This is a genomic window from Pelomonas sp. CA6, assembly GCF_022549225.1.
Classification (GTDB): Bacteria; Pseudomonadota; Gammaproteobacteria; order Burkholderiales; family Burkholderiaceae_C; genus Roseateles.
Genome location: NZ_JAKZFD010000013.1, coordinates 1 through 57671, shown reverse-complemented (window position 1 = coordinate 57671; position 57671 = coordinate 1). Strand labels below are relative to the sequence as shown.

The following is a 57671-nucleotide window of genomic DNA, read 5'->3' as shown; positions in this document are numbered from 1 at the left end:
ATGCGCTGGGCGGCGCCGGAGTTCGGCGCGGTGCCCACGGCGGCGCTGCGCGTGGCCGGCGCCTCGCTGTTCCTGCTGCCGCTGCTGGCCTGGCGCGCCGGGCGCGGGCCAGCCTTGGCGGAGCTGCGCGAGCACTGGCGCGCGCTGTTGCTGGTGGGGCTGCTCAACAGCGCCCTGCCCTTCGCGATGTTCGCTTACGCGGCCTTGTCCATCAACGCCGGGTTCTCCAGCATCCTGAACGCCACCACACCCATGTGGGGCGCCATCGTGGCCTGGGTCTGGCTAGGCCAGCGCCTGGACGGCTCGCGACTGCTGGGCCTGGCGCTGGGGTTCGGCGGCGTGCTGCTGCTGGCCTGGGACAAGGCCTCGTTCAAGCCCGGCGGCAGCGGCTTCGCGATCCTCGCCTGCCTGGCCGCGACACTCAGCTATGGGCTGGCGGCCGCGTCGACCAAGAAGTTCCTCAGCGGCTGCAGCCCGCTGGCCGTGGCCACCGGCAGCCAGCTGGGCGCGACGCTGCTGCTGGCCGTTCCCGCCGCGCTGCTGCTGCCAGCGACGGCGGCGCCCAGCGGCCGCGGCTGGCTGTCCATCGTGCTGCTGGCCCTGCTGTGCACCGGCGTGGCCTACATCCTCTATTTCCGGCTGATCCGCAATATCGGGCCGGCGCAAGCGATCTCGGTGACCTTTCTGATCCCGGTCTTCGCGCTGCTGTGGGGCTGGTTTTTCCTCGACGAGACCGTCGACGTCGCGATGGCCCTGAGCTGCGTCGTCGTGCTGCTGGGCACGGCACTGGCCACCGGCGCGCTGACCCTGCCCGCCGGCTTGCGCCGGCTGCGCGACAGCGCCTGAGCCGGCCCGCGCCACGGGCCGGGCGGGCTGCGCACCGCAGCGACGCGAGGGCGCCGGCCGGCCGCCTCACCCTGCCTATCATGGGGCGACCCGAGAGAAATCCCATGCACTGCAGTCCCGAGCTCCCCGATCCCGCCGCCTACAAAGCCCTGTACGACGCCACCGCCGCCAAGCCGGTCGAGCGCCCCGTGTCCTTCTACGCCGGCGCGCTGGCCGGCTCCTGGGCCTGCTGTTCGATCTACGAGCATGGCGCCCTGATCGGATTCGGCCGGCTGATCTCCGACGGGCATCTGCATGCCTTCGTCACCGAGATGATGGTCCACCCGGCGCAGCAGGGCCGCGGCCTGGGCGCGCAGGTGCTCAAGGCGCTGCTGGCACGCTGCGCCGAGGCTGGCATCACCGACATCCAGCTCTTCAGCGCCGAGGGCAAGGACGGCTTCTACCGCCGCCACGGCTTCGTGCCGCGGCCCGACAGCCGCCCCGGCATGCAGTACCTGCCCGCGGCCTGAGTCGCCGTCGGTGGCTCAGCGCAGGCGACGCAGCGCCTCCTCGACGATGTCCTGCACCACGGCCTCGCGCAAGGCCTCGCGGTCGGCCAGCGCGTAGCGGCGTATGCCCAGCGACAGCTGCAGAAAGCCGACGATCTTGACCACCACCAGATCACCGGCCAACGCCAGCGCCGCCTCGCTCGGCGACGCGGCCGCGCAGGCCGCCACGCGCTCGCGCATCAGCGCGAGGAAGCGCGGATAGACCGGCTGGCTGGCCAGGTCCACCGGCGCCAGGCCTCCATCGACCGATCCCGCGAGATAAATCATGCGGTACTGGTCGGGGCGCTCCTCCCAGAAGCCGATGTAGGCCCGCACATGGGCCTCGAACACGGCGCGCGGCGACCGCAGCCCGTCCGAGGCGCGCAGCAGCCGGTCCAGCAAGGCCTCGAACACCTCCACCCACAGCGCCTCCAGCAAGGCCTTCTTGCTCGGGAAATAGCTGTACAGCGTCATCGGCGACAGCCCGGCGTCCTGCGCCAGCCGGCGCATGGACAAGGCCTCCCAGCCCTCTTCCGCGCAAATGGCGCGCGCGCGCTCCAGCAGCTGCAGGCGCAGCTCGCGCATTGCGGTGCTGCTACGCCGCTTGCGCGCTGGCGGCGGGGGCTCAGGGGTGGGCCTTGCGGTCATGACCCGACCTTGTACCAGCTTGTCGCCTATTTCGTACACACACGGCAGTTTTTCTCACTCCACTCATTCGTCTTCTGATCTGTGACAGTTCTGTCAGCCTTTTTTACCGTACGCGCACGATAATTTTTACATCGCTGCCGGGATGGCAGGAATCGACCAGGACTCATTCATGCCCTCATTGAACCGACTTGCCGTCGGGGCCAAGCTTGGCCTCGCATTCGCTCTGGTGCTGCTGACGACAGCGGTGCTGGGCCTTGTGGCCGTGCTGCAGCTCAACCGCGTCAACGGCGCGTCGACCGAGCTGGCCGAGATCTGGCTGCCGCAGGTCGAGGGCACGCTGCAGCTGGCCCAGGAGGCCACGCGCTACCGCACGCGCGAATACCTGCTGGTGCTCACGCCGGCGGCGGAGCGCCCGGCCGTGCTGGACACCCTGCGCAAGGCCAACGAGGACCTGACCCAGCGCGCCGCGCGCCTGGAGCAGATGCTCAAGTCGCCCGAGCTGGTGCAGAAGTTCGCCGCCGCCCGCACGCAGTGGGGCGACTATCTGCAGAGCCAGCGCAAGATCCATGAGGCGCTGGAACGCGGCGACGAGGCCACCGCCCACGAGCAGTTGGTGGTGCACAGCCGCAAGCAGTTCGACCTGGTGCTGGGCACCCTGACCGAACTGGCCCAGCTCAGCGAGGCGCATGCCGCCAAGGCCAACAGCGACGCCGACGAGGTCTATGCCAACAGCCGCAATCTGATCATCGCGCTGAGCGTGCTGGCCTTCGTGCTGGGCAGTGTCTCGGCCTTCCTGATCTCGCGCGCCATCACCCTGCCGCTGGGCAAGGCCGTGCGCGTCGCCCAGGCGGTGGCGGACGGCGACCTGACGCCGCCCGCCCCGGTCCAGGGCAAGGACGAGCTCGCGCAGCTGCAACACGCGATCGCCGGCATGGTCGAGCGGCTGCGCCATGTGGTGCGCGACGTGCGCGACGGCGTGCACTCGGTGTCCAGCGCCTCGGCGCAGATCGCCACCGGCACGCAGGACCTGTCGGCCCGCACCGAGCAGACCGCCTCCAACCTGGAGGAGACCGCCTCCAGCATGGAAGAGCTGACCGGCACCGTCAGCCAGTCCGCCGACACCGCGCGCCAGGCCAACCAACTGGCGGACTCGGCCGCCGAGGCCGCCGAGCGCGGCGGCCGCATGGTGGGCGACGTGGTGCAGCGCATGCAGCAGATCAACAGCGATTCGCAGCGCATCAGCGACATCATCGGCACCGTGGATGCGATCGCCTTCCAGACCAACATCCTGGCGCTGAATGCCGCCGTCGAGGCGGCCCGGGCCGGCGAGCATGGCAAGGGCTTCGCCGTCGTGGCCGGCGAGGTGCGCGTGCTGGCCCAGCGCAGCGCCGAGGCGGCGCGTGAGATCAAGACCCTGATCCAGCGTTCAGGCGAAACCGTGGCGGCCGGTGCCAGCGAGGTGGACCAGGCGCGCCAGGCCATGGCCGACATCGTCGACGGCGTGCGCCGCGTGACCGACCTGATGGGCGAGATCAGCGCTGCCGCGATCGAACAGCGCGACGGCATCGCCCAGGTCAACCAGGCGGTGGCGAACCTGGACCAGATGACCCAGCAGAATGCGGCGCTGGTGGAGGAGTCCTCCGCCGCGTCGGCCTCGCTGCGCGAACAGGCCGAACGCCTAAGCACCGTGGTCTCGGTCTTCAAACTCTGACCCTCCAGCCCGGCGGTCCGGCCCGACATACACAGCCACCGCACCCACGATGCACCTGCCCCCCGGCACAGACCTGACCCCGCTTCTGGCCGATCTGTGCGGCTGCCTGGGCCTGCTGGGCCTGCTCGTGTTCGGCTATGGCCGGCTGCGGCTGTACCTGGCCTGGCGCGAGACCACGGCCGGCAACCGCGACGAACAGCGGTCCTGGACCGCGCTGCTGGGGCTGGCGCTGCTGTTCGGCCTCATCGCGACGCTGGCCGGGCTGGCGCCGCTGCAGCCGGCGCCGGGACTGGCGCTGGACATGCGCCTGGCCGTGCTGGCGCTGGCCGGTCTCTACACGCCGCTGCCGGCCGCGGCCGGAGCCGCGCTGGCGACCACCGGTCTGGGCGCGATCGGCCTGGGTGCGGGCCCGGCGCTCCAGGCCCTGGGCAGCGTGCTGCTGGGCTGGGGCTGGCGCTGGCCGCGGTCGCCGGGTACGCGCAGCCGGTCGCGGCTGTTCTCCGCGCTGGCCATCGTCGCACTGGGCCTGGTGCTCAGCTGCCTGGCGCTGACGGCGCAGCCGCAGCCGCAGCCCCTGTCTGCGAGCACGCGCTGGCAGAGCCTGGCCGGACTGCTGTTCTTCTTCCCTGTCGCGCTGGTGCTGGGCGCGGCGCTGCTGGAGACCGTGGAGCGTCTGCTTCGACGCGAGCAGCAGCTGCGCCATGCCAGCGAACGCCAGGCCCAGGCGCGGCGCTTCGACCCGCTGACCGGCCTGCCCAACCGCCGCCACTTCGTCCGCCTGCTGAGCGACGCGCTGATGCAGGCCACGCAGCGCGGCGATGCGCTGGTCGCGGTGGCCTGTCTCAACCTGGACGGCTACCGGCGCATCAACGAACAGCTGGGCCGCGCCGCCGGCGACGCGGCACTGGGCACCTGGGCCCGCGACCTGCGTCTGAACCTGCGCGGCGGCGACCTGCTGGGCCGGCTGGACGGCGACCAGTTCGCCATCGCGCTGGTCGGCTGCCGCGACCATGAACAGGCGCGCCAGCGGCTGGAGGCGCTGCGCGCGACGGCGGCCGGCTTGAAGGAATTCGCCGGCGCGCCGCCGGTGCAACCCAGCGCCAGTGCCGGCCTCACCTTCCACCCGGACGACCGGGCGCCGGCCGACGTGCTGCTGCGCCACGCCGAGCTGGCGCTCTACGCGGCCAAGGAACAAGGCCGCAACACCACGCGCGTGTTCGATGCCGGCCGCGACAGCCGCCTGCAGGCGCGGCGCGAGGCCGTCGCCCAGGTTCTGCAGGCCCTGCACGAAGGCCACATGGAGCTGCACTACCAGCCCAAGGTGCGCGTCAGCAGCGGACAGGTGGTGGGCGCCGAGGCCCTGGTGCGCTGGCGTCATCCCCAGCGGGGTCTGTTGGCGCCGGGTAGTTTTCTGCCACAGATCCTCGGCACGCCGGCCGCGCGCGCACTGGACGACTGGGTGCTGGACGCCGCCATCGCGCAGGCCGCGGCCTGGGCGGCCCGGGGGCTGGCGCTGCCGGTGAGCATCAACATGTCGGTGCCCTCGCTGGTCGCGGCCGAGTTCCTGCCCCGGCTGTCGCGCCTCCTGGCGGCGCGCCCCGCGCTGCCGGCCGGCGCGGTCGAGATCGAGCTGCTGGAGACCGAGACCATGAGCGACCTGTCTCAGGTGCGTCGCGCGATCGAGGCGCTGGCGGAGCTGGGCGTGTCGGTCTCCATCGACGACTTCGGCACCGGTTATTCCACGCTGAGCTATCTGCAACAGCTCCCGGCCCAGTCGCTGAAGATCGACCAGAGCTTCGTGCGCGACCTGCTGGAGCGCCCCATGGACCGCGCGCTGGTGCGTGGCATCATCGGCCTGGCCCGGGCCTTCGAGCGCGACGTGGTGGCCGAGGGCGTGGAATCGGCCGGGCACGCGCGTGCGCTGGTGGCCATGGGCTGCGATATCCTGCAGGGCTATGGCATCGCGCGCCCCATGCCCGCCGAGGCCCTGCCGCCCTGGATCGCCGCGTGGCGCACGCCGGCCGACTTTCTGCCCAGCGGCCGCGAGGGCGACGCGGACGTGGCACTCTGAGCGCCCTCCCCGGGGCGCGCCGGATGTCGAATCCGCCCGGGCTGCCTCGTCGTCCGCATGGAGGGTTGTCCTCCGCCACCAGGAGCCCCTGAAATGAGCACCCATACCGTCCGGCTTCACCGCGTGCTGCGCGCCAAGCCCGAGCTGATTTACCGCGCCTTCCTGGACGCCGACGCGCTGTGCAAATGGCTGCCGCCGCATGGCTTCAGCGGCCATGTCCACACGCTGGACGCGCGCGTCGGCGGACGCTACCGCATGTCCTTCACCCAGTTCGCCAGCGGCCAGGTGCATGCCTTCGGCGGCGAGTACCTGGAACTGCAACCGGGCGAGCGGCTGCGCTACACCGGCGTCTTCGACGACCCCAACCTGCCCGGCCGCATGCAGACCACGGTGGACCTCAGGGCCGTGTTCTGCGGCACCGAGATGCAGGTGGTGCAGGAAGGCATCCCGGCGGTGATCCCGCCGGAGGCCTGCTACATGGGCTGGCAGGAATCGCTGATCCTGTTGGGGCAGCTGGTCGAGGCGCCGGTGAACGGCTGACGCGCTTCAGCCACCGCCCTGCAGCAAGGCCAGCAGCCCCGCCTCGTCCAGCACCGCCACGCCCAGCTCGCGGGCCTTGTCCAGCTTGGAGCCCGCCTCCTCGCCGGCCACCACGTAGTGGGTCTTCTTCGAGACCGAGCCGCTGACCTTGCCGCCGGCGGCCTCGATCAGGTCCTTGGCCTGGTCGCGGCTCAGGCTGGGCAGCGTGCCGGTCAGCACCAGGGTCTTGCCGGACAGCGGCTTGGGTGCGTCGTCGGCGGCCGCGCCCTCGTGCTCCTCCCAGTGCAGGCCGGCGGCGCGCAGCTGCTCCACCACCTCGCGGTTGTGCGGCTGGGCGAAGAAATCATGGATGGCCTGAGCCACGATGGGGCCGACGTCGCGCACCTGCAGCAGCTGCTCGACGCTGGCCTGCATCAGCGCGTCCAGCCGGCCGAAGTGACGCGCCAGGTCCTTGGCCGTGGTCTCGCCGACCTGGCGTATGCCCAGCGCATAGAGGAAGCGGGCCAGCGTCGTGGACTTGCTCTTCTCCAGCGCCGCCACCAGGTTCTGCGCGCTCTTGTCGGCCATGCGCTCCAGCGCCGCGAGGCGGGCCACGCCCAGCTTGTACAGCCCCGGCAGGCTTTGCACGATGGCGCCGTCGACCAGCTGGTCCACCAGCTTGTCGCCCAGGCCCTCGATGTCCATCGCGCGGCGGCCGGCGAAATGCAGGATGGCCTGCTTGCGCTGCGCCGGGCAGAAAATGCCGCCGCTGCAGCGGTGGTCCATGCCACCCTTCTCACGCAGCACGGCGCTGGCGCAGACCGGGCATTCGCGCGGCATGCGGAAGTTGGGCACATAGCTGGCGCGCGGGCCGGGGATGCGGCCGACGACCTCGGGGATCACGTCGCCGGCCCGGCGCACGATGACCTGGTCGCCGACGCGCACGCCCTTGCGGCGCAATTCGAAGACGTTGTGCAGGGTCGCGTTGCTGACCGTGGTGCCGCCGACGAAGACCGGCTCCAGCTTGGCCACCGGCGTCAGCTTGCCGGTGCGCCCCACCTGCACCTCGATGCCCTGCAGCCGCGTCACCTGCTCCTGCGCCGGGTATTTGTGCGCCACCGCCCAGCGCGGCTCGCGCGTGACGAAGCCGAGCCGGCGCTGCAGCTCCAGGCTGTTGACCTTGTAGACCACGCCGTCGATGTCGAAGGGCAGCTCGTCGCGCCGCGCAGCGATGGCCTGGTGGAAGTTCACCAGGCCCTGCGCGCCCTGCAGCACCGCGCGGTCCGCGCAGACCGGCAAGCCCATGCCGGCCAGCGCGTCGAGCACGCCGCCATGGGTGGGGGGCGGGGTCCAGCCGCTCAGCTCGCCCAGCCCGTAGGCGAAGAAGCTCAGCGGCCGCTGGCGGGCGATCGCCGGGTCCAGCTGGCGCACCGCGCCGGCGGCTGCGTTGCGCGGGTTGACGAAGGTCTTGTCGCCGCGCGCGCGCTGGCGTTCATTCAGGGCCTCGAAATCGTCGCGGCGCATGTAGACCTCGCCCCGCACCTCCAGCACCGCAATACGCGTGCCCTCGCCGGTCAGGCGCAGCGGAATCTGGCCGATGGTGCGGATGTTCTGCGTGACGTCCTCGCCGGTCTCGCCGTCGCCGCGCGTCGCCGCGCGCAGCAGCACGCCCTGCTCATAGCGCAGGCTGATCGCCAGACCGTCGAATTTCAGCTCGGCGCTGTACTCCACCGGCGGCGCGTCGGCGTCCAGCTCGAGCTCGCGGCGCACGCGCGCATCGAAGGCCTCGGCGCCGCCCGCAGTGGTGTCGGTCTCGGTGCGTATCGACAGCATGGGAACCGCATGGCGGACCGGCGTGAAGCCGTCCAGCACGCGGCCGATGACGCGCTGCGTCGGCGAGTCGGGCGTCAGCAGTTCGGGATGGGCGGATTCCAGAGCCTGCAGCTCCTGGAACAGGCGGTCGTACTCGGCGTCGGGCAGCTCCGGCGCGTCCAGCACGTAATAGAGGTGGGCATGGTGGTTCAGCAGCTCGCGCAGTTGGGCCGCGCGTCCGGCGGCGGCTGCATCTGGATGGACTTCGCTCATCCCGGCATTGTGGCGCAGCGGGCCGACCGTCGATGGCAGCTGGGGGCAGCACGGTGCCCGCGCGGCGTGCTGCCGCAGCGGGTCCGCCGGCGGGTGCGCCGGGCCTAGTGCGACGCGTCCTCGGTCGGGGGCAGGATGCGGCTGATCATGACCTGGTCCACGCGGTGCGAGTCCACGTCCACCACCTCGAAGCGCCAGCCCGCCCACTCCACCTGGTCGGTGCGCTTGGGGATGCGACGCAGCATCACCATCAGGAAGCCGGCCAGGGTGTCGTACTGGCCCGAATGCGGCATATCGTCCAGGCCCAGCGCGCGCTGCACATCAGGGATGGGCGTGATGCCGTCGGCGAGGAAGCTGCCATCCTCGCGGCGGATGATTTGCTGCTCTTCCTCGTCGGTCGCGACCAGGCTGCCCATCACCGTGCTCATCACGTCGTTCAGCGTGATCACGCCGACCACCAGGCTGTATTCATTGACGATGACGGCGAAGTCCTCATGCACCTGGCGGAACTGGGTCAGCACCTCGGACAGCGTGAGGCGGTCCGGCACGATCAGCACCTTTTTGATCAGCGCGGTGTCGTGGCGCAGCGAGATGGGCTCGCCACGCAGCACGCGCTGGAACAGATCGGTGGCGTCCACATAGCCGACGACGCGGTCAATCTCGTCCTCGCAGACGAGGTAGGTGGAGTGCGGCGACTCGGCGATGCGGGTGCGCACCAGGGCCTCATCGTCGTCGAGCGAGAAGTAGACGATGCGCTCGCGCGAGGTCATCGCGCTCTCGACGCGGCGCGTGTCCAGCTCAAACACGTTTTCGATCACCTGCTGCTCGGCGTCGGCGACCACGCCGGCCTGGTGGCCAGCCTCGGCGAGCGCGAGGATGTCGTCGTGGGTGATGCTGTTGTCCGGCGTCATCGGCCGGCCCAGCAAACGCAGCAGTCCGTCCGCCACGGCGTTGAAGGCCCAGGCCAGCGGCTTGAGCAGCGCGGTCAGCCATTGCATGGGGCCGATCAGCACCATGGCCACGCGCTCGGGCTCGTTCATCGACAGGCGCTTGGGCAACAGGTCGGCGAGCACGATGAACAGCGTCGTGACCGAGCCGAAGGACAGCGCGAAGGCGGTGGTCTGCACCGCGTCCGCCGCCAGCCAGGGCGACAGCAGGGCCTCGAAATGCGGCGTCAGCGCCCCCTCGCCGACCACGCCGGCCAGGATGGCCAGGGTGTTGACCCCGATCTGCACCACGGTGAAGTAGTAGCCGGGCTGTTCCTGGACCTGCAGCACCTGCGCGGCGCGCTTGTCTCCCTCGTCGGCCAGTTGGCGCAGCTTGATGCGGCGCGACGCGGCGAGCGACAGCTCGGCCATGGAGAAAAAGGCACTGGCGGCGATCAGCAGGGCAATCAGGAACAGGCTGGAACTCAAAGGCAATCCCGGGCAGTGGCGATTGGCCCAGTGTAGCCGCAGCCCCCGTGGCGCCCCACGGCGCGCACCCTGCTCAGCTGAACAGTCGCCGCGCCGCGGCCGACCCCGCGGCCAGGTCGCGCGAGGCCAGCGCCTTGTACAGGCTGGACAGCTCCTGGCCGATGGACGCGAAGGCCTGCAGCGGCAGCACCTGGCCGCGGTCGTCGCAGACCTCGGCCTCGAAGTCGCGCGCCAGCGCGCGCGCCGACTCCTGCCAGCTGGCGAAGGGCTCCAGCGCCTCCGGGGTCTGCAGCACGTCCAGCTGCAGCGTCAGCTCGCGCACCGACGCCGCCTGCGTGTCCTCGGACAGCGCGGCCTGCGCATCGAAGGTCAGCACCAGCACCGGCGGCGCGCCCTCCTCGTCGGCCGGCAGCACCAGGCGGCCCGGGATCGCGCCCGGCACGAAGCCATGGCGCAGCGCGCCCTGCTGCACGAAGCCCACGGTCCAGGCCGCGCCCTTGGCGCGCAGCACGATGGCCAGCTGCGCATCGTGGGCGGCGGCGAACTGGTCCAGCTCGCGCGAGCGCGCCACCACATCCAGCATGTCGGGGAATTCGCCCAGCGCGCCTATGCCCTCGGCAAAGCCCTGCACCTTCTGCACGAACTCCGAGTATTCGATCTCGTTGAGAGCGCCGCTGCGATTGGCCATCTGCACCGCGGCCTGGAAGTCGCTGTAGCGCTGACCCGGCTGGGGCTGTTCCCAGTCGCCGCTCTCGGCATTCAGGCCTTCGATGTGGAAGGGCTTGGTACCGGCCCGGCGGCTGCCAGGCAGGTGCGCGAGCGCCATCTCGCCGGAGACCGGCGCGTCGGGCGTGATGGTCGCGATGGCATCGATCAGCGCGTCGATGCGCGAGGAGGGCCGCGGCGCCGGCTTGCGCGCGCGCACGACGGCGGGCACGGTGTCGCCGCCGCCCGGCGTGCCGGCGGGCGCGCCGTCCATCGCCAGGTCCGGCAGCACGGCCGGCTCCTCGATCGCGGCCGCGCCCGCGGCGCCCAGGCTGGGTTCGTGACGGTCGGCCGGGACGGCCTCCTGCGCACGCCGCGGACCGGCGCGCCGGGCGCTCCACCAGCCCTGGGCGAGCACGCCCACCAACACCACGCCGCCCAACGCGGCCAGCAAGCTCGTCAGATTCCAGTCACTCGTCATTCGTTACACCTCGGCCATCGCCAGCGCGGCCTCCATGTCCACCGCCACGATGCGCGACACGCCTTGTTCCTGCATGGTCACGCCGATCAGTTGCTTGGCCATCTCCATCGCGATCTTGTTGTGCGAGATGAAGAGGAACTGCGTGCCCTTGCTCATCTCGGACACCAGCTTGGCATAGCGCTCGGTGTTGGCGTCGTCCAGCGGCGCATCCACCTCGTCCAGCAAACAGAAGGGCGCGGGGTTGAGCTGGAAGATCGCGAACACCAGCGCGATCGCGGTAAGCGCCTTCTCGCCGCCGGAGAGCAGATGGATGGTGCTGTTTTTCTTGCCCGGGGGCTGCGCCATCACCTGCACGCCGGCGTCCAGGATTTCCTCGCCGGTCATCACGAGCTTGGCCTGGCCACCGCCGAACAGGCTGGGGAACATGCGGCCGAAGTGCTCGTTGACCTGGTTGAAGGTGGTGGAGAGCAGATCGCGCGTCTCCAGGTCGATCTTGTGGATCGCGTCTTCCAGCGTGCCGATGGCGGACGTCAGGTCGGCGTACTGCGAATCCAGGAAGGTCTTGCGCTCGCGCGCCGCGCCCAGTTCGTCCAGCGCGGCCAGGTTGACCGCGCCCAGTTGGGCGATCTCGCGGTTGATGCGGTCAATCTCGCCCTGCAGGCCCCACAGCTTGACCGCGCCCTCCTCGATGCTGCGGGCCAGCTGTTCCAGGTCCACCTGCGCGGCGACCAGTTGGTCCATGAACTGCTGCCCGCCCAGCGCCGCGGCCTGCTCGTCCAGCTGCAGCTTGGTGATGCGCTCGCGCAGCGGCTCCAGCGAGCGTTCCAGCTGCAGGCGCTGCTCCTCGCTGCGCTTCAGGCGCAGACTGAGGTCGTCGTAGCTGGCGCGCACCGCGGCGAGCTGCTGCTCGCGCTCGGACTTCAGCGCCAGCGCATCCTGCAGCCCGGCCTGTGCCGCGGCGTCGTCCAGCTCGGCGCGCTCCTGCGCCATGTTCTGCGCCGTCTGCTCGTTCTGCTGCACCTGCTGTTGCGCGGTCTCGATCGCGCGCTGCAGCTCGCTGCGCTTGGCCGCCAGCGCGCGGGCGCTGAACTGCGCCTCCTGCGCGCGGCGCTCCAGCACGCGCTGCTGCTCGCGCGCGTCGGCCAGCTTGCGCTCACCCTGGATCACCGCCTCGTCCAGCTCCGCGTGACGCTCCTGCGTGCTGGCCAGCTGCAGGTCCAGTTCCTCGAAGCGGGCCTCGCCCTCCATGCGCCGCTCCAGCAGCGCCTCGGTCTGCGCGTCGATCTCGGAGAGCTCGCCGTCGAGCTGGCTGCGCCGCGCCAGCGCGGCCTCGTTCTGCTGCGACAGGCGCAGCAGCTCGACCTGCAACTGGTGGGCGCGGGACTGGGTTTCGCCGGCCTCGCGACGCAGCTGCGCCAGGCGCTGCGCGGCCTCGGTGTAGGCCGCCTCCGCGCGCACGGCCTGAGCGCGCGCCTCGTCGTTGATCAAGGCCTGGGCGCGCTGCTCGCGCTCCAGGTTCTCGATCTCCTGCGCGCGCGCCAGCAGCCCGGCGGTCTCGGAATCGGCGGCATAGAAGCTCACCGCGAACTGGCTCACCGCATGGCCCTCGCGGGTCATGATCAGCTCGCCATGCGACAGCTGAGGGCGCTGGGCCAGCGCCTGGTCCAGCGACTCGGCCGTGTACACGCCCTCCAGCCAGTCGTTGAGCAGCGCGCGCAGCCCCGCCGACTCCAGCCGCAGCAGGTCGGTCAGCGCCGGCAGCTTCTTGTGCGTGTTGGCGATGTCGCCCTGCGGCAGCGAATAGAAGGCCAGGCGCGCCGGCGGCGCGTCCTGCGCGAAGGCGCGCACCGTCTCCAGCCGGCCGACCGCGAGCGCGCCCATGCGCTCGCGCAGGCCCGCCTCCAGCGCGTTCTCCCAACCCGGCGTGATGTGCAGCTGGGTCCACAGTCCCTGCAGATTCTCCAGCCCGTGCTTGGCCAGCCAGGGCTTGAGCTTGCCTTCGGTCTGCACCTTTTCCTGCAGCGCGCGCAGCGCGGCAAGACGGGCGGCGATGTCGGTGAGCCTGGCCGCCTGCGCCTGGGCCTCGCGCTGGGCGGCCTGGCGCGCCTCGTCGGCCTGCGGCACGGCCTCGGCCAGCTCGGCAAGCCGAGCGTCGGCCAGCGCCTGCTGCTCGTCCGCGGCGGCGGACTGCTCGCGCAGCGCGTCCAACCGGTCCTGGTCCGGCGCGGCCAGGCCCTGGCGCTCCTGGGCCAGGCGGTCGCGGCGCGCGCGCAGGCCGCGCAGCTGCTCGTCGACCGAGCGGCTCTCGGCCGCCAGCACCTGGATCTGCTGCTGCACCTGCGTGACCTGGCTGCGCTGCTCGTTCGCGCGGGCCTGGGCGGCGCGCAGCTGCTCCTCGACATCGGGCAGGCGCATGGCCTGCTCCTCGGCCTGGGCGGCGAGGATCTCGCTCTGCTCCTCGGCCTGGGCGATCTGCGTCGCCACCTCGTCCAGTTCCAGATGGGCGTTCTGGGCGCGCTCCTGCCATTGCTGGTTCTGCGCCTGCAACTCGACGAGGCGCTGTTCCAGCCGCTGCCGCCCTTCGACGACATAGCGGATGCGCTCCTCCAGACGGCTCACCTCCAGCTGCGCCTCGGCCATGCGCCCCTGCGCCGCGTGCAGCTCGTCGCCCGCCGCGTAATGGGCCTGGCGCACGGTTTCCAGCTCGGCTTCCAGCTGGCGCAGCTCGGCCAGCCGCGCCTCCAGCGCATTGACCGCATCCAGGTGCTCGGTCTTCACGCGCGAGGCCTCGCCCGCGGCGTCGCGGTGCTTCAGGAACCACAGCTGGTGCAGCTTGAGCGTGCCCTGCTCCTGCAGCGTGCGGTAGGTCGCGGCCACCTCGGCCTGGCGCTCCAGCTTCTCCAGGTTGGTGTTGAGCTCGCGCAGGATGTCATCGACCCGGGTGAGGTTCTCACGCGTGTCGCGCAGCCGGTTCTCGGTCTCGCGGCGGCGCTCCTTGTACTTCGAGACCCCGGCCGCTTCCTCCAGGAAAAGGCGCAGCTCCTCGGGCTTGGACTCGATGATGCGGCTGATCGTGCCCTGGCCGATGATGGCGTAGGCGCGCGGCCCGAGGCCGGTGCCCAGGAACACGTCCTGCACGTCGCGCCGGCGCACCGGCTGGTTGTTGATGAAGTAGCTGCTGGTGCCGTCGCGCGTCAGCACGCGCTTGACCGCGATCTCGCCGAACTGGTTCCACTGGCCGCCGGCACGCGCCAGGCTGTTGTCGAACACCAGCTCCACGCTGGCGCGGCTGGCCGGCTTGCGGTTGCCCGAGCCATTGAAGATCACGTCCTGCATGGACTCGCCGCGCAGCTCGCTGGCCTTGCTTTCGCCCAGCACCCAGCGCACGGCGTCCATGATGTTGGATTTGCCGCAGCCGTTGGGGCCGACCACGCCCACCAGCTGCCCCGGCAGCTGGAAATGCGTGGGCTCGGCGAAGGACTTGAAGCCGGAGAGCTTGATCGACGTCAGGCGCATGGGCTGGCTGTCTCGGGCCTCGTCTGAAGGCCCTAAGCCTTTGATTTGATTGCGGAAACGCCCCTTGACGGGGCGCTTGGAGTGCGTCGGATGATACCATCGCGGCCTGTCCCAGACCGAGTGGCCCGTCTCAGGCCGCTGCCCATCGAATCCATGGCCAAGAACGACACCGCCGCCAAGCCCACCTCCACCCGCGCCAAGCCGGCCACCAAGACCGCCAGCAAGCCGGTCAAGGCCGCTGCGCCCAAGATGCGCGAGATGCCGCCCAACCCGCCGTCGGCGCCGTCCAAGGAACTGCATGTGTTCCCCAACCCGGCCCCGGAGCGCGACTATGTGATCCAGTTCCAGGTGCCCGAGTTCACCTGCCACTGCCCGCTGACCGGCCAGCCCGACTTCGCCCACTTCACGATCGACATGATCGCGGACAAGTTCTGCGTCGAGCTCAAGAGCCTGAAGATGTACTTCTGGAGCTACCGCCACGAGGGCGCGTTCCACGAGAAGGTGACCAACACCATCCTCGAGGACATCGTGAAGGTCACCAACCCGCGCTTCATCCGCATCACCGCGAAGTGGTATGTGCGCGGCGGCATCTACACCAACGTGGTCGTGGAGCACCGCAAGAAGGGCTGGAAGCCTCAGCCGCGCATCGACCTGCCCACGCACGGCTTCGAATCCGGCCTGCTGCGCTGAGCCCGGCGCGGCCGTGGCCCTGCCTTACGACACCCGCCATCAGTTCGTCCCGGTGACGCTGCGCCGCAGCCGCATCGACGGCTATGGCGTGTTCGCCGCCGCGGCCATCGCGGCGGGCTCACGGCTGGGCCTGCTGACCGGCGAGGCCATCAGCGTCGCCGAGGCGCGCCGCCGCGCCGCGCACAAGACCCGGCTGATGCTGGTGGAGTTGTCGCCGGCACGCGCGATCGACGCCAGCCGCTCGCAGGATGCGATGCGCTTCACCAACCACAGCTGCGCGCCGAACGCGCGCATCGCGGTGGAGGACGGCGAGGTGAGCTTCTTCGCGCTGCGCGAAATCGCGCTTGATGAAGAAATCACCGTCGATTACGGGCTGACGCACCACGAAGGCCGCCTCAGCTGCCGCTGTGGCGCCGACAATTGCCGGGGTCAGCTCTAGACGCGCCCCATGACCGCCACCACCCCGCACAACCCTCGGCTGGACCTGCTCCAGCCCTACCCCTTCGAGCGCCTGCGCGCCCTCACCGCCGGCATCACGCCCAACGCGCAGCTGCGGCCTATTTCGCTGGGCATCGGCGAGCCCAAGCATCCGGCGCCCCAGCTGGTCGAGGACGCGATCCGCGCGCACCTGAAGGGCCTGTCCAGCTACCCGGCCACCGCGGGCGAGCCCCGGCTGCGCGAGGCCATCTGCGGCTGGGTCGCGCGCCGCTACGGCCTCGCGCTGGACGCCGCCACTCAGGTGCTGCCCTGCAACGGCTCGCGCGAGGCGCTGTTCGCGCTGGCGCAGACCGTGATCGATCCCGGCCGGCCCGGCGCCACGGTGGTCTGCCCCAACCCGTTTTATCAGATCTATGAAGGCGCGGCCCTGCTCGCCGGCGCGCAGACCGCGTTTGCGAACTCGGATCCGGCGCGCAACTTCGCCGCCGACTGGTCGCAGATCGACGCGGCCACTTGGGCGCGCACGCAGCTGGTTTACGTCTGCTCGCCAGGCAACCCGACCGGCGCGGTGATGCCGCTGGCCGAATGGCGCCAGCTGTTCGAGCTGTCCGACCGCCATGGCTTCGTGATCGCGTCGGACGAGTGCTATTCCGAGATCTACTTCCGCGACGGCGAGGACGCCGCGCCGCTGTCCGGCCTGCAGGCGGCCGCGCGCCTGGGGCGCGGCGACTTCCGCAACCTGATCGCCTTCACCAGCCTGTCCAAGCGCTCCAACGTGCCGGGCATGCGCTCGGGCTTTGTTGCCGGCGACGCGCAATGGATCCGGCGCTTCCTGCTCTATCGCACCTACCACGGCAGTGCGATGAGCCCGGTGTTCCAGGCCGCCAGCATCGCCGCGTGGAACGACGAGGCGCATGTGGTCGCCAACCGCGAGCAGTACCGCGCCAAGTTCGCCGCCGTAACGCCACCGCTGGCGCGCGTGCTGGACGTGGCGCTGCCGGATGCGGGCTTTTACCTCTGGGCCGGCGTGCCGGGCGGCGACGATGTCGCCTTCGCCCAGGGCCTGCTCGCTCAATACAATGTCGGCGTCCTGCCGGGCAGCCTGCTGGCCCGGGAGGCGCATGGCGTCAACCCCGGGGCGGGCCGCATACGGCTGGCCCTGGTGGCCGAACAGGCCGAATGCCTGGAGGCGGCCGAGCGCATCGTCGCCTTCACCGAGTCCTTCACCTCTTCCCTCTGAGTCCTGCCATGAGCCAACAACTGCAATCCCTCATCGAAGCCGCCTGGGAACAGCGCGCCGAATTCAGTCCCACCCAGGCACCGCAGGAGCTGCGCCAGGCGGTCGACCAGGTGCTCGCCGGGCTGGACGCCGGCCAGCTGCGCGTCGCCGAGCGCCAGGGCGTGGGCCAGTGGACCGTGCACCAGTGGGTGAAGAAGGCCGTGCTGCTGTCCTTCCGCCTGAACGACAACCGTGCGATGGGCGCGGGCGACCTGGGATTCTTCGACAAGGTGCCGACCAAGTTCGCCGGCCTCAGCGAAGAGCAGCTGCGCGCCACCGGCGTGCGCGTGGTGCCGCCGGCGGTCGCGCGGCGCGGCAGCTTCATGGCCAAGAACGTGGTGTTGATGCCCTCCTACGTCAACATCGGCGCCTACGTTGACGAAGGCACCATGGTCGACACCTGGGCCACCGTCGGCTCCTGCGCGCAGATCGGCAAGAACGTCCACCTGTCGGGCGGCGTGGGCATCGGCGGCGTGCTGGAGCCGCTGCAGGCCAACCCGACCATCATCGAGGACAACTGCTTCATCGGCGCACGCTCCGAGGTGGTCGAAGGCGTGATCGTCGAGGAGAACTCGGTGATCTCGATGGGCGTGTACATCGGCCAGAGCACGCCGATCTATGACCGCGAGAAGGACGAGGTCAGCTACGGCCGCGTGCCCGCCGGCTCGGTCGTGATCAGCGGCAGCCTGCCCAAGGCCGACGGCAAGTACAGCCTCTACGCCGCCATCATCGTGAAGAAGGTCGACGCCGGCACCCGCGCCAAGACCAGCATCAACGAGCTGCTGCGCGCCTGACGCGAACGCAGGGGATCCTCATGAGCACCGGGAACATGGAACGGATTCTTCGCCTGATGGCGGAGAAGGGCGCGTCCGACGCCTATCTGTCGGCCAACATGCCGGTGCTGATCCGCATCAACGGGCAGATGCTGCAGCTGTCGGACCAGCTGCTCTCGCCCGCGCAGCCGCGCCAGCTCATCGCCGAGGTGATCGAGCCGGCGCAGCTGGCCGAGCTGGACGCCTGCGGCGAGCTCAACATGGCGGTGTCCATCCCGCGCGTGGGCAGCTTCCGGCTCTCGGGCTTTCGCCAGCGCGGCTCCATCGCCGCGGTGTTCCGCCACATCCCGCACACCATCCCGACGCTGGACAGCCTGAACCTGCCGCCCATCCTGGGCAAGCTGGTGACCGAGAAGCGCGGGCTGATCCTGATGGTGGGGGCGACCGGCACCGGCAAGAGCACCACGCTGGCCTCCATGCTGGAGCACCGCAACCAGACCATGACGGGTCACATCCTGACCATCGAGGACCCGCTGGAATACCTGTTCACCAACAAGCGCTCGCTGGTCAACCAGCGCGAGGTGGGCCGCGACACCGCGTCGCTGCAGGTGGCGCTGAAGAACGCGCTGCGCCAGGCGCCGGACTGCATCCTGATCGGCGAGATCCGCGACCGCGACACGATGACGGCGGCCATCTCCTATGCGCTGTCGGGTCACCTGGTGCTGGCCACGCTGCACGGCAACAACAGCTACCACGCGCTGAACCGCATCATGTCTTTCTACACGCCGGAGTCGCGTCCGGCCATGCTCAACGACCTGGCCGCCGGCCTGAAGGCCATCGTCTCGCAGCGCCTGGTGCGCGCCGCGGCCGGCGGGCGCGTGCCCGTCATCGAGATCCTGCTCAACACCAAGCTGATTGCCGAACTGATCGAACAGGGCGACTTCGCGGGCGTCAAGGAGGCCATGGAGAAATCCATCGCCGAGGGCTCGCAGAGCTTCGAGGAGCATTTCTCCCACCTGATCCAGGACGGGACCATCACCCGCGAGGAAGGCCTGGCCTTCGCCGATTCGCCGACCAACCTGCTCTGGCGCCTGCAGAACGACGCGCCGGGCGGCCCCAAGCAGGCGGCCCGCGTGGAGGAACCGGCCGACGACAAGGCCAGCTTCACCTCCATCACGCTGGACGTGCATGGCGGATGAGGGTTGCGCGATGAAGGGCCTCGCGAGCATGCCGCCCGCCGTCGACGACGGCGTCGAGCACGCCGTGCTCACGCTGCTGGAACAGCTCATCGCTCGCCCGTCGGTGACGCCGGACGACGCCGGCTGCCTGGCGCTGATCGGCGAGCGGCTGCAGCGCCTGGGCTTCCAGCTCGAACGCATGGACGGCGGGCCCGAGGACGCGCGCGTCAGCAACCTCTGGGCGCTGAAGCCCGGCCGCGATCCGGATGCGCCGGTGCTGGTCTTCGCCGGCCACACCGACGTGGTGCCTCCCGGCGACCTGGCGCGCTGGCGCAGCGACCCCTTCGTACCCAGCTACCGCGACGGCCGGTTCCATGGGCGTGGCGCGGCCGACATGAAGACCTCGCTGGCGGCCATGGTGGTCGCCGCTGAACGCTTTGTCGCCCGGCATGCCGACCACGCGGGCACCCTCGCCTTCCTGCTCACCAGCGACGAAGAAGGCCCGGCGCGCGATGGCACGGTGGTCTGCGTGCAGCAGCTGCAGGCGCGCGGCCAGCGCCTGGACTACTGCGTCGTCGGCGAGCCGACCTCGGTCGAACGCCTGGGCGACATGGTCAAGAACGGCCGGCGCGGTTCGCTCTCCGGCCGGCTGCGCGTGATCGGCGTGCAGGGTCATGTGGCCTATCCGCACCTGGCACGCAACCCGGTGCACCAGGCCACCCCGGCGCTGGCCGAGCTGGCGGCCACGCTCTGGGACCACGGCAACGCCTATTTCCCGCCCACCAGCTTCCAGATCTCCAACGTCCAGGCCGGCACCGGCGCCGGCAACGTGATCCCCGGCGAGATGGTGGTGGACTTCAACTTCCGCTACTCCACCGAGTCCACGCCCGAAGGCCTGAAGCAGCGCGTGCAAGCCCTGCTGGAGCGCCACGGCCTGGAGGTCGCGCTGGACTGGCACCTGTCCGGCGAACCTTTCCTGACGCCGGTGGGCACGCTCTCTGAGGCCCTGGGCGCCGCCATCCTGGCGGAGACCGGGGTGCACACCGAGCTGTCCACCACCGGCGGCACCTCGGACGGACGCTTCATCGCCAAGCTTTGCCCGCAAGTGGTGGAGTTCGGCCCACTCAACGCCAGCATCCACAAGGTCGACGAGTATGTGCCCGTCGACCAGGTGGCGCCGCTGGCGCGCATCTACGCCCGCCTGCTTGAGAACCTGCTGCTGTGACCCTTCTTGAACTGATCGAAGCCCAGGCCGCCCGCCTCACCGAGGCGGGCGTGTCGTTTGGACACGGCACCACGAATGCCTTCGACGAGGCCGCCTGGCTGACGCTGTGGCGCCTGGGCCTGCCCCTGGATGCGCTGGACGAGCACGCGGCGCAAGACCTGACCCCGGCGCAGTGCGCCGAGGTGCAGAGCCTGGTGGGCGAGCGCATCGCCAGCCGCAAGCCGGCCGCCTACCTGACCCGCGAGGCCTGGTTGCAGGGCGTGCCCTTCTACGTGGACGAGCGCGCCATCGTGCCGCGCAGCTTCATCGCCGAGCTGATCGCCGACGCCAGCATCGACCCCTGGCTGTCCGAACGCACGCGGCGCGTGCTCGATCTGTGCACCGGCAATGGCAGCCTGGCCGTGCTCGCGGCGATGGCCTGGCCCGAGGTCGAGGTGGACGCCATCGACCTCAGCGCTGACGCGCTGGCCGTGGCCCGCATCAACGTGGAGCGCCACGGACTGCAGCAGCGCGTCCGCCTGCTGCAGGGCGACGGGCTGGCACCGGCCCAAGGGCCCTACGACCTGATCCTGTGCAACCCGCCCTATGTCAACAGCGCCTCCATGGCCGCGCTGCCGGCGGAATACCGCGCCGAGCCCGAGCTGGCGCTGGCCGGCGGCGACGACGGCATGGACTTCATCCGCACGCTGCTGCGCGCCGCGCCCGCGTGTCTGAGCGAGACCGGCGTGCTGGTGCTGGAGATCGGCAACGAGCGCCCCTTCTTTGAAGCCGCCTTCCCCCGCCTGGAAGCCGCGTGGCTGGAATGCAGCGCCGGCGAAGACCAGGTGCTGCTGCTGACCCGCGAAGCGCTGCTGCGCGGCCAGATCTGAATTGCTTTCCCTCTTTGCATGATCACTCTTAGAAACGTCACGCTGCGTCGCGGCACCAAGGTGGTACTGGACGATGCCAGCGTCACCCTGCAGCCCGGCGAGAAGATCGGCCTGGTGGGCCGCAACGGCGCCGGCAAGTCCAGCCTGTTCGCGCTGCTGACCGACCGGCTGCAGGCCGACCGCGGCGAGGTCGAGGTGCCGCGCCACTGGACGCGCTCCGAAGTCGCCCAGCACATGCCCGAGACCGACATGCCGGCCACCGAGTTCGTGCTCGAAGGTGACACGCGGCTGATGGCGGCACAAGCCCTGCTGAGCACGGCCGAGGCCTCGGGCGATGGCCACGCCATCGCCGAAGCCCACGTGGCGCTGAGCGACGCCCAGGCCTTTGACGCGCGCTCGCGCGCGCAGGCATTGCTGCTGGGCCTGGGTTTCCGACCCGACCAGGTGGACGCCCCGGTGAACAGCTTTTCCGGCGGCTGGCGCATGCGCCTGCAGCTGGCCCGCGCGCTGATGTGCCCGGCCGAGCTGATGCTGCTGGACGAGCCCACCAACCACCTGGACCTGGACGCGTTGGTGTGGCTGGAGGCCTGGCTCAAGCGCTACGAAGGCACGCTGCTGGTGATCAGCCACGACCGCGAGTTCCTGGACGCCATCACCCGCGTGACCCTGCATCTGGACGAGGCCAAGCTGACCCGCTACGGCGGCAACTACACCGCCTTCGAGGCGCTGCGCGCCGAGCGCATGGCCTTGCAGCAGGCGGCGTATGACAAGCAGCGGGACCGCATCGCCCATCTGCAGAAGTTCATCGACCGCTTCAAGGCCAAGGCCAGCAAGGCCAAGCAGGCGCAGAGCCGCGTGAAGGCGCTGGAGCGCATGGAAAAGCTGGCGCCCGTGCTCACCTCGGCCGACTTCGCCTTCGAGTTCCGCGAGCCGGCGTCGCTGCCCAACCCCATGCTCGCGCTGCAGGACGTGGCCTGCGGCTATGCAGCCCCGGACGGCGGCGATCCGCGGGTGATCGTGCGCGACATCAACCGCAGCGTGCTGGCCGGCCAACGCATCGGCATCCTGGGCGCCAACGGCCAGGGCAAATCCACGCTGGTGAAGACCGTCGCGCGCATGCAGCCGGCGCTGGCGGGCCACATCACCGAGGGCAAGGGCCTCGCGATCGGCTACTTCGCGCAGCAGGAGATGGACGTGCTGCGCCCGGACGAAGGGCCGCTGGCCCACATGGTCCGCCTCGCCAAGGAGGTCAGCCCGCAGGCGCGCGAGCAGGAGCTGCGCGACTTCCTGGGCCAGTTCCGCTTCACCGGCGACATGGTGTCGCAGGCGGTGGGCAGCCTGTCCGGCGGCGAGAAGGCACGCCTGGTGCTGGCCATGCTGGTCTGGCAGCGGCCCAACCTGCTGCTGCTGGACGAGCCGACCAACCATCTCGACCTGCAGACCCGCGAAGCGCTGTCCATGGCGCTGAACGAGTTCGAAGGCACGGTGCTGCTGGTCAGCCACGACCGCGCGCTGCTGCGCGAGGTCTGCGACGAGTTCTGGCTCGTGACCCGTGGCGGCATCGGCCCCTTCGACGGCGACCTGGACGATTACCAGCAATGGCTGCTGGACCAGTCGCGCGAGCAGGCGCGGGCGCAGAAGGCGCAGCGCGACGGCCGGCGCGAGGCCCCGCCCCGCGCCGCCGAGCCGGCCGCCGAGCCTCCACCCGCGTCAGCCCCCGCAAGCAGCCGCGAGGACCGCAAGGCCGCCGCGCAGGCGCGCACCCGCCTGGCCGAGCAGACCCGCCCGCTGAAGCGCGAGATGGGCCAGATCGAGGCAAACCTGGCGGCCTGGAACGGCGAACGCGCCACGCTGGAGGCCGAGCTGGCCTCCGGCAACGCGACGCCCGAGCGCATTGCCGAACTGGGACGCCGCCTCAAGACCCTGGGCGACGACATCGACGGCGCCGAGATGCGCTGGCTGGAGTTGGGCGAACAGCTGCAGCAGTTCGACCAGGGCTGAGTCCGCTCCTCCCCGATCCCCTCACCCCTGCCCGCAAGCGGCGCATGGGTGGCGAAAGCCCTTTTAAATTGTGTGCAATTTAATTGCCAACTATATTTATCGACATGCCATCGACCCCGCCCCGCTCTCGCAAGCCCGCCGACGCCCGCCAGGCCAGCCAGGAATGGCTGACGCTGGACCGCCAGCTGTGCTTCGCGCTGTACGGCAGCTCGCTGGCGATGACCAAGCTCTACAAACCCCTGCTCGAGCCCCTGGGCCTGACGTACCCGCAGTATCTGGTGATGCTGGTGCTTTGGGAAGGCGATGGACTCAGCGTCTCGGCGCTGGGGCAGCGCCTGGGCCTGGACTCCGGCACGCTGACGCCGCTGCTGAAGCGGCTGGAGGCGGCCGAGCTGATCCAGCGTCAGCGCGCCCGGGACGACGAGCGCCGCGTCGACATCGTGCTGACCGCGACCGGGCGTCATCTCAGGCGCCGTGCGGCGGACATCCCGCGCCAACTCGCCTGCGCCAGCGGCTGCGAGCTCGACGAACTCAGCGCGCTGACCCAGCGCCTGCAGCAGTTGCGCCTGCAGCTGCAGCAGTCGCTGCAACACACCTCCCCAGCCGGCTGAGGCCGGTCTTTTCAACGACAGCCAACTCAGGAGAGATCACATGGCCATCGAGAAAGCCCTCTACACCGCCACCGCCACGGCCACCGGCGGCCGTGCCGGCAGCGCCCAGTCGTCCGACGGCGCGCTGAACGTGCAGCTGTCCACGCCCAAGGAGCTGGGCGGCGCCGGCGGCAACGGCACCAACCCCGAGCAGCTGTTCGCGGCCGGCTATTCGGCCTGCTTCATCGGCGCGATGAAGGCCGTGGCCGCGCGCCAGAAGCTCAGCCTGCCGGCCGAAGTCTCCATCACCAGCGATGTCGCGATCGGCCCGCATGCCAACAAGCCTGGTGCCTTCGGCATCGCGGTGGCGATGAAGATCTCGGTTCCCGGCATGGAGCGCGCGGCGCTGGAGTCCCTGGTGGCCGCCGCGCACGAAGTCTGCCCGTACAGCAACGCGACGCGCGGCAATGTCGACGTCACGCTGAACATCGCCTGATCGCAGGCCCCTGGACCGGGCCGCGCCGGCCGGCCTGCGCCACTCGGCTCAGGGCCGCCTGCGCCGCTGCGCCAGCAGCGTCAGCATCAGTTCCACCCGCGCGGCCCAGGGCGACAGCGCTGCGCCGGCCTCCTCGGGTGCACCAACGATGGCGCCTTGCGCGCAGCGCGTGGTGCGCCACACCGGCACGCCTTGGGCGCGCAGGGCCTCCAGCGCCGGCTCCAGCGCCTGGCTGACCGTGCCATTGCCGGTGCAGGCCAGCACCAAGCCGTCCAGCCCGGCCTGCCGCCAGGCCTCCAGCGCCCGGGCCTCGGCGCCCGCGCGGCTGGCCAGCACCTCCACCCAGGGCCAGGCCTCGTCCTGCGGCAGCAAGTCCAGCCCCAGCGCCGTTCCCTCGGGCCAGGCACGGAAGCGGCGCAGACGCCCCTCCTCCATCACGCCCAGCGGCCCCATGTCGGGGCCGGCCGCGAAGGCCTGCAGCCGATAGCTGTGCACCTTGCGCAGCTCCAGCCCCGACCAGACCTGGCCGGCCACCGCGACCAGCACGCCCCGGGCGCCGGGTTCGCGCGCCAGCGCCACGGCATCCATCAGATTCTGCGGGCCATCGGCCTGGATGGCCGTGGCCGGTCGCATCGCCGCCGTCATCACCACCGGCTTGGCCGGCGCCAGCACGCGCTGCAGGAAATAGGCACTCTCCTCCAGCGTGTCCGTGCCATGCGTGACCACCACCGCCGCCACCTCGGGCCGAGCCAGATGCGCCTGCACCCGATGCGCCAGCCGCGCCCAGGTGGCATGGTCCATGTCCTTGCTGTCCAGCTGCGCGAGCTGCTCGGTCTCCAGCGCCAGCTCGGCCAGCGCCGGCAGCGCCCGCACCAGCGATTCAACGCTGAGGCTGCCGGCCTTGTAGCCCACGTTGTCAGTGGTCGCCGTCGAGGCGCCGGCGATGGTGCCGCCGGTGCCCAGAATCACGATGCGTTGCGCTGCGCTTTGCAATTGGCGCTCTCCTGGATAAAAATACAGATACTGGATGCAAACTCAGATCGGAGTGCCCGTGGACACAGCGCCCAAACTTACCGCGCGACAGCAGCAAATCTTCGACCTCGTCCGCGCGAGCATAGAACGCACCGGCGCCCCGCCCACCCGGGCCGAGATCGCCCAGCAGCTGGGCTTCCGCTCGGCCAACGCCGCCGAAGAGCATTTGCAGGCGCTGGCCCGCAAAGGCGTGATCGAACTGGTCGGCGGCACCGCACGCGGCATCCGGCTGCCCTCACCCACACTGCGCCGGCTCAACGAGGCGCGCGACGCGCGCGACCTGCGCCAGTTCTCGCTGCCGCTGCCCAATCTGGCCCAGCTGACCCTGCCCCTGGTCGGTCGCGTCGCCGCGGGCGCCCCGATACTCGCCGAGCAGCATGTGGAGCAGCACTATAGCGTCGACCCCGCCGTCTTCAGCGGCACGCCCGACTTCCTGCTGCGCGTGCGCGGCATGAGCATGAAAGACATCGGCATCATGGACGGCGACCTGCTCGCCGTGAAAAAGGCCAGCGAGGCGCGCAATGGCCAGATCGTCGTCGCACGGCTGGGCGACGAAGTCACGGTCAAGCGTTTCCAGCGCCACGCTGGCGGCATACGCCTGCTGCCCGAAAACAGCGACTTCCAGCCCATCGAGGTCGCCAACGGCGATGAGAGCTTTGCGCTCGAGGGGCTGGCCGTGGGACTGATACGCAAGCAGTTCAACTGAGGCCCGGCAGGAACCGCGCATGGAAAAGACGGGCAGCCTCCCCATGCGGCGCATCGATCCCGCATCCTGGCGCCTGCCCAAGGGCAAGGCGCGCCATATCAGCGAATGCGCCGAATTGCAGCAGCTGCCCAATATCGGCCCCGCGATGGCGGAGGACCTGAGGCAGTTGGGTATCCATCAACCCGCCGCCCTGGCTGGCAAAGAGGCCTGGGCGCTGTATCAGCGCCTGTGCCAGCTCAGCGGCCAGCGCCAGGACCCTTGCGTGCTGGACACACTGATGGCCGCGGTGGACTTTGCCCGAGGCGGTCCGGCGCAGCCCTGGTGGACCTTCACGGCGCAACGTAAACGCTCGTTCCCGGATTTGTGAGCCCACGGGTCAGGCCTTGAACCGACCACAGGAATACCTGACCGTCGGCCATTGAAAATCCACTGCCGATATTGCTGGAGGCTTTGGGCCAAATGCTGCCCGGCGGGCCTAGGTTGGGGCTGGGATTAATTCCCCAGCCCGCCTTCCGGAGCGTATGGAGAATCTGCCGACATGAGAGATCCACCTTGAATGGTCAACCCAAGATCATTCGCAAAATTGGACCGTAAAAAACAAAAACCCCGTCAGCGTAAACTGACAGGGTTGGAAATCTGGCGGAGTGGACGGGGCTCGAACCCGCGACCCCCGGCGTGACAGGCCGGTATTCTAACCAACTGAACTACCACTCCACGCATGCAGGCCTCGCGGCACCGCACCGGATCGCATCGCAGGCCTTGCTTGCGCAAACCTTCAAGCGGATCAAACTTGGCGTCCCCTAGGGGATTCGAACCCCTGTTACAACCGTGAAAGGGTCGTGTCCTAGGCCTCTAGACGAAGGGGACTGAACCTTCTCGTACTCGATGCCGCACAACACACCAGAAAACTGGTGGAGGTAAGCGGGATCGAACCGCTGACCTCTTGCATGCCATGCAAGCGCTCTCCCAGCTGAGCTATACCCCCGAGGAATATTCCCCGACGCGGCACGGCAACCGAGTCATTCTCAATGTTGGCGGAGTGGACGGGGCTCGAACCCGCGACCCCCGGCGTGACAGGCCGGTATTCTAACCAACTGAACTACCACTCCAGATACGACAGATTATTCACCTGCCGAATCGAACAAGTCTGCAACTATATCGTATTTTCAATATAGCTGCCAAGTCTTGTCAAACTTGGCGTCCCCTAGGGGATTCGAACCCCTGTTACAACCGTGAAAGGGTCGTGTCCTAGGCCTCTAGACGAAGGGGACTAAACCTTCTTCCTTGAACCGCGCGCCACCTGACATTTGGTGGAGGTAAGCGGGATCGAACCGCTGACCTCTTGCATGCCATGCAAGCGCTCTCCCAGCTGAGCTATACCCCCTGTGTGAACTCTTCGATATTCACCAGTGATTCAGATCCAGTGCGAAGTAGCAGTGTTTGCCGCCACCTTGCCTTTCACTGCGCCGCCTCGTGCTTACCGAGTTCCCTTTCGGGCGTCGCGCTGTTCAAGCGAGAACGAGAGTATAGAACGAAATTTAAACGCTGCGCAAGCGTTTGATGACAATTTCTTTGTCAAACAACGCCAGGACCGCGTCCACCGAGGGCGTCTGCGTGCGGCCACAGACCAGTACGCGCACCGGAATGGCCAGCTGCGGCATCTTGAGGCCATGGGCGGTGATCACGCTCTTGATCGCGGCGCTGATGCCCGCCTTGTCCCAACTTGCGCCCTCCAGCGCGTCCGCCAGCGCGGCCAGCGCCGGCTTCACCGCGTCGCTGAGGTGGGCGGCCAGGTCCTCGGCCGAGGGCTGAACGTCGGCCACATACATCGTGAGCCAGTCCGCCAGCACGGCAGTGGTGCTGCAACGGTCCTTGAACAGCGCGCACAGGGCCTCGAGGCGCTGCGGAGCCGGCAGGCCGCGGCGCGCCAGTTGGGCGGCCACCAGCGCGGCCAGGCGATCGTCCGCCGCCTGCTTGATGTACTGGGCATTCACCCATTCCAGCTTGGCCGCATCCCATTGCGCCGGGCTCTTGGAGATGTGGCTGCCGTCGAACCACGAAACCATCTGCTCACGCGTGAAGAGCTCGTCATCGCCATGGCTCCAACCCAGGCGGGCCAGGTAGTTCAGCATGGCCTCGGGCAGATAGCCGTTCTCCTCGTAGGCCGTCACGCTGACCGCGCCGCGGCGCTTGGAGAGCTTCAGGCCGTCCTCGCCGAGAATCACCGGGATATGGCCGAAGGCCGGCAGCGGCGCCCCCAGCGCGCGGAAGATGTTGATCTGCCACGGCGTGTTGTTGATGTGTTCGTCGCCACGGAAGACATGGCTGATGCGCATGTCCCAGTCGTCGACCACGACGGCGAAGTTGTAGGTGGGCACGCCCAGCGCGTCGAGACCCGCCTCGGCATCGGCCGGGCGCATGATGATGAGGTCGTCGATCTCGCGGTTGTTGATCGTGATGCGGCCCTTCACCAGGTCCTCCCAGCTGACGTCGCCGTCCAGCGGGTTTTTGAAGCGCACCACCGGCTTCACGCCGGCGGGCACCGGCGGCAGCACCTTGCCGGGCTCGGGGCGCCAGCGACCGTCGTAGCGCGTCTTCTCGCCGCGCGCGCGCTGAGCTTCGCGCATCGCCTCCAGCTCCTCGGGCGTGCAGTAGCAGTAGTAGGCCTGCCCATCGGCGATCAGGCGCTGGGCCACCTCGTGGTAGCGCGCCAGGCGCTGCATTTGATAGACGGGGCCTTCGTCGTAACCCAGGCCCAGCCAATGCATGGAGGCCAGGATCTGGTCCACCGAGTCCTGCGTGGAACGCGCCACGTCGGTGTCCTCGATGCGCAGCACGAACTCGCCGCCATGGTGGCGGGCATAGGCCCAGGAGTACAGCGCGGTACGCGCGGTGCCCAGGTGCAGAAACCCGGTGGGCGACGGCGCGATGCGGGTGCGGACTTGCGCGAAGGCGGGGGAGACGTTGGCTTGGCTCATGCGTTGTTCAAGGTGGAAAGACCGCGCAGCAGGTCGTCGGTGATGTCGTCCACGTGCTCCAGGCCCACGGCCAGGCGCACCAAACCCTGGCCGATGCCCGCGGCCTCGCGCTGCGCCTCGGACAGGCGGCCGTGCGAGGTCGTGGCCGGATGGGTGATGATGGACTTGGTGTCGCCCAGGTTGGTGGCGACGCTCAGCACGCGGGTGCTGTCAATCAGGTGGAAGGCGGCGGCGCGCGCCGCGTCGGGGCCGGACTGGCCGTGGCGGCCGCGCAGCTCGAAGGACACCACCGCCCCGCCCTGCCCGTGCTGCTGGCGCATCGCCAGCGCGTGCTGAGGATGGGAGGCCAGGCCGGGATAGAAGACGCGCGCCACCTCGGGCCGCGCCTCCAGCCAGCGGGCGACGGCGAGCGCGTTCTCGCTGTGCGCCTTCATGCGCAGGCTCAGGGTCTCCAGCCCTTTCAGGACCACCCAGGCGTTGAAGGGCGACAGCGTCATGCCGGCCGTGCGCACGACGGGACCGAAGACATCCTTGATGAGCTTGTCCGGCCCGCACAGCGAGCCGGCCATCACGCGGCCCTGGCCATCGAGGTATTTGGTGCCCGAATGCATCACCAGGTCCGCGCCCAGGCTGGCCGGGCGCTGCAGCGCGGGCGAGCAGAAGCTGTTGTCCACCGCCAGCAGCGCGCCGGCGCCGTGCGCGATGTCGGCCAGCGCGGCGATGTCGCAGACCTCGGTCAGCGGATTGGTGGGTGTTTCGGCGAACAGCAGGCGTGTCGACGGCTTCAGCGCTGCGCGCCATTCGTTCAGGTCGGTCTGCGAGACAAAGCTGGTCTCGACGCCAAACTTGCCGAACTCCTTCGCGAACAGATTGATCGTCGAGCCGAACACCGAGCGCGAGCAGATCACATGGTCGCCCGCCTTCAGCAGCCCCATGATCATCAGCAGGATGGCGCTCATGCCGGTGGACGTGGCGACGCAGGCCTCGGTGCCCTCCATCGCCGCCAGACGCGCCTCGAAGCTGCGCACGGTGGGATTGCTGGTGCGCGAGTAGGTGAAGTCCTCCGATGCCGCGAAGCGCCGCGCCGAGGTCTCGGCGTCGGGCTGCACATAGCCGCTGGTCAGGAACAAGGCCTCGGAGTTCTCGCCATGCTGGCTGGGCGCCAGTGCGGTGCGCACCGCCAGCGTCTCCGGCCTCAGACCCTCGGGCAGCCGTGCGCGGGCGATGCGGCGTGCCTCATCGTCGACGCCATCGCGGCCCGCGGTTTGCACGGAACGGTCCGCGTCACTCATGCCGACTCCTCGCCGCTTTGCAGCGCCAGGCGGGTGCGCGCCGGGCCGTCTTCCTCTTCGCCCTGGGACTTGCGCTGGGCCTGGATGGTGGCGAAGTCCTCGGCCGACACGTCGCCGGTGATGTAGGTCCCGTCGAAGCAGGAGGCCTCGAAACCGTTGAGCCCCGGGCGCAGCGCCGCGACCACCCGCTTCATCGCATCCACGTCCTGGTAGATCAGCGCGTCGGCGCCGATGAACTGGCGGATTTCCTCGATGGAGCGGCCATGGGCGATCAGCTCCTCCTTGGTCGGCATGTCGATGCCGTAGACGTTGGGGAAGCGCACCGGCGGCGCGGCCGAGGCCATGTAGACCTTGTTCGCGCCGGCCTCGCGCGCCATCTGCACGATTTCCTTGGAGGTGGTGCCGCGCACGATGGAATCGTCCACCAGCAGCACATTGCGGCCCTTGAACTCCAGGCCGATGGCGTTGAGCTTCTGGCGCACCGACTTCTTGCGCGCGCCCTGCCCCGGCATGATGAAGGTGCGGCCCACATAGCGGTTCTTCACGAAGCCTTCGCGATAGGGCTTGCCGATGCGGTGCGCCAGCTGCATCGCCGACGGGCGGCTGGATTCGGGGATGGGAATCACCACGTCGATGTCGCTGGGCGGCATCGTGGAGATCACGCGCTGCGCCAGGGTCTCGCCCATGTTCAGCCGCGCCTGATAGACCGAGATGCCGTCCAGCACCGAGTCCGGCCGCGCCAGGTAGACGAACTCGAACATGCAAGGGTTCAGGCTGGGATGCTCGGCGCACTGCCGGGTATGGACTCGGCCCTCGGTGTCGATGAACAGGGCCTCGCCCGGCGCGACGTCGCGCGTCAGCTGGTGGCCGGTGCCCTCCAGCGCCACGCTCTCGCTGGCCACCATGATCTCGCCGTCGGCCGACTGGCCGAAACACAGCGGGCGAATGCCATAGGGGTCGCGGAAGGCCAGCAGGCCATGGCCGGCGATCAGCGCGATCACCGCATAAGACCCTTTGATTCGCTTGTGCACCGCGCTGACCGCCTTGAACACGGAGTCGGGCGTCAGCGGCAGTTCGCGCGCCTCGCGTTCCAATTCATGGGCCAGCACGTTGATCAGCACCTCGGTGTCGCTCTCGGTGTTGATGTGGCGGCGGTCAACCTCGAACAGCTGGTCCTTCAGCGCATGGGCGTTGGTCAGGTTGCCGTTGTGCACCAGCACGATGCCGTAAGGCGCGTTGACGTAGAAGGGCTGCGCCTCTTCCTCGCTGTAGGCATTGCCCGCGGTCGGGTAGCGCACCTGGCCCAGGCCCACATTGCCCGGCAGCGCGCGCATGTTGCGGGTGCGGAAGACGTCGCGCACCATGCCGCGCGCCTTGTGCATGAAGCACTTCTTGCCCTGCATGGTGACGATGCCGGCCGCGTCCTGGCCACGGTGCTGCAGCAGCAGCAGCGCGTCATAGATGAGCTGGTTGACCGGCGCCTTGGAGATCACACCGACGATGCCACACATGCCAAATTCCTCGTAAACAAACTCGTGAAACAGGGTCCGCGTGCGCGTGGCACTCAGACCGGAATGTACTCATGCAGGGCCTGCGGCAGCAGCGGCCTGAGCCCCTGCAGCCCCACACCCAGCCAGGGGGCCAGCTGCGAATCCCGCCAGGCCTGCGAATTCACCGCCGGCGTCATGCCCACCAGCACGAAGACCAGCAGCGACAACAGGCCGGCGCGCAGCAGCCCGAAGGCGGCGCCCCCCATGCGGTCCAGCGCGCTCAGCGGCGAGGCATGGATCAAGGCCCTGAGCATGCGCGCGCTCAGTCCCCACACCACCAACACCAGCACGAATCCGATGACCAGCCCCAGCGCATGCAGCAGGTTGGGCCCCAGCCTCTCCTGCGGCAACCAGCCCTGCGCATAGGGCGCGATATAGGGCGCCGCCAGATAGGCCACCACCCAGCCGGCGATGGACAGCAACTCGAACACCAGCCCGCGCCACAGCCCCAGCAGCACCGAGATGGCCAGCATGGCCAGCAATGCGATGTCCACCCAGGCCATGCCGGACCGTCAAATCGTCAACACCGCAGTGCTGAGGCCGCCGGCACGCACCTTGGCCGCGGCCTTGTCGGCCTCGTCACGGCTGGCGAAGGGGCCCACCCGCACGCGGATGCGCTTGCCATCGGCGGTATCCACCACTTGGGTATAGGTCTTCAGGCCCAGACGTTCCACCTTGGCACGCGCGTCCTGGGCCGCCTTGGTCTCCGCATAGGCACCGACCTGCACGATGAAACGGGCGCCAGCGGCCGCGGCCTCGGACGGCTTGTCCGCCTTGCGCTCGGCCTGTGGCGCCTTGCCTTCCAGCAGCGCCTGCACACGGGCGGCCTCGGACTTGCCGTCGTTGCGGGTCTCGGGCTTGGCTTCGGCGCGCGCGGGCTTGGGTTCAGGCTTGCTGTCCGCCTTCTCGGCTTTCTGTTCAGCCTTGGGTGCGGGCTTGGGCGCTTCCGCCCGGGCGACGTCACGGCGGTTTTCGGGCTCGGGCTTGGAAGCCGGGCGCGGCTCGGGCTTGGCTTCCGCCTTGGGTTCGGGCCTGGGCACCGGCTTGGGCGCCTCGGCCACGACGGCCGGCGTCACCGGCGTTACCGGCTCATGGACCGGTGGCGTGGGGGCGCTGTCGCGGGTTTCGACGATTTCGGCGCCGCGAGTCGCGGTGGCCGGCGCAACGACCTGGGGCGCGGGCGTCGTCGGCGCGGGAATGGGCAGCGGCGCCGTGCCCTCCTTGCGCGGGATCTCGATCGGCAGGTCCACCGGAATGGAGCGCGGCTGGGTCTCGAAGACCAGCGGGAACACGATCACCGCGGCGCCCACCAGCACGGCCGCGCCGATCAGGCGGCGACGCGCACGCACGCGCAGCTGCTGCACCTCGTCCAGCGACTCGCTGACCGACTTGGCCCCCGACTTGCTGGCGCCCGAGGACGCCCCCTTGCCCGACGAGGAGCCGGCATCACGCTTCAGGAAGGACAGCAGACCCATTCTTTCATCGCCTCATGCGCTCATTGCACCCATGCGCCCCGGCACTGCCCGAGCGACGGGCTGCATCAGAACAAAGCGGCCCGCCATCGACGAGGACTGGGGCCGCCGGGGGTTCTCACTCCGTGTCGGACTCCCGCTGCACGCCGCCGCCCAGTCGAGGCAGGCCGTGCTGCAGAACGCCACCCACGGTGTAGAAGGAACCAAAGACCAAAATTCTATCAGCGGGGTCCGCCTGGGCCGCCGCGGCGGCCAGCGCCTCGGCCGGGCTGGCATGGCAGCTGAAGCCCACGTCGACCGGGCACTTCAGGGCCTGGGTCGCCTGCAGCGCCTCGAAGCGCTCCGCCAGCGCCTCGGCCGTCGCGGCACGGGGCAGCGGCAGGTCGCAGAAATGCCAGTGATCGATCAGGGGCGCGATGCGCACCAGAATGCTGGCCAGGTCCTTGTCGGCCATCGCGCCGAACACCGCGCGAGTGCGCGGGTAAAAGCCCATCTGGTCCAGGTTCTGCGCCAGCGCGGCCACCGCGTGCGGGTTGTGCGCCACGTCCAGCACCAGCATTGGCGATCCGGGCACGACCTGGAAACGCCCCGGCAGCTCCACCAGGGCCAGCCCGGCGCGGACCGCCTGCGCGCTGACCGGCAGCCGCTCGTAGACCGCCTCGAACACGGCCAGCACGCCGGCCGCGTTGAGCAACTGGTTCACGCCGCGCAGCGCGGGATAGGCCAGCCCGCTGTAGCGCCGCGCGCGGCCGGCCCACTGCCATTGCTGGCGGTCGCCGCCATAGCTGAAGTCGCGGCCCAGCTGGCGAAGGTCGGCGCCCACGGCCTGGGCGTGCGCGGCAATGCTGGCCGGCGGCATCGGGTCGGACACCACCACCGGCCGGCCCGGACGCATGATGTGCGCCTTCTCGCGGCCCACCGACTCGCGGTCCGGCCCCAGGTATTCGGTGTGGTCGAGGTCGATGCTGGTGATCACCGCGCAATCGGCGTCGATCGCATTGACGGCGTCCAGGCGACCGCCCAGCCCCACCTCCAGGATCACCAGGTCCAGCGGCTCGCTGGCCAGGCGATGCAGGATGGCCAGCGTGGTGAACTCGAAATAGGTCAGCGCCTGCTCGCCGCGCGCGCGCTCCACCGCCTCGAAATGCGGCAGCAGCGACTCGGCGGCGACCGGTGCGCCCGCCACCCGGCAGCGCTCCTGGAAATGCACCAGATGCGGCTTGATGTACAGCCCCACGCGGTAGCCGGCCTGCAGCGCGATGCTTTCCAGCATCGCGCAGGTCGAGCCCTTGCCATTGGTACCCGCCACCATCACGACGACGGTGTCGGCGGAGAACTTCAGGCCCAGGGCATCGCGCACCCTGGCCACGCGGGCCAGGGTCATGTCGATCTCCTTGGGGTGCAGGTGTTCGCAATGGGCCAGCCAGCGATCCAGGGCAGCTTGGGCGTCAGACATATCGCAAAGAGGTCGGCAAGAAAGTGGGCTCAATGAACAACGGCCAGACCGTTGCGGGCCTGGCCGTGCGGGGCGGACAAGGGGCCAATCAGGCGACCGCGTCGGCGCTCTGGCGCTGCAGCATGGCCAGCTGGCGCGCGATGGTTTCACGCAGCTGGCGACGGTCCACGATCATGTCGACCGCGCCCTTCTCCATCAGGAACTCGGCGCGCTGGAAACCCGGTGGGAGCTTTTCGCGCACCGTGTTCTCGATCACGCGCGGGCCGGCGAAGCCAATCAGCGCCTTGGGCTCGGCGATCACGATGTCGCCGACGAAGGCGAAACTGGCGGACACACCTCCCATGGTCGGGTCGGTCAGCACGCTGATGTAGGGCAGCTTGGCCTTGGCCAGGCGCGTGAGCGCCGCGTTGGTCTTGGCCATCTGCATCAGCGACAGCAGGCCTTCCTGCATGCGCGCGCCACCGGTGGCGGTGAAGCAGATGAAGGGCGTCTTCTGCTCCAGCGCGGCTTCCACGCCGCGCGCGAAGCGCTCGCCGACCACGGAACCCATGGAGCCGCCCATGAAGTCGAACTCGAAACAGGCCGCCACCACCGGCACGCTCATCACGGCACCGCCCATCACCACCAGCGCGTCGGTCTCGCCGGTGGATTCCAGGGCCTCCTTGAGGCGGTCGGGGTACTTCTTGCTGTCCTTGAACTTCAGGGCGTCGACCGGCAGCACCTCCTGGCCGATCTCGTAGCGGCCTTCGCCGTCGAGGAAGGCATCCAGGCGGGCGCGGGCGCCGATGCGGTGGTGGTGACCGCACTTGGGGCAGACATTGACGTTCTGCTCCAGGTCGGTCTTGTACAGCACCGTTTCGCAGGACGGGCACTTGATCCACAGACCCTCGGGCACCGTGCGGCGCTGGTCCGGGTCGGTTTGCTGGATCTTGGGCGGCAGCAGTTTTTCAAGCCAACTCATGGCGGGCTCCTATGGGTTGTCGCGGCGTCCTGGCGAAGGCTCAGGCGTCCAGCGCGGCGCGGATTCCTCGGATGAAGCCCGCAGCCTCAGTGGCGACATTATCGCGTGTCTGGCGCTCGATCAGCTGGATGAGCGCCGAGCCGATCACGACCGCGTCCGAGACCTGGCCCACCGCGCGTGCCGACTGGGCGTCGCGGATGCCGAACCCCACCCCCACCGGCACCTGGACATGGGCCTTGATGCGCGGCACGGCCTGCGCGACGGCGTCGATGTCCAGATGGCCCGCGCCGGTCACGCCCTTCAGCGAGACATAGTAGACATAGCCGCTGGCCAGGCGCGCGACCTGGCGGATGCGCGCTTCGCCCGAGGTCGGCGCGAGCAGGAAGATCGCGTCCAGCCCCTGGGCGCGCAGCGCCGCGGCGAAGTCCTCGCACTCCTCGGGCGGATAGTCGACGATCAGCACGCCGTCGACACCCGCGGCCTTGGCGTCGCGCACAAAGGCCTGCTGCCCGTAGCGCTCCACCGGGTTGGCATAGCCCATCAGCACCACCGGCGTGCGCTCGTCGCGGGTGCGGAAGGCACGCACCATCTCCAGCACCTGGGCCAGGCTGATGCCCTTGGCCAGCGCGCGTTCGCTGGCCCGCTGGATCACGGGGCCGTCGGCCATGGGATCGGAGAACGGGATGCCCAGCTCGATGATGTCGGCCCCGGCTCCGGCCAGCGCCTGCATCAGCTCCACGGTCACGTCCGCGAAGGGATCGCCGGCCGTGACATAGGGGATCAGCGCCTTGCGACCCTGCGCCTGCAGCGCCTGCAGAGTGGCGGCAATGCGTCCTTGTGCGGCAGCTTGACTCATTGCGCACCTCCGTCGACCTTGGGGGACTGCACAGGGGGCAGGTCGCCGCCCTTCACCGCCTGCCCGCGGCAGGACGGCCGGCAATAGAAATCGGCATGCGACAGGTCGGCCACGGTGCCGATGTCCTTGTCGCCGCGGCCGGACAGGTTGACCAGCAGGTGCTGGTCCGGGCGCAGAGTCGGCGCGAGCTTCATCGCATGGGCCACGGCATGGCTGGACTCCAGCGCCGGAATGATGCCTTCGGTGCGGCACAGGCGGTGGAAAGCGGCCAGCGCCTCCTCGTCGGTCGCGCCCACGTACTCGGCTCGGCCGATGTCCTTCAGGTAGGCATGCTCGGGCCCGACGCCCGGATAGTCCAGGCCGGCCGAGATCGAGTGTGTCTCGATGATCTGCCCCGCCGCGTCCTGGATCAGATAGGTGCGGTTGCCATGCAGCACGCCCGGCGAGCCGGCCGTCAGCGTGGCCGCGTGCTTGCCACTCGCCACGCCCTGCCCCGCCGCTTCCACGCCGATCAGGCGCACGTCGCGATGCTCGATGTAGGGATAGAAGATGCCGATCGCGTTGCTGCCGCCGCCCACGCAGGCGATCACGGCGTCCGGCTGGCGCCCGGTCATCTGCGGCATCTGCACCAGGCACTCGTCGCCGATCACGCGCTGGAAGTCGCGCACCATCATCGGATAGGGATGCGGGCCGGCCACGGTGCCGATGATGTAGAAGGTGGACTCCACGTTGGTGACCCAGTCGCGCATCGCCTCGTTCAACGCGTCCTTCAGGGTCTTGGAGCCGGACTCCACCGGCACCACTGTGGCCCCGAGCAGCTTCATGCGGTAGACGTTGGGCGACTGGCGCTTGACGTCCTCGGCCCCCATGTAGACCACGCACTCCATGCCGTAGCGGGCGCAGATGGTCGCGGTGGCCACGCCGTGCTGGCCGGCGCCGGTCTCGGCGATCACGCGCTTCTTGCCCATGCGCCGCGCCAGCAGCGCCTGGCCGATGGTGTTGTTGACCTTGTGCGCGCCGGTGTGGTTCAGGTCCTCGCGCTTCAGGAAGATCTGCGCGCCGCCCAGTTCGCGGCTCAGCCGCGCCGCGTGGTAGATCGGGCTGGGGCGGCCGACGAAATGGGCCAGCTCGTTGCGGAATTCGGCGACGAACTCCGGATCCTCGCTGTAGCGGGCATAGGCCTGGTCCAGCTCATCCAATGCATGGATCAGGGTTTCGGAGACAAAGCGGCCGCCGTAATAGCTCTCGCCGCCTTCGGTGGGATGGACCACCGGCCCGAAGCGCCCGCGGGCGTCGGGTTGTGCATAGCTGCTCATGATGGGATTCCTCAGGTGCCGGAGCGGGCGGCGCTGGCATGCGGGGCTTCGCGGGCCACCTGCTCCAATTGCGCGTCGGCCTGGCGGACTGCCGCACAGAACTCGCGCATCAAGCCGGCGTTCTTGAGGCCCTTGGCCTCCTCCACGCCGGAGCTGACGTCAACGGCCCAGGGCCGGACCTTCAGCACGCCATCGATCACGTTGGCTGCACTCAACCCACCAGACAAAACGACCGGAGAGGGAACGCTTGGAGGCAGCAGTGACCAATCAAACACCTTTCCGCCACCGCCATACCCGTCGACAAAGGCGTCGACCAGGATGGCCTGGGCGCTGGAGAACTGTTGGCTGAAGTCTAACAAATCAAAGCCTGGCGCCATGCGCGCCGCGCGCAGATAGGCGCGCGCCCAGCGCTCGCAGTCGGCTGGCCGCTCGTCGCCATGGAACTGCAGCGTCAGGTTGGGCACGGCCGCCAGCGCCGCCTCCACCAGGGCCGGCGCCGCGTTGACGAACAGCCCCACCGGCGTCACAAAGGCCGGCAGCCGCCGCGCCAGCTCCGCGGCCCGCTGCGGCGTCACCGCACGCGGACTCTTGGCGTAGAACACGAAGCCGATCGCATCGGCACCTGCGGCGACCGCCGCGTCCACATCGGCCTCGCGGGTCAGTCCACAGATCTTGATTCGGGTACGGCTCATGGTGCGGCAGAGGTTCGGATCAGGGCAGCCAGTCCATCGCGGCGGTGCGCTCCGGCAGGTTCAGGTGGGCATCGTAGTACGGACCGACGAAGTACAGCCCATCCGGAGCAAAGGTGGGCGCCGCGGCATCGCGGGAGCGCGCGGCCAGCACCTCGTCCATCCATCCCGCCGGCCGGTTGCCGGTGCCCACCGCGACCAGACAGCCCATCAGGTTGCGCACCATGTGATGCAGAAAGGCCGAGGCATCGAACTCGAAGCGCCAATAGGCGCCACGGCGCTGGATCTCGATCCGACGCAGGATCTTCACCGGCGAGGCCGCCTGGCATTCCGCCGAGCGGAAGGAGCTGAAGTCGTGCTCGCCGATCAGCCGCGCCGCGGCATCGCGCATCGCCTCGCCGTCCAGCGGCCGGAAGGTCCAGCCCACCGCGCCCTGCTCGATCGCCGGGCGGACATTGGACTCCAGCAGCAGATAGCAATAGCGCCGCCCACGCGCCCAGTTGCGCGCATGGAAATCGTCGCCGGGAAAGGCGCACCACTGGACGGCGATGTCCGGCGGCAGGTAGCGGTTGGTGCCGCGCACCCACGAGAAGGCCTCGCGCGTCACCGGCGCGTCGAAGTGCACGACCTGGTTCAGCCCGTGCACGCCGGTGTCCGTGCGCCCCGCGCAGATCGTGCGTATGGGTTGCGCGGCGAACTGCCCCAGCGCGGCCTCCAGCGCGTCCTGCACCGTGCCGCCGCCGGGCTGGCTCTGCCAGCCCTTGTAGCCGCCTCCGCGATAACTGACCCCCAGCGCCACGCGCATGCCCAGACTCCCGACTGAAAAAGACCCCGACGCCCCGCCCCCCGGGGCGGGTCCGCAAAAGACAAGGGCGCTCGGCCTTGGCCGAACGCCCTTGCGCGGAATGCGGGTGCGCGGACTTTAGCGCAGCTGCTCCAGCATCGCCTGCGCCTTGTCGCGCAAGGGGCCGCTGGCCTTGGCGATCAGCTCCTGCAGCACGTCGCGCGCGCCTTCGGTATCGCCGATTTGGCGGAACTCGTCGGCCAGCTCCAGCTGGCGTTGCAGCGCCTCGGCATCGTTGGGGTCGATGGGCTGGTCCAGGTCCATGCCCAGCTCGTCCAGCGACAGCGTGGCCGGTGCCGACTCATCCGCGTTCAGGTCCAGATCGGGCAGCTCCAGCGCCGGCTCCGCCGGCGTCGGGGCGGCGGCCGGCGTGGCCGGCAGGTCCAGGTCGATGCTGTCCAGGTCGAAGTCCAGCGACGCTGGCGCGGCCGCGGGCGGGGGGCTGCTCGGCGTCGACAGCTCGTCGAGGTCGAACTCCAGATCGGCCACCGCCGGTGCGGCGGCAGGCGCGGCGGCCGGTGCCGCGGGCATCAGTGCATCCAGGTCCAGGTCCATGTCCAGCGGCGCGCGTTCGGACGACGGCGCCAGCGCCTGCGTGGCCGCCATCGCCGAGGACGGTGCCGCCGGTGCCGGGCTGCCGCCGAGGTCCAGATCCAGGTCCAGGTCCATCAGGCTGGACGGCCCCGGATCGGCACGCGGCGGCGTGCGCATCGGCGCGGTCGCGGCCATCTCGGTCAGGCTGGATGCCGGCAGCGTGCTGGCATTCATCGGCTCGGGCCGGGCATCCTCCTCGGCCGTCAGCGTGCTGGGCGCGCCACCGGGCTGGTAGAGCGGATTGTCGGGATCAACCTGGCGGCCCAGCTCCTGGACCTTGGCCCAGTCATCGCCCTGGCCGTTGGTTTCGGCATAGAGCTGCACCGCCAGTTGCTCGAAGCCCTTGGCATCGCGGCGCTTGGCATACACCTCCAGCAGCTTCAGGCGTATCGCCAGGCGCTCGGGGTTGGCGCGCAGCGCCTCCTTCAGGATCTCCTCGGCCTGCAGGTCACGGCCATAGGCCAGGTAAACGTCGGCCTCGGCCACCGGATCCACGTCGCCGATCGCGTCGAGCTGGCTGAGCGAATAGCTCATCGAGGACTGGCCGGTGCTGGACGCGTCGCGGGTGTCCACGCGCTGGCCGCCGCTGGCACCAAAGAAGGAATCCGGCTGCAGGCGGCTTTCGCTGAAGCCGGTCTCGCTCTGCGACTTGTCGCCGCGCGACTTGCGCCAGCGCATGAAGCCCAGCCCGCCGACCAGCGCCAGCAGGGCCGCGCCCAGCGGCACGGCGAAGTCGGACAGCGTGTCCAGCAGGCCCGGCTCGCTGGCCTCGGGCGCCGGTTCCGGCTTTTTCACCGGCGCGGGCTTGGGTCGCGAGGCCGGCGCCGAGGCGACCGGCGCGGCCACCGGCGGCGTCACGGCGACCGCGGGGGTCGAGGCTTTCGGCTCGACCGCGGGAGTCGGCGCGGGCGCGGGCGCGGGCGCAGGCGCCGGCGCGGCCGCCACCGCCGAGGCCGGCTTCGCGGCCGCCGAGAGCTTCTTCAGCTCCTCGACATTGCGCGTCAGCTCGGCGACGCGGCTGGCCGCGTCCTTCTTCTCGGTGTCCTTGGACAACTTGGCCTCGCCGCCGGTGCCCGGCTTGCTGAGGGTCAGCTTGTCGGCCTGCGCGCTGCTGGCCGCCTTGGGCTCCTGCACCTTGGTCTGCACCTGGCCCTTGGCCTGGCGCTCGTTCTCGCCTCCCTGCAGCGCCGGCGCGGCACCGGCCAGGCGCTGCTTGTAGCCGCTGAAGTCGCCGCTCTGGGCCATGATCACCTGCCGGGCCTCGGCGGGCGGGATGGCGGCGGCGGCATCGCTGCTGGGCACCTTCAGCACGGCACCGGCTTTGAGCCGGTTCATGTTGTTGTCGATGAAGGCCTCGGGGTTGTTGCGATACAGCCCGACCAGCATCTGGTCCAACGACACCTCGCCGCTGCGCATGCGGGTGGCCACGCGGTACAGCGTGTCGCCGCCCTTCACCTGGTATTCGCTGGCGCCTTCGGATGCACGCGGGGCACGCGGCGCCGCCGCGGCCGGTTTGGCCGCGGCCTCGGCACGCGCTGGCGGGCGTTCGGCCGCGCTGGCGCGCTCGGACGCGCGGGGGGCCGGCACCGGCGGAATCGCCACCGGCGCGGTGGAGGCCGAAGGCGTGGCCGACGCCACCACCGGCGTCGCCGGCTCGGCCGGCGCCGGACGCGCGGAACCGGGCGGATCGAACAGCAGCGTGTATTCGCGCACCAGGCGGCCGCTGCTCCAGCTCAACTCCAGGATCACGTCGACAAAGGGCTCCTGCACCGCGCGGTCGCTGGCCAGCTTCAAATAGGGCCGGCCATCGGCGCGGCGCGCCAGCGAGACCTGGGTGTTCGCCAGGATGGCGTTGTATTCCAGCCCGCTGGCGCGATAGGACTCGGGCGGCGCGACGCGCAGTTTCAGCGACGCGGCTTCCTCAGCGCTCAGGCCGGACACGTCGATCTCGGCCCGCAGCGTTTCGCCCAGAGCCGACTGCACCGTCAAACGCCCCAACCCCAGCGCCCAGCTGGAACTGGCCGCCAGGCTCAGTGCCGAGGCCAACACCAGCCTATTCAGTGCAAATCGCGCATCAGCGCTCGCATATTTTTTCAAGGCGTCCCCCAAAGCGACGAGGCGGGCACCGCAAGCAACAGTGTCCGCCTGTCTAGACGATTCTTCTCCGAAGCCAGAGCGATTCGCACAGCCAGCCCGTTCCAGTGATACGAAATCACAACGGTGGCAAGCATATACGCTTCAATCCTGAGGTAAAGCCTGAATACCTCGGGGGAGCCGCGCCTGATTCACGAGTGGTTACAGGCCTGTGGTAAGTGGACAACGGGCCGTTCGCGCTGCGTCACGGCCCGCCCGCCCGGGCCGGCGTCAGCGGTCCAGCAGGATGCGCAGCATGCGGCGCAGCGGCTCGGCCGCGCCCCACAGCAATTGGTCGCCGATGGTGAAGGCCCCCACATACTCCGGGCCCATGGCCAGCTTGCGGATGCGGCCCACCGGGATCGTCATGGTGCCGGTGACGGCGACCGGGGTCAGGTCCTTCAGCGTCGCCTCGCGGGTGTTGGGCACAACCCTCACCCACGCGTTGTCGGCGGCGATCATGGCCTCGAGCTCGGCCACCGGCACATCCTTCTTCAGCTTGAAGGTCAGCGCCTGGCTGTGGCAGCGCATCGCGCCGACGCGCACGCAGAAGCCATCGACCGGGATCGCCGGCGACCCGAAGCCCTCGCCGATGCCGAGGATCTTGTTGGTCTCGGCCATGCCCTTCCACTCTTCCTTGGACTGGCCATTGCCCAGATCCTTGTCGATCCAGGGGATCAGCGAGCCGCCCAGCGGCACGCCGAAGTTGGCGGTCTCGTCGGCCGACAGGCTGCGCTGCTTGGCGATGACCTTGCGGTCGATTTCAAGAATGGCGCTCTTGGGATCGTCCAGCAGCGCCTTGACCTCGGCATTGAGCGTGCCGTACTGCGTCAGCAGTTCGCGCATGTGCTGCGCGCCGCCCCCGGACGCGGCCTGGTAGGTCTGGGTCGACATCCACTCGACCAGCCCGGCCTTGTACAGCGCGCCCACGCCCATCAGCATGCAGCTGACGGTGCAGTTGCCACCGACCCAGTTGCGCCCGCCCTGGGTCAGCGCGTCCTTGATCACCGGCATGTTGACCGGGTCCAGGATGATGACCGCGTCGTCCTTCATGCGCAGCGTGGACGCGGCGTCGATCCAGTGCCCCGCCCAGCCCGCGGCGCGCAGCTTGGGGAAGACCTCGGTGGTGTAGTCGCCACCCTGCGCGGTGATGATGATGTCGCAGCGCTTGAGCTGTTCGATGTCGAACGCGTCCTGCAGCGTGGTCTCGTTCTTCGCGAAGGCGGGCGCCTTGCCACCCGCATTGGAGGTGCTGAAGAACAGCGGCTCGATCAGGTCGAAATCGCGCTCGGCCGCCATGCGGTCCATCAGCACGGAGCCGACCATGCCGCGCCAGCCCACCAAACCTACCAGAGTCGTCATCATGTTTCCTTTGTTGCCCGTCACACAAACCCTTGGGGTCCTTGCCCGGCTCGCTTCGCCGGGTTTGTGAGGGCGAGACGAACCGGAGCTGATCAGCCCTTAATGGTTTTGGTGGTCATGCCGGACTGGGCGCCATTCAGCGCAGCCAGCACGGCATCGCCCATCTCGCGGGTGCCCACCTTGGTCGTGCCCTCGCTCCAGATATCGGCCGTACGCAGGCCCTGGGCCAGCACCGACTGCACCGCGGTCTCGATACGCGCGGCGGCTTCGGGCTGGTTGAGGGAGAACTTGAGCATCATGGCGGCTGACAGGATTGTAGCCAGCGGGTTTGCAATTCCCTGACCGGCGATATCCGGCGCGCTGCCATGGCTGGGCTCGTAGAGGCCCTTGTTGTTCTTGTCCAACGAGGCCGAAGGCAGCATGCCGATGGAACCGGTGAGCATGGCCGCCTCGTCCGACAGGATGTCGCCGAACATGTTGCCGGTCACGACGACGTCGAACTTCTTCGGCGCCTTGACCAGCTGCATCGCGGCGTTGTCCACATACATGTGCTCCAGCTCGACGTCCGGGTACTGCGCGTGCACCTCGGTCACCACGTCCTTCCAGAACTGGAAGGTCTCCAGCACATTGGCCTTGTCGACGCTGGTGACCTTGTTGTTGCGCTTGCGCGCGGCCTGGAAGGCCACGTGGGCGATGCGCTCGATCTCCGGGCGCGAATAGCGCATGGTGTCGAAGGCTTCCTCGGAACCGGGGAAGTGCCCATCCACCGCGGTGCGGCGGCCCCGCGGCTGGCCGAAATAGATGTCGCCGGTCAGTTCGCGGATGATCAGGATGTCCAGCCCCGCCACCAGCTCGGGCTTGAGGCTGGAGGCATGGGTGAGCTGCGGATAGCAGATGGCCGGACGGAAGTTGGCGAACAGGCCCAGATGCTTGCGCAGGCCCAGGATGGCCTGCTCGGGGCGCAGCGCGCGTTCCAGCTTGTCGTACTTCCAGTCGCCCACGGCGCCGAACAGCACCGCGTCGGCCGCCTGCGCCAGCTTCAGGGTGCTCTCGGGCAGCGGATGGCCGGCCGCCTCATAGGCGGCGCCGCCCACCGGCGCGGTCTCCAGCTCCAGCGGCAGCTCCAGGGCCTTCAGCACCTTCACCGCCTCGGCCATGATCTCGGTGCCGATGCCATCGCCCGGCAGCACTGCAATCTTCATCGTCGTCATCGTCGTCAGTCCTTGGTGGCCGGCCGTCAGCCGGGCAGGCGGTGGTTCAGCCAGGGTTTCGTCGCGAGGCGCTCGGCCTCGTAGGCCTTGATCTTGTCGGCATGGCGCAAGGTCAGGCCGATGTCGTCGAAGCCGTTGAGCAGGCAGTACTTGCGGAAGGGTTGCACCTCGAAGGGCAGCTCCGCGCCATCGGGCTTGACCACGACCTGGCGCTCCAGGTCGATGGTCAGTTGGTAGCCCGGGAAGGCCGCCACCTCGTCGAACAGCCGCGCCACCTGAGACTCCGGCAGCACGATGGGCAGCACGCCATTCTTGAAGCAGTTGTTGAAGAAGATGTCGGCGAAGCTGGGCGCGATCAGCGCGCGAAAGCCGTACTGCTCCAGCGCCCAGGGCGCATGCTCGCGGCTGGAGCCGCAGCCGAAGTTGCGCCGCGCGATCAGCACGGAAGCGCCCTGGTAGCGCGGCTGGTTCAGCACGAAGTCGGGGTTGGGCTTGCGGCTGGCCGGATCCTGGCCCGGCTCACCCGGGTCCAGATAGCGCCATTCGTCGAACAGATTGGGACCGAAGCCGCTGCGCTTGATCGACTTGAGAAACTGCTTGGGGATGATCGCGTCGGTGTCGACGTTCTCGCGGTCCATCGGGGCCACCAGGCCCTTGTGCACGGTGAATTTGTCCATGGTCTTCCCTCGCTCCCTCAGGCGATGCGGCGCACGTCGACGAAATGGCCCTGCATCGCGGCCGCCGCGGCCATCGCCGGGCTGACGAGGTGGGTGCGGCCGCCGGCGCCTTGGCGTCCTTCGAAGTTGCGGTTGCTGGTGGAGGCGCAGCGCTCGCCCGGCTCCAGCCGGTCGGCGTTCATCGCCAGGCACATCGAACAACCGGGCTCGCGCCATTCGAAGCCCGCGGCCTTGAAGACCTGGTCCAGGCCTTCGGCCTCAGCCTGCGCCTTCACCAAGCCCGAACCGGGCACCACCAGCGCCAGCTTCACGTTGCTGGCGACCCGGCCGCCCAGGCGGCGCACGACGGCGGCGGCCTCGCGCATGTCCTCGATGCGGCTGTTGGTGCAGGAGCCGATGAAGACCTTGTCGATGCGGATGTCGGCGATCGCCTTGTTGGGCTCCAGCGCCATGTACTGCAGCGCGCGCTCGATCGCGCCGCGCTTGACGGCGTCCTTCTCCTTGTCGGGATCGGGCACGCGGTCCTCGATGGACAGCACCATCTCCGGCGAGGTGCCCCAGGTCACCTGCGGGCGGATCTGCGCGGCATCCAGTTCCACGACGGCATCGAAGTGCGCGCCCGGGTCGGAGTGCAGGGTGCGCCAGTAGGCCACCGCCTGCTCCCACTCCACGCCGGCGGGCGTGAACGGCCGGCCCTTGACGTATTGCAGCGTCGTCTCGTCCACCGCGATCAGGCCGGCACGGGCGCCGGCCTCGATCGCCATGTTGCAGACTGTCATGCGGCCCTCCATCGACAGCGCGCGGATGGCCGATCCGGCGAACTCGATGGTGTAGCCGGTACCGCCCGCGGTGCCGATGCGGCCGATGATGGCCAGCACGATGTCCTTGGCGCCGACGCCGGGCATGACCTGACCCTCGACCCGGATCAGCATGTTCTTGGCCTTCTTGGCCAGCAACGTCTGCGTTGCCAGCACATGCTCCACCTCGGAGGTGCCGATGCCATGGGCCAGCGCGCCGAAGGCGCCGTGTGTGGAGGTGTGGCTGTCGCCACAGACCACGGTCATGCCCGGCAGCGTGGCGCCCTGCTCCGGGCCGATCACGTGCACGATGCCCTGGCGGCGGTCGCTCATCTTGAACTGGGTGATGCCAAAGCGATCGCAGTTCTTGTCCAGCGTGTCCACCTGCAGCCGCGAGACCGGGTCGGCGATGCCGGCGCTGCGGTCCGTGGTCGGCACGTTGTGGTCGCTCACCGCCAGGTTGGCGGACAGGCGCCAGACCTTGCGGCCGGCCAGGTCCAGCCCCTCGAAGGCCTGCGGGCTGGTCACCTCGTGGACCAGGTGGCGGTCGATGTACAGGACGGCGGTGCCGTCCTCCTCCGTGTGCACCACATGCTCGTCCCAGAGCTTGTCGTACAGGGTGCGTGCAATCGTCATCGCATCTTCTCCATCAGGATTTGTTCGGGCACAGCGCATCGACGAAGCGCTGCACCACGGTGGGCAGGCGCTCCTGGCGCGCCACGCCCAGCACGTAATCTCGTTGCGCCCAGGGCTCGTCCAGGCGCAGCCGCCTGACCGCGAACACCTGGGCGAAGCGCCGCGCCGGGGCGTCGGGCAGCACGGCCACGCCCATGCCGGCCTCGACCAGCTGGGCGATCGCATCGAAGCCGCGCACCTGCAGCCGCGCCTTCAGCGTGCGGCCGCGGGCCATGGCCTGTTCCATCATCAGTTCCTGGGCGGCCGCGCCGCTATGCAGGCCGACCAGGTCGTGGTCCAGCAGGTCGTCGAAGGTGACCGCCTCGCGATCGGCCAGCGCGTGGCCGGTGGGCACCAGCACGGCGAGCCGGCCCTGACGGTAGGCCCAGGTCTGCAGCCGGTTGTCCAGCAGCGGCTGGGTGAAGACGCCCACGTCGGCGCGCCCTTCCGCCACCGCGGCCTGCACCTCGGCGCTGGTCAGGTCTTCCAGGCTGATGCGAATCTGCGGATGGGCCTGCGAGAACGAGGCCAGGTCCGGCGGCAGCGCCTCGGCGATCGCGCCGGCATTGGCGGCGATGCGCAGATGACCCTTGATGCCGCGCGCGAATTCGACGACCTCGCTCTCCAGCGCATGCAGCGAGGCATGCAGCGAGCGGATGTGGCGCACCAGCGCGCGGCAGGCCTCGGTGGGCTCCACGCCGCGGGCGCGCCGCTCGAAGAGCTGGACCCCGAGGCGTGTCTCCAGGTCGGAAATCCGCTTGCTGGCCGCGGCCAGCGCCAGGTGTTCGCGCTCGGCCCCGCGCGTGATCGAACGGGTCTGCTCGATCGCCAGCACGAGATTGAGGGTGGTGAGGTCCAGGCGCATGTTGGCAGTGTGCCCATGGGGGCATGGGCAGATTTTGACTTCGCAGAGAAGTCAAAATCTACCGTAAAAACCAATTGAGCCTTCGCGGTTTGCGAAATTAATACAGTGAATAGGAGGCAAAAACAGGAGGGCCGAGCGCCGGGCCGCCCCAAGCCGGCCCGCTTGGCGATGTGCGAGCGGGGCCCCCCCCGCGAGCATCGCCGTCCCCTTGGGGGACCGGCCAGGGTACTCCCTGGACGAGGGGCACGACGATCTGCCGAGCGCCGGGCCGCCCCAAGCCGGCCCGCTTGGCGATGTGCGAGCGGGGGCCCCCCGCGAGCATCGCCGTCCCCTTGGGGGACCGGCCAGGGTACGCCCTGGACGAGGGCCAACAACTCACCCCAACGCGAGCACCACCTCCGGCGGCGCCTGCACCAGCTCAATCAGCACCCCCTCGCCGGCGATGGGGAACTCGTCGTTGCTCTTGGGATGGATGAAGCAGATGTCATAGCCGGCCGCGCCCTTGCGGATGCCGCCGGGCGCGAAACGAACACCGTGGGCCGTCATCCATTCCACCGCCTTCGGCAGATCGTCCACCCACAGGCCCACATGGTTCAGCGGCGTGGCGTGCACCGCGGGCTTCTTGTCCAGGTCCAGCGGCTGCATCAGGTCCACCTCGACCTTGTGCGGCCCCTGACCGATGGCGCAGATGTCCTCGTCGACGTTCTCGCGCTCGGAAACGAAGTTGCCGGTCACCGTCAGGCCCAGCACGTCGACCCACAGCTTGCGCAGGGCCTGCTTGTCGGGACCGCCGATGGCGATCTGCTGGATGCCGAGGATCTTGTAGGGCTTGCTGCTCATGGTCCCCTCCTCACTCGAAGCGCAGGATGGGCTGGTCCACCGACAGGCTCTCGCCGGTCTTGGCCAGCACCTCGGCCACCTTGACGTCCTGCACCGCGGTGAGGATGTTCTCCATCTTCATCGCCTCAATCACGGCCAGGCGCTCGCCGGCCTGCACCAGCTGGCCGGGCTGCACCGCGATGTTGACCAGCAGGCCGGGCATCGGCGAAAGCAGGAACTTGCTGGTGTCGGGCGGCGCCTTGTAGGGCATCAGCGCCTGCAACTCCGCGGCGCGCGGCGCCAGCACCGTGACCTCGAGCGCGCGGCCATTGTGCTGGACACGGTAAGCCAGCGGCGCCTTCGCGGTGCCGCGCTCGGCCTGCGCGGTGAAAGGCCGGCCGTTGACCGTGCCGCTCAGCCGGATGTCGTTGAGCCGCGAATTGCAGACGATGCGATAGGACTTGCCGCCCACCGTGACCAGCGCCTCGCCGCTGTGGCCGACGTATTCCGCCACATGCACCGGATGGCTGCTGCGCTGGCCCGCGCCCTCGTTGACGACCGCCACGCAGTCGCTGTCGATGCGCACTTCATGGCCGGGCAGCTGGCCGCTGATGCCGGCCGCGCGCTCGCGCGTCTTGCGCCGCACGAAGGCGGCCAACGCGATCAGGAAGTCCGGATCGTCGTGCGGCACGTCCTCGGCGCGGAAGCCGCCGCCGTAATGCTGGGCGATGAAGCCGGTGTTGAAGTTGCCGGTCTTGAAGTCGGGATGCGCCAGCAGCGCCGACTGGAAGGGAATGTTGCTGGAGATGCCGCGGATCACGAAGCCGTTCAGCGCCTCGCGCATCTTCGCGATCGCGTCGTCGCGGTCGCGTCCATGCACGATGAGCTTGGCGATCATCGAGTCGTAGAACATCGGGATCTCGCCACCCTCGTAGACGCCGGTGTCCACGCGCACGCCGCCGAAGACGCCGCCCTCGTAGGCTGCACCCTGCAGTGTCACCGTGCCCTGCTCCAGCTGTGCCTCGGGCGGCTGGTAGCGCACCAGACGGCCCGTGGACGGCAGGAAGTTGCGGAAGGGGTCCTCGGCGTTGATGCGGCACTCGATCGCCCAGCCCTCGCGGCGGATATCGGCCTGCTGCAGCGCCAGCTTTTCGCCGGCGGCGATGCGGATCATCTGCTCCACCAGGTCCAGCCCGGTGATGCACTCGGTCACCGGGTGCTCCACCTGCAGGCGGGTGTTCATTTCCAGGAAGTAGAAGCTCTGGTCCTTGCCGACCACGAACTCCACCGTGCCCGCGCTCTGGTACTTCACCGCCTTGGCCAGCGCCACGGCCTGCTCGCCCATGGCCTTGCGCGTGGCCTCGCTGATGAAGGGGCTGGGCGCCTCCTCGATCACCTTCTGGTGGCGGCGCTGGATGGAGCATTCGCGCTCCCACAGGTAGACCACATGGCCGTGGGCGTCGCCCAGCACCTGGATCTCGATGTGACGCGGTTCCTCGACGAACTTCTCCATGAAGACGCGGTCGTCGCCGAAGCTGTTGCGCGCCTCGTTGCGGCAGGAGCTGAAGCCCTCGAAGCACTCCTTGTCATTGAAGGCCACGCGCAGGCCCTTGCCGCCACCGCCGGCGCTGGCCTTGATCATCACCGGGTAGCCGATCTTCTTGGCGATCTCCACCGCCTCCTCGGGCGACAGGATGGGCTCGTTGTGGCCGGGGATGGTGTTGACCCGGGCCTCGTTGGCGAGCTTCTTGGACGCGATCTTGTCGCCCATCGCCGCGATTGAGTAGTGCTTGGGGCCGATGAAGACGATGCCCTCGTCCTCGCAGCGCTTGGCGAACTCCTCGTTCTCGGACAGAAAGCCATAGCCCGGGTGCAGCGCCTCGGCACCGGTGGCCTTGCAGGCGGCGATCAGCTTGTCCGCGACCAGGTAGGACTCGCGACTGGGCGCCGGGCCCAGCAGCACGGACTCGTCCGCCAGCTCCACATGGCGGGCGTCCTTGTCGGCTTCGGAATAGACGGCCACCGTCTGGATGCCCATCTTGCGCGCGGTCTTGATGACGCGGCAGGCGATTTCGCCGCGGTTGGCGATCAGGATTTTCTTGAACATGGTGTTGACCTTCGATCAACGCGGCGACCGGGTCACCGCAGGTAGTCAGTCACGCCGCTTGCGCGGATCCGGCGGCGCCGATCCGCTGCATGAGCCCCCTCGGGGGGCGGCGACGGGAGACGCTTGGGAGCCCCCTCACAGCGGGATGTTGCCGTGCTTGCGCCAGGGGTTCTCCAGCTTCTTGTCCTTCAGCATCACCAGCGAACGGCAGATGCGCTTGCGCGTCTCGTGCGGCTGAATCACGTCGTCGATGAAACCGCGCGCGCCCGCGACGAAGGGGTTGGCGAAACGCGCCTTGTACTCCGCCTCGCGGGCGGCGAGCTTGGCCGGGTCGCCCTTGTCCTCGCGGAAAATGATCTCCACCGCGCCCTTGGCCCCCATCACCGCGATCTCGGCATTGGGCCAGGCGAAGTTGACGTCGCCGCGCAGGTGCTTGGAGGCCATCACGTCATAGGCGCCGCCATAGGCCTTGCGCGTGATCACGGTGATCTTGGGCACCGTGCATTCGGCATAGGCGTAGAGCAGCTTGGCGCCGTGCTTGATGATGCCGCCGTACTCCTGGCTGGTGCCGGGCATGAAGCCAGGCACGTCGACGAAGGTGAGCACCGGAATGTTGAAGGCATCGCAGAAGCGCACGAAGCGCGCCGCCTTGATCGAGCTCTTGATGTCCAGGCAGCCGGCCAGCACCAGCGGCTGGTTGGCGACGATGCCCACGGTCTGCCCCTCCATGCGCGCGAAGCCGGTGAGGATGTTCTTCGCATAGTCGGGCTGCAGCTCGAAGAAGTCGCCGTCGTCGACCACCTTCAGGATCAGCTCCTTCATGTCATAGGGCTTGTTCGGGTTGTCGGGCACCAGGGTGTCCAGCGAGTGGTCCAGCCGGCTGCTCGGGTCGCCGCTGGGCCGGGTGGGCGCCTTCTCGCGGTTGTTCAGCGGCAGGTAGTTGAAGAAGCGCCGCAGCATCAGGATGGCCTCGACGTCGTTCTCGAAGGCCAGGTCCGCCACGCCGCTCTTGGTGTTGTGCGTGGTCGCGCCACCCAGCTCCTCGGCCGTGACCTCCTCGTGGGTCACCGTCTTCACCACCTCGGGGCCGGTGACGAACATGTAGGAGCTGTCCTTCACCATGAAGATGAAGTCCGTCATCGCCGGCGAATACACCGCGCCGCCGGCGCAGGGGCCCATGATCATGCTGATCTGCGGGATCACGCCCGAGGCCATCACATTGCGCTGGAAGACGTCGGCATAGCCGCCCAGCGAGGCCACGCCTTCCTGGATGCGCGCGCCGCCGGAGTCGTTCAGGCCGATCACCGGCGCGCCGACCTTCATCGCCTGGTCCATCACCTTGCAGATCTTCTCGGCGTGGGCTTCGGACAGCGCACCGCCGAAGACGGTGAAGTCCTGGCTGAACGCAAAGGCCAGGCGGCCGTTGATCATGCCGTAGCCGGTGACCACGCCGTCGCCCGGGATCTTGTTGTCCGCCATGCCGAAGTCGACGCAGCGGTGCTCGACGAACATGTCCCATTCCTCGAAGGTGCCCTCGTCGAAGAGCAGTTCCAGCCGTTCGCGCGCGGTCAGCTTGCCCTTGGCATGCTGGGCCGCGATGCGTTTCTCGCCGCCGCCCAGGCGCGCCTTGGCGCGCTTCTCTTCGAGCATTTGTTGGATGTCATGCATGATGGGTGTTGTCTCCGAAGAAAAGTCCGAGCAGCGCGCGCGCCGCGGTCGATGGGGCGAGCTGCCCCTGCAGCACGCGCTCGGTGGTGGAGGCGAGCCGGGCTCGCACCGCGTCCGCCTCCGAGAACCTCTGACGCAGCCCCGACTGGATGCGTTCCCACATCCAGGCCAGGGCCTGTTGCTGACGCTTCTGCGCGAAGCGGCCGTTGTCGGTCTGCAGCCGGTGGAAGGTCTCCACCTCGGCCCAGAAGGCTTCCAGCCCCAGCGACTTCAGCGCACTGAGCTGAATGGCCTTGGGGTGCCAGAGCGCCATATCGTGGTGGGCATGGTCCGGATGGCCATGCAAACCATACAGACGCAGCGACGAGGCGATCTGCGCCTGCGCGCGCGTCGCCGCGGCGGCGTCCAGGTCGGCCTTGTTGATCACGACCAGGTCGGCCAGCTCCATCACGCCCTTCTTGATCGCCTGCAGATCGTCGCCGGCGTTGGGCAGTTGCAGCAGCACATACATGTCGGTCATGCCGGCCACCGCGGTCTCGCTCTGGCCCACGCCGACGGTCTCGACGATGACGATGTCATAGCCCGCCGCCTCGCAGACCAGCATGGCCTCGCGCGTCTTGTCGGCCACGCCGCCCAGCGTGCCGCTGCTGGGGCTGGGGCGGATGTAGGCGCGCTCGTCCATCGACAGCCGCTCCATGCGCGTCTTGTCGCCCAGGATGGAGCCACCCGAAACCGAGCTGGACGGGTCCACCGCCAGCACCGCGACGCGATGGCCGCGCGCGATCAGAAACAGGCCCAGGGCCTCGATGAAGGTGCTCTTGCCCACGCCGGGCACGCCGGAGATACCCAGGCGCAGCGAGCGCCCGGTGTGTGGCAGCAGCTCGGTCAGCAGCGCGTCGGCCTGCGCACGGTGGTCGGCGCGGGTGGACTCCAGCAAAGTGATGGTCTTCGCGATGGCGCGCCGCTGCACCGCCCCGGGACCGGCCAGCACCCCCTGCAGCAAGGACGGCGCGGCGCTCAGCACGGCGCCTCCGCCCGCGCGTGCTGCCAGCGGTAGTCGGTGTCGAAGTCGCTCTGCCCCACCGGCACGAAGCCATGGCGCAGATAGAAACGGTTGGCATCGCTGCGCTGCAGCGCCGAGAGGGTCAGGTCTTGCCCGGCCGCGCGCGCCTGCATCTTGGCCTGCGCCAGCGCCCAGGCACCGGCACCCCGGCCCTGCTCGCCGGGCTGGATGTAGAGATGCTGGATGCACAGGCTGTCGGCCGCTGGCACCACCGTCATGAAGCCGATGCGCTGCCCGTCGCGCAGGATGTGGCGCATGCGCTGGGGCTGGAACTGCGCGGCCAGGCGCTCGCGGGCGCGCTGCGGGTCGAAACGGCCCAGGCGCTCCAGGCTGTCCCTCAGCGCGGCAATGCGCAGCGCCAGCATGGGCTCGAAGTCCTGCTCGACCACCGGCGCGAACGCAAAGCCGAGCCCGTCGTGTTCCTCGCGCGGGGCGTGGCAGCCGGCCTCGGCCGCCGCCTGGGGCAGCGCGCTGTCCATCAGGCCGCTGCCGTGCTGCCGACCGCCTTGCGGATCTGCTCCAGCACGTCCTTGGCGCTGGCGGGGATGGGCGTGCCGGGGCCGTAGACGCCCTTGACGCCGGCGTCATACAGGAAGCCATAGTCCTGCTGCGGCACCACGCCGCCGACGAAGACGATGATGTCGTCCGCGCCCTGCTTCTTCAGCTCGGCGATGATGGCCGGCACCAGCGTCTTGTGCCCGGCCGCCAGCGTGGAGACACCCACCGCGTGCACGTCGTTCTCGATCGCCTGGCGCGCGCATTCCTCGGGGGTCTGGAACAGCGGCCCCATATCCACGTCGAAACCCAGGTCGGCATAGGCGGTGGCCACCACCTTGGCGCCGCGGTCATGGCCGTCCTGCCCCAGCTTGGCGATCATCACGCGCGGGCGGCGGCCGTGCTCGTCGGCAAATGCCTTGATCTCGTCCTGCAGCTTGGCCCAGCCCTCCGCCGAGTCGTAGGCGGCGGCATACACGCCGGTGACCTTCTGCGTGTCGGCGCGGTGGCGGCCGAAGACCTTTTCCAGCGCGTCGGAGACTTCGCCCACCGTCGCGCGCAGGCGGATCGCCTGAATCGACAGGTCCAGCAGATTGCCTTCGCCGCTGCGCGCCGCATCGGTCAACGCGTCCAGCGCGGCCTGCACCGCCGCGCCGTCGCGGCGGGCCTTGATGTCCCGCAGGCGGGCCACCTGGCTTTCACGCACCTTGAGGTTGTCCACCTCCAGGATCTCCACCGGATCCTCCTTGGCCAGGCGGTATTTGTTGACGCCGACGATCACGTCCTTGCCGGAGTCGATGCGCGCCTGCTTCTCGGCGGCGCTGGCCTCGATCTTGAGCTTGGCCCAGCCGGAGTCGACCGCCTGCGTCATGCCGCCCATCGCATCGACCTCTTCGATGATGGACCAGGCCTTGTCCGCCATGTCCTGGGTCAGCTTCTCCATCATGTAGCTGCCGGCCCAGGGGTCGATCACGTTGGTGATGTGGGTCTCTTCCTGGATGATCAGCTGGGTGTTGCGGGCGATGCGCGCACTGAACTCGGTGGGCAGCGCGATGGCTTCGTCCAGCGAATTGGTGTGCAGGCTCTGCGTGCCGCCGAACACCGCCGCCATGGCCTCGATGGTGGTGCGCACCACGTTGTTGTACGGGTCCTGCTCGGTCAGCGACCAGCCCGAGGTCTGGCTGTGCGTGCGCAGCATCAGGCTCTTGGGATTCTTCGCGTTGAAGCCCTTCATGATCCGGCACCACAGCAGGCGCGCGGCCCGCATCTTGGCGATCTCCAGATAGAAGTTCATGCCCACGGCCCAGAAGAACGAGAGCCGGCCGGCGAAGTCGTCCACGTCCAGCCCGGACGCGATCGCGGTCTTCACATACTCCTTGCCATCGGCCAGCGTGAAGGCCAGCTCCAGCGCCTGGTTCGCCCCCGCTTCCTGCATGTGGTAGCCGGAGATCGAGATCGAATTGAACTTCGGCATGTTCCTGGCCGTGTAGCCAATGATGTCGCCGATGATCCGCATGCTGGGCTCGGGCGGATAGATATAGGTGTTGCGGACCATGAACTCCTTGAGGATGTCGTTCTGGATGGTCCCGGACAGCTTGTCCTGCGACACGCCCTGCTCCTCCGCAGCGACCACATAGCCGGCCAGCACCGGCAGCACCGCGCCGTTCATCGTCATCGACACCGAGACCTTGTCCAGCGGGATGCCGTCGAACAGGATCTTCATGTCTTCCACCGAATCGATCGCCACGCCGGCCTTGCCGACGTCGCCGGTCACGCGCGGGTGGTCCGAGTCGTAGCCGCGGTGGGTGGCCAGGTCGAAGGCCACGCTGACGCCCTGCCCGCCCGCGGCCAGTGCCTTGCGGTAGAAGGCGTTCGATTCCTCGGCCGTCGAGAAGCCGGCGTACTGCCGGATGGTCCAGGGACGCACCGCGTACATGGTCGCCTGCGGCCCGCGCAGAAAGGGCTCGAAGCCGGGCAAGGTGTTGGCATGCGGCAGCCCGGCCGTGTCCTCGGCGGTGTACAGCGGCTTGACCGTGATGCCCTCCGGCGTCACCCAGTTCAGTGCCGAGACATCGCCGCCGGGCGCGGACTTGGCCGCGGCCTTGGCCCATTGCTCCAGCGTCGGGGTGGCGAACTCGGGCGTGGAGGGGTTGTTCTCGGGCTTGCTCGGGGATGGGTGCGACATGGGGAACTCCTGCGGACTCCGCGTCATCATAGCGCGTCGGTTATTCATAATTATGAATGCGAAATTGACTACACTCTGACCGCCAGTTGCTTAAGCATGCCCGTTCGCCCGGGCGCCCGAGATCCGTCCATGCCCATCACCCAGGCCCCGCTCGCCCCCCGCGCCCTCTATGAAGAGGTGGCGGAGTTGCTGCGCCAGCGCATCTTCGCGCGCGAGCTGGAGCCGGGCAGCTGGGTGGACGAGCAAAAGCTCTGCGCCGAACTGGGCATCAGCCGCACGCCGCTGCGAGAAGCGCTGAAGGTGCTGGCCAGCGAAGGCCTGGTGACCATGAAGGTTCGCCGCGGCGCCTACGTCACCGAAATGTCCGAACGCGACGTGCGCGAGGCCTACCAATTGCTGGCCCTGCTGGAAAGCGATGCCGCCGCCGGTGTGGCCCGGCACGCCAGCGACGCCGAATTGGGCGAACTGCAGGCACTGCACGAGGCGCTAGAGAACAGCCTGGGCGAGCGCGACGCCTTCTTTGGCGCCAACGAGCGCTTTCATCTGCGCCTGATCGAGCTGGACGGCAATCGCTGGCGGCTGCAGATCATCACCGACCTGCGCCGCTTGATGAAGCTCAACCGCCATCACTCGCTGTTCAAGCAAGGGCGTCTGGACGAATCGCTGCAGGAGCACCGCGCCTTGATGGCGGCCCTGCGCCGCCGCGATGCCGACGCCGCGGCCGAACTGCTGCGCACCCATTTCCAGAACGGCCTCGCTGCCGCCGCGCCCCCCTCGCCGCCCGCGAGCGCCTGATCGCCCGGCGGCCAAACCCGGGCGGGGAGATGCCGGCGGTCAATGCCTCTTCTGGCCGCTGATAAGCGTGAATTTGGGGGGAAGCCGCGCGCTTTTGCATCTTTTAACCGGACCGCGCGGCCCTAGCATCCACCGACCGGACATCCGTGCTCAGGCGAGCTTGCGCTCAAGAACGTCAGAACCCGTCCGATAACCGACTGAAAGCAGGCGAGCCTTGTGAGGTCTTCGCCGTGGGGAGTGCACACGCAAGGGCACCTACCCACGGGTCGACGGACACCAGAGCGCCTGCCCTTCGACCCAAGTGCCGGGAGTTCAAGATGGCCTCACTGATAACCAACCTCGCCACCGACCAGATCGCTGCGCTTTCCACCAGTACCTTGTCGCGGCTGACGAGCGAGGATTGGGCAGCGTTCAGCACCGATCAATTCCAGGCCTTGACGACGAGCCAGTTCGCCTCGCTCGGCACTCGCGCCTTCAGCCAGATCTCGACGGCACAGTTCGCGGTCATCGAGACCCAGGATCTGCGCGTGCTGAATACCGCCGTCGTGCGCAGTCTCAGCACCGCGCAGCTGGGTGCGCTGGGCACGGCCCAGGTCGGCAGCCTGTCGACCAATCAGGTGGCCACGCTGACCACCAGCCAGGTCAACAACCTGTCCACCGACAACCTCAATTCGCTGGGCACCGATCAGTTCCGTGCCCTGAACAGTGCCAACATCGGCGCGATCTCCACGGCCCAGGCCTCCGCGCTGGAGAGCGCCGACGTCGCCGCGCTGGCCACCAACCAGGTCGCGCAGCTCAGCTCCAGCCAATTGGGCGCGCTGGCCACCGCCAACATCGAGGCGCTGGGCTCGCAACAGGTCGCCGCACTGAACTCGCGCCAGGTCGCCGGCCTGGGCACCGACCAAGTCGCCGCGCTGGAAACGCAGGATCTGCGGGCGCTCAACACCGCCGCGCTGCGTGCCTTGAGCACGGCCCAGATCGATGCACTGGGCTCGGCCCAGATCCAAGGG

The 57671-nt window shown here is 69.0% G+C and carries 47 protein-coding genes, 6 tRNA genes and 1 pseudogene (1 of these 54 running past the window's edge); 19 read left to right on the top strand and 35 right to left on the bottom strand.

Annotated features, from left to right (window positions below; genetic code table 11):
* Positions 1-846, top strand: the 3' portion of a protein-coding gene (locus LZ017_RS19435) for a DMT family transporter (protein ID WP_308194090.1). It extends 69 nt beyond the left edge of the window; 846 of the gene's 915 nt are visible here — the last part of the coding sequence; the start codon falls outside the window, past its left edge; it ends in the stop codon at positions 844-846.
* A gap of 104 nt (positions 847-950) precedes the next feature.
* Positions 951-1355, top strand: a complete 405-nt coding sequence (locus LZ017_RS19430; RefSeq protein WP_241398570.1) for a GNAT family N-acetyltransferase — start codon at positions 951-953, stop codon at positions 1353-1355.
* A 15-nt stretch (positions 1356-1370) separates the two neighbouring features.
* Here the strand turns inward: LZ017_RS19430 and LZ017_RS19425 are convergent, their stop codons facing one another.
* On the bottom strand, positions 1371-1958 hold the full coding sequence (locus tag LZ017_RS19425; protein ID WP_241398569.1) for a TetR/AcrR family transcriptional regulator: 588 nt from the start codon (positions 1956-1958) through the stop codon (positions 1371-1373).
* Positions 1959-2163: 205 nt separating this feature from the next.
* Here LZ017_RS19425 and LZ017_RS19420 point away from each other — a divergent pair, with 205 nt between their 5' ends.
* The 3 genes from LZ017_RS19420 (at position 2164) to LZ017_RS19410 (ending at position 6343) form a co-directional block, all read left to right on the top strand.
* On the top strand, positions 2164-3732 hold the full coding sequence (locus LZ017_RS19420; protein WP_308194089.1) for a methyl-accepting chemotaxis protein: 1569 nt from the start codon (positions 2164-2166) through the stop codon (positions 3730-3732).
* 49 nt (positions 3733-3781) lie between these two features.
* Positions 3782-5803 (top strand): bifunctional diguanylate cyclase/phosphodiesterase, encoded by a 2022-nt coding sequence (locus LZ017_RS19415; protein WP_241398567.1) that lies wholly within the window; start codon positions 3782-3784, stop codon positions 5801-5803.
* A gap of 93 nt (positions 5804-5896) precedes the next feature.
* A complete protein-coding gene (locus LZ017_RS19410; RefSeq protein WP_241398566.1) occupies positions 5897-6343 on the top strand; it encodes an SRPBCC family protein in 447 nt (148 codons plus the stop codon).
* Positions 6344-6349: 6 nt separating this feature from the next.
* Here LZ017_RS19410 and ligA read toward each other — a convergent pair whose 3' ends face one another.
* From ligA to smc, 4 genes are all read right to left on the bottom strand, one after another.
* Positions 6350-8407 carry an NAD-dependent DNA ligase LigA gene (gene ligA, locus LZ017_RS19405; RefSeq protein ID WP_241398565.1) on the bottom strand — a complete coding sequence of 686 codons (2058 nt, stop codon included), beginning with the start codon at positions 8405-8407 and terminating at the stop codon, positions 6350-6352.
* A gap of 104 nt (positions 8408-8511) precedes the next feature.
* Positions 8512-9828 carry a hemolysin family protein gene (locus LZ017_RS19400; RefSeq protein WP_241398564.1) on the bottom strand — a complete coding sequence of 439 codons (1317 nt, stop codon included), beginning with the start codon at positions 9826-9828 and terminating at the stop codon, positions 8512-8514.
* A gap of 67 nt (positions 9829-9895) precedes the next feature.
* Positions 9896-11008 carry a cell division protein FtsZ gene (locus LZ017_RS19395; protein ID WP_241398563.1) on the bottom strand — a complete coding sequence of 371 codons (1113 nt, stop codon included), beginning with the start codon at positions 11006-11008 and terminating at the stop codon, positions 9896-9898.
* Positions 11009-11011: 3 nt separating this feature from the next.
* Positions 11012-14524, bottom strand: a complete 3513-nt coding sequence (smc, locus tag LZ017_RS19390; RefSeq protein ID WP_241398562.1) for a chromosome segregation protein SMC — start codon at positions 14522-14524, stop codon at positions 11012-11014.
* A gap of 258 nt (positions 14525-14782) precedes the next feature.
* Here smc and queF point away from each other — a divergent pair, with 258 nt between their 5' ends.
* From queF to LZ017_RS19340, 10 genes are all read left to right on the top strand, one after another.
* A complete protein-coding gene (queF, locus tag LZ017_RS19385; protein WP_241398636.1) occupies positions 14783-15214 on the top strand; it encodes a preQ(1) synthase in 432 nt (143 codons plus the stop codon).
* A 13-nt stretch (positions 15215-15227) separates the two neighbouring features.
* Positions 15228-15653 carry an SET domain-containing protein gene (locus tag LZ017_RS19380; protein WP_241398561.1) on the top strand — a complete coding sequence of 142 codons (426 nt, stop codon included), beginning with the start codon at positions 15228-15230 and terminating at the stop codon, positions 15651-15653.
* Positions 15654-15662: 9 nt separating this feature from the next.
* The gene (dapC, locus tag LZ017_RS19375; RefSeq protein WP_241398560.1) at positions 15663-16892 is read left to right on the top strand and encodes a succinyldiaminopimelate transaminase; all 1230 of its coding nucleotides are present in this window, start codon (positions 15663-15665) and stop codon (positions 16890-16892) included.
* A gap of 8 nt (positions 16893-16900) precedes the next feature.
* Positions 16901-17725 (top strand): 2,3,4,5-tetrahydropyridine-2,6-dicarboxylate N-succinyltransferase, encoded by an 825-nt coding sequence (gene dapD, locus LZ017_RS19370; protein WP_241398559.1) that lies wholly within the window; start codon positions 16901-16903, stop codon positions 17723-17725.
* Between the two features lie 20 nt (positions 17726-17745).
* Positions 17746-18903 carry a PilT/PilU family type 4a pilus ATPase gene (locus LZ017_RS19365; protein ID WP_241398558.1) on the top strand — a complete coding sequence of 386 codons (1158 nt, stop codon included), beginning with the start codon at positions 17746-17748 and terminating at the stop codon, positions 18901-18903.
* Positions 18904-18913: 10 nt separating this feature from the next.
* Positions 18914-20107 carry a succinyl-diaminopimelate desuccinylase gene (dapE, locus tag LZ017_RS19360; RefSeq protein WP_241398557.1) on the top strand — a complete coding sequence of 398 codons (1194 nt, stop codon included), beginning with the start codon at positions 18914-18916 and terminating at the stop codon, positions 20105-20107.
* Positions 20104-20976: a 50S ribosomal protein L3 N(5)-glutamine methyltransferase gene (gene prmB / locus LZ017_RS19355; protein ID WP_241398556.1), complete on the top strand. Its 873-nt coding sequence runs from the start codon at positions 20104-20106 to the stop codon at positions 20974-20976. The genes dapE and prmB overlap by 4 nt, the downstream gene beginning before the upstream one ends.
* Before the next feature lie 18 nt (positions 20977-20994).
* Positions 20995-22977 (top strand): ATP-binding cassette domain-containing protein, encoded by a 1983-nt coding sequence (locus LZ017_RS19350; RefSeq protein ID WP_241398555.1) that lies wholly within the window; start codon positions 20995-20997, stop codon positions 22975-22977.
* 104 nt (positions 22978-23081) lie between these two features.
* Positions 23082-23588 (top strand): MarR family winged helix-turn-helix transcriptional regulator, encoded by a 507-nt coding sequence (locus LZ017_RS19345; RefSeq protein ID WP_241398554.1) that lies wholly within the window; start codon positions 23082-23084, stop codon positions 23586-23588.
* Positions 23589-23628: 40 nt separating this feature from the next.
* Positions 23629-24063: an organic hydroperoxide resistance protein gene (locus LZ017_RS19340; protein WP_241398553.1), complete on the top strand. Its 435-nt coding sequence runs from the start codon at positions 23629-23631 to the stop codon at positions 24061-24063.
* 48 nt (positions 24064-24111) lie between these two features.
* On the opposite strand, the gene LZ017_RS19335 is transcribed toward LZ017_RS19340, so the two are convergent.
* Positions 24112-25056 (bottom strand): asparaginase, encoded by a 945-nt coding sequence (locus LZ017_RS19335; RefSeq protein WP_241398552.1) that lies wholly within the window; start codon positions 25054-25056, stop codon positions 24112-24114.
* Positions 25057-25090: 34 nt separating this feature from the next.
* Between LZ017_RS19335 and lexA the strand changes: the two genes are divergently transcribed.
* The gene (lexA, locus tag LZ017_RS19330; RefSeq protein WP_277604801.1) at positions 25091-25801 is read left to right on the top strand and encodes a transcriptional repressor LexA; all 711 of its coding nucleotides are present in this window, start codon (positions 25091-25093) and stop codon (positions 25799-25801) included.
* A 19-nt stretch (positions 25802-25820) separates the two neighbouring features.
* On the top strand, positions 25821-26168 hold the full coding sequence (locus LZ017_RS19325) for a helix-hairpin-helix domain-containing protein (RefSeq protein ID WP_241398550.1): 348 nt from the start codon (positions 25821-25823) through the stop codon (positions 26166-26168).
* A 270-nt stretch (positions 26169-26438) separates the two neighbouring features.
* Here LZ017_RS19325 and LZ017_RS19320 read toward each other — a convergent pair.
* The 29 genes from LZ017_RS19320 to scpA form a co-directional block, all read right to left on the bottom strand.
* Positions 26439-26515: transfer RNA gene (locus LZ017_RS19320), tRNA-Asp, on the bottom strand.
* Positions 26516-26592: 77 nt separating this feature from the next.
* Positions 26593-26668 (bottom strand) — tRNA-Glu (locus LZ017_RS19315).
* Between the two features lie 42 nt (positions 26669-26710).
* A tRNA-Ala gene (locus LZ017_RS19310) sits at positions 26711-26786 on the bottom strand.
* A 47-nt stretch (positions 26787-26833) separates the two neighbouring features.
* Positions 26834-26910, bottom strand: a tRNA-Asp gene (locus LZ017_RS19305).
* Between the two features lie 86 nt (positions 26911-26996).
* Positions 26997-27072: transfer RNA gene (locus LZ017_RS19300), tRNA-Glu, on the bottom strand.
* 37 nt (positions 27073-27109) lie between these two features.
* Positions 27110-27185, bottom strand: a tRNA-Ala gene (locus LZ017_RS19295).
* A 154-nt stretch (positions 27186-27339) separates the two neighbouring features.
* Positions 27340-28779: a glutamate--tRNA ligase gene (gene gltX / locus LZ017_RS19290; RefSeq protein ID WP_241398549.1), complete on the bottom strand. Its 1440-nt coding sequence runs from the start codon at positions 28777-28779 to the stop codon at positions 27340-27342.
* On the bottom strand, positions 28776-30071 hold the full coding sequence (locus LZ017_RS19285) for an O-succinylhomoserine sulfhydrylase (protein ID WP_277604800.1): 1296 nt from the start codon (positions 30069-30071) through the stop codon (positions 28776-28778). The genes gltX and LZ017_RS19285 overlap by 4 nt, the downstream gene beginning before the upstream one ends.
* Positions 30068-31582, bottom strand: a complete 1515-nt coding sequence (gene purF, locus LZ017_RS19280) for an amidophosphoribosyltransferase (protein ID WP_241398548.1) — start codon at positions 31580-31582, stop codon at positions 30068-30070. The genes LZ017_RS19285 and purF overlap by 4 nt, the downstream gene beginning before the upstream one ends.
* 53 nt (positions 31583-31635) lie before the next feature.
* Complete coding sequence (locus LZ017_RS19275) at positions 31636-32124, bottom strand: CvpA family protein (protein WP_241398547.1); 489 nt, start codon at positions 32122-32124, stop codon at positions 31636-31638.
* Between the two features lie 9 nt (positions 32125-32133).
* Complete coding sequence (locus tag LZ017_RS19270; protein WP_241398546.1) at positions 32134-33096, bottom strand: SPOR domain-containing protein; 963 nt, start codon at positions 33094-33096, stop codon at positions 32134-32136.
* Positions 33097-33211: 115 nt separating this feature from the next.
* Entirely contained in the window at positions 33212-34549 is a 1338-nt protein-coding gene (gene folC / locus LZ017_RS19265) for a bifunctional tetrahydrofolate synthase/dihydrofolate synthase (RefSeq protein WP_241398545.1), read from the bottom strand.
* Between the two features lie 88 nt (positions 34550-34637).
* The gene (accD, locus tag LZ017_RS19260; protein ID WP_241398544.1) at positions 34638-35510 is read right to left on the bottom strand and encodes an acetyl-CoA carboxylase, carboxyltransferase subunit beta; all 873 of its coding nucleotides are present in this window, start codon (positions 35508-35510) and stop codon (positions 34638-34640) included.
* A 40-nt stretch (positions 35511-35550) separates the two neighbouring features.
* Positions 35551-36366 carry a tryptophan synthase subunit alpha gene (gene trpA, locus LZ017_RS19255; protein WP_241398543.1) on the bottom strand — a complete coding sequence of 272 codons (816 nt, stop codon included), beginning with the start codon at positions 36364-36366 and terminating at the stop codon, positions 35551-35553.
* The gene (trpB, locus tag LZ017_RS19250) at positions 36363-37682 is read right to left on the bottom strand and encodes a tryptophan synthase subunit beta (RefSeq protein ID WP_241398542.1); all 1320 of its coding nucleotides are present in this window, start codon (positions 37680-37682) and stop codon (positions 36363-36365) included. Before trpB ends, trpA begins: the two co-directional genes overlap by 4 nt.
* Positions 37683-37693: 11 nt before the next feature.
* Entirely contained in the window at positions 37694-38374 is a 681-nt protein-coding gene (locus LZ017_RS19245) for a phosphoribosylanthranilate isomerase (protein WP_241398541.1), read from the bottom strand.
* Between the two features lie 19 nt (positions 38375-38393).
* Complete coding sequence (gene truA / locus LZ017_RS19240; RefSeq protein WP_241398540.1) at positions 38394-39176, bottom strand: tRNA pseudouridine(38-40) synthase TruA; 783 nt, start codon at positions 39174-39176, stop codon at positions 38394-38396.
* 117 nt (positions 39177-39293) lie between these two features.
* A complete protein-coding gene (locus tag LZ017_RS19235; RefSeq protein ID WP_241398539.1) occupies positions 39294-41858 on the bottom strand; it encodes a FimV/HubP family polar landmark protein in 2565 nt (854 codons plus the stop codon).
* 315 nt (positions 41859-42173) lie between these two features.
* Positions 42174-43304, bottom strand: coding sequence for an aspartate-semialdehyde dehydrogenase (asd, locus tag LZ017_RS19230; protein ID WP_241398634.1), 1131 nt, complete (start codon positions 43302-43304; stop codon positions 42174-42176).
* A 92-nt stretch (positions 43305-43396) separates the two neighbouring features.
* Entirely contained in the window at positions 43397-44506 is a 1110-nt protein-coding gene (leuB, locus tag LZ017_RS19225) for a 3-isopropylmalate dehydrogenase (protein WP_241398633.1), read from the bottom strand.
* Between the two features lie 35 nt (positions 44507-44541).
* Positions 44542-45192: a 3-isopropylmalate dehydratase small subunit gene (gene leuD / locus LZ017_RS19220; protein WP_241398538.1), complete on the bottom strand. Its 651-nt coding sequence runs from the start codon at positions 45190-45192 to the stop codon at positions 44542-44544.
* A gap of 17 nt (positions 45193-45209) precedes the next feature.
* Positions 45210-46619, bottom strand: a complete 1410-nt coding sequence (gene leuC, locus LZ017_RS19215; protein WP_241398632.1) for a 3-isopropylmalate dehydratase large subunit — start codon at positions 46617-46619, stop codon at positions 45210-45212.
* 19 nt (positions 46620-46638) lie between these two features.
* Positions 46639-47529, bottom strand: a complete 891-nt coding sequence (locus LZ017_RS19210) for a LysR substrate-binding domain-containing protein (RefSeq protein WP_241398537.1) — start codon at positions 47527-47529, stop codon at positions 46639-46641.
* A gap of 375 nt (positions 47530-47904) precedes the next feature.
* Positions 47905-48369, bottom strand: coding sequence for a VOC family protein (locus LZ017_RS19205; protein WP_241398536.1), 465 nt, complete (start codon positions 48367-48369; stop codon positions 47905-47907).
* Between the two features lie 10 nt (positions 48370-48379).
* Positions 48380-50455, bottom strand: coding sequence for an acetyl/propionyl/methylcrotonyl-CoA carboxylase subunit alpha (locus LZ017_RS19200; RefSeq protein WP_241398535.1), 2076 nt, complete (start codon positions 50453-50455; stop codon positions 48380-48382).
* A 135-nt stretch (positions 50456-50590) separates the two neighbouring features.
* Positions 50591-52123, bottom strand: a complete 1533-nt coding sequence (locus tag LZ017_RS19195; RefSeq protein WP_241398534.1) for an acyl-CoA carboxylase subunit beta — start codon at positions 52121-52123, stop codon at positions 50591-50593.
* Positions 52116-53144 carry a methylmalonyl Co-A mutase-associated GTPase MeaB gene (meaB, locus tag LZ017_RS19190; protein ID WP_241398631.1) on the bottom strand — a complete coding sequence of 343 codons (1029 nt, stop codon included), beginning with the start codon at positions 53142-53144 and terminating at the stop codon, positions 52116-52118. The genes LZ017_RS19195 and meaB overlap by 8 nt, the downstream gene beginning before the upstream one ends.
* Complete coding sequence (locus LZ017_RS19185) at positions 53141-53665, bottom strand: GNAT family N-acetyltransferase (protein WP_308194088.1); 525 nt, start codon at positions 53663-53665, stop codon at positions 53141-53143. The genes meaB and LZ017_RS19185 overlap by 4 nt, the downstream gene beginning before the upstream one ends.
* Positions 53665-55866: a methylmalonyl-CoA mutase gene (scpA, locus tag LZ017_RS19180; RefSeq protein ID WP_241398533.1), complete on the bottom strand. Its 2202-nt coding sequence runs from the start codon at positions 55864-55866 to the stop codon at positions 53665-53667. Before scpA ends, LZ017_RS19185 begins: the two co-directional genes overlap by 1 nt.
* 129 nt (positions 55867-55995) lie before the next feature.
* Between scpA and LZ017_RS19175 the strand changes: the two genes are divergently transcribed.
* Positions 55996-56661 (top strand): GntR family transcriptional regulator, encoded by a 666-nt coding sequence (locus LZ017_RS19175; protein WP_241398532.1) that lies wholly within the window; start codon positions 55996-55998, stop codon positions 56659-56661.
* A 317-nt stretch (positions 56662-56978) separates the two neighbouring features.
* Positions 56979-57671, top strand: a pseudogene (locus LZ017_RS19170) (heme utilization protein); the annotation flags it as partial.

Excerpts from the sequence above, each read along its gene's own strand:
- LZ017_RS19325 (WP_241398550.1), top strand. The coding sequence starts at position 25,821 with ATGGAAAAGACGGGCAGCCTCCCCATGCGGCGCATCGATCCCGCATCC.
- dapD (WP_241398559.1), top strand. The coding sequence starts at position 16,901 with ATGAGCCAACAACTGCAATCCCTCATCGAAGCCGCCTGGGAACAGCGC.
- LZ017_RS19200 (WP_241398535.1), bottom strand. The coding sequence starts at position 50,455 with ATGTTCAAGAAAATCCTGATCGCCAACCGCGGCGAAATCGCCTGCCGC.
- trpA (WP_241398543.1), bottom strand. The coding sequence starts at position 36,366 with ATGAGTCAAGCTGCCGCACAAGGACGCATTGCCGCCACTCTGCAGGCG.
- LZ017_RS19205 (WP_241398536.1), bottom strand. The coding sequence starts at position 48,369 with ATGAGCAGCAAGCCCTACAAGATCCTCGGCATCCAGCAGATCGCCATC.
- dapE (WP_241398557.1), top strand. The coding sequence starts at position 18,914 with ATGAAGGGCCTCGCGAGCATGCCGCCCGCCGTCGACGACGGCGTCGAG.
- LZ017_RS19175 (WP_241398532.1), top strand. The coding sequence starts at position 55,996 with ATGCCCATCACCCAGGCCCCGCTCGCCCCCCGCGCCCTCTATGAAGAG.
- queF (WP_241398636.1), top strand. The coding sequence starts at position 14,783 with ATGCCGCCCAACCCGCCGTCGGCGCCGTCCAAGGAACTGCATGTGTTC.
- LZ017_RS19420 (WP_308194089.1), top strand. The coding sequence starts at position 2,164 with ATGGCAGGAATCGACCAGGACTCATTCATGCCCTCATTGAACCGACTT.
- LZ017_RS19195 (WP_241398534.1), bottom strand. The coding sequence starts at position 52,123 with ATGCATGACATCCAACAAATGCTCGAAGAGAAGCGCGCCAAGGCGCGC.
- LZ017_RS19350 (WP_241398555.1), top strand. The coding sequence starts at position 20,995 with ATGATCACTCTTAGAAACGTCACGCTGCGTCGCGGCACCAAGGTGGTA.
- LZ017_RS19270 (WP_241398546.1), bottom strand. The coding sequence starts at position 33,096 with ATGGGTCTGCTGTCCTTCCTGAAGCGTGATGCCGGCTCCTCGTCGGGC.
- lexA (WP_277604801.1), top strand. The coding sequence starts at position 25,091 with ATGCAAACTCAGATCGGAGTGCCCGTGGACACAGCGCCCAAACTTACC.
- LZ017_RS19365 (WP_241398558.1), top strand. The coding sequence starts at position 17,746 with ATGAGCACCGGGAACATGGAACGGATTCTTCGCCTGATGGCGGAGAAG.
- gltX (WP_241398549.1), bottom strand. The coding sequence starts at position 28,779 with ATGAGCCAAGCCAACGTCTCCCCCGCCTTCGCGCAAGTCCGCACCCGC.
- LZ017_RS19275 (WP_241398547.1), bottom strand. The coding sequence starts at position 32,124 with ATGGCCTGGGTGGACATCGCATTGCTGGCCATGCTGGCCATCTCGGTG.
- LZ017_RS19395 (WP_241398563.1), bottom strand. The coding sequence starts at position 11,008 with ATGACGAGTGACTGGAATCTGACGAGCTTGCTGGCCGCGTTGGGCGGC.
- LZ017_RS19415 (WP_241398567.1), top strand. The coding sequence starts at position 3,782 with ATGCACCTGCCCCCCGGCACAGACCTGACCCCGCTTCTGGCCGATCTG.
- LZ017_RS19245 (WP_241398541.1), bottom strand. The coding sequence starts at position 38,374 with ATGAGCCGTACCCGAATCAAGATCTGTGGACTGACCCGCGAGGCCGAT.
- LZ017_RS19430 (WP_241398570.1), top strand. The coding sequence starts at position 951 with ATGCACTGCAGTCCCGAGCTCCCCGATCCCGCCGCCTACAAAGCCCTG.
- trpB (WP_241398542.1), bottom strand. The coding sequence starts at position 37,682 with ATGAGCAGCTATGCACAACCCGACGCCCGCGGGCGCTTCGGGCCGGTG.
- truA (WP_241398540.1), bottom strand. The coding sequence starts at position 39,176 with ATGCGCGTGGCGCTGGGGGTCAGTTATCGCGGAGGCGGCTACAAGGGC.
- LZ017_RS19345 (WP_241398554.1), top strand. The coding sequence starts at position 23,082 with ATGCCATCGACCCCGCCCCGCTCTCGCAAGCCCGCCGACGCCCGCCAG.
- purF (WP_241398548.1), bottom strand. The coding sequence starts at position 31,582 with ATGTGTGGCATCGTCGGTGTGATCTCCAAGGCGCCGGTCAACCAGCTC.
- folC (WP_241398545.1), bottom strand. The coding sequence starts at position 34,549 with ATGTCTGACGCCCAAGCTGCCCTGGATCGCTGGCTGGCCCATTGCGAA.
- leuB (WP_241398633.1), bottom strand. The coding sequence starts at position 44,506 with ATGAAGATTGCAGTGCTGCCGGGCGATGGCATCGGCACCGAGATCATG.
- LZ017_RS19210 (WP_241398537.1), bottom strand. The coding sequence starts at position 47,529 with ATGCGCCTGGACCTCACCACCCTCAATCTCGTGCTGGCGATCGAGCAG.
- scpA (WP_241398533.1), bottom strand. The coding sequence starts at position 55,866 with ATGTCGCACCCATCCCCGAGCAAGCCCGAGAACAACCCCTCCACGCCC.
- LZ017_RS19340 (WP_241398553.1), top strand. The coding sequence starts at position 23,629 with ATGGCCATCGAGAAAGCCCTCTACACCGCCACCGCCACGGCCACCGGC.
- LZ017_RS19185 (WP_308194088.1), bottom strand. The coding sequence starts at position 53,665 with ATGGACAGCGCGCTGCCCCAGGCGGCGGCCGAGGCCGGCTGCCACGCC.
- leuD (WP_241398538.1), bottom strand. The coding sequence starts at position 45,192 with ATGGACAAATTCACCGTGCACAAGGGCCTGGTGGCCCCGATGGACCGC.
- asd (WP_241398634.1), bottom strand. The coding sequence starts at position 43,304 with ATGACGACTCTGGTAGGTTTGGTGGGCTGGCGCGGCATGGTCGGCTCC.
- LZ017_RS19285 (WP_277604800.1), bottom strand. The coding sequence starts at position 30,071 with ATGAGTGACGCGGACCGTTCCGTGCAAACCGCGGGCCGCGATGGCGTC.
- dapC (WP_241398560.1), top strand. The coding sequence starts at position 15,663 with ATGACCGCCACCACCCCGCACAACCCTCGGCTGGACCTGCTCCAGCCC.
- LZ017_RS19410 (WP_241398566.1), top strand. The coding sequence starts at position 5,897 with ATGAGCACCCATACCGTCCGGCTTCACCGCGTGCTGCGCGCCAAGCCC.
- ligA (WP_241398565.1), bottom strand. The coding sequence starts at position 8,407 with ATGAGCGAAGTCCATCCAGATGCAGCCGCCGCCGGACGCGCGGCCCAA.
- LZ017_RS19425 (WP_241398569.1), bottom strand. The coding sequence starts at position 1,958 with ATGCGCGAGCTGCGCCTGCAGCTGCTGGAGCGCGCGCGCGCCATTTGC.
- smc (WP_241398562.1), bottom strand. The coding sequence starts at position 14,524 with ATGCGCCTGACGTCGATCAAGCTCTCCGGCTTCAAGTCCTTCGCCGAG.
- accD (WP_241398544.1), bottom strand. The coding sequence starts at position 35,510 with ATGAGTTGGCTTGAAAAACTGCTGCCGCCCAAGATCCAGCAAACCGAC.